Origin of the sequence: Butyrivibrio sp. INlla16, from assembly GCF_900104155.1 — a bacterium.
GTDB lineage: Bacteria > Bacillota > Clostridia > Lachnospirales > Lachnospiraceae > Butyrivibrio.
In genome coordinates this window covers 1-57,671 of the sequence record NZ_FMYB01000025.1, presented here as the reverse complement: position 1 = coordinate 57,671, position 57,671 = coordinate 1, and the positions used below count along the sequence as shown (strand labels likewise).

Sequence of the window (57,671 nt, the reverse complement as noted above, 5' to 3'; positions counted from 1 at the left end):
AGAAACTTATCTCAGCTATTTTAATCGGAGCTATGACTTTTAGCATGACAGCATGCGGCGGCGCATCTAAGGATGCAGAAGCTCCCGCACAGACAGAGCAGAGCGCAGAGACAGCAGAGAGCACAGATGCTACAGAAGAGGCAGCAGGCGAAGAGGCTTCTGCAGGCGCAGAGATTTCCACAGTTACACCCGGAAAGCTCACAGTAGCAACATCACCAGATTTTGCACCTTATGAATTCTATGCAGTAGGCGATGACGGAACACCTACTCTTGCAGGTTTTGATATTGCACTTGCCCAGTATATCGCAGATTATCTCGGACTTGAGCTCGAGGTTGTACCGGTTGACTTTGACGGTGTACTTATGGAGCTTCAGACCAAAGCAGTTGATCTTGGAGTTGCAGGACTTTCACCTGATCCGAAGCGTGAATCTATCATGGACTTTTCAGACATTTATTATGAAGGAGGCCAGTCCTTCGTATGTCTTCAATCCAATAAGGATCAGTTCGCAAGCCTTGAGGATACCAATAACCCTGATATCGAGGTAGGTGCCCAGACAGGAGCTATTCAGGTTGATCTTGCACAGGCTAACAGCCCTGATGCTGAGCTTATCCAGCTTACAAAGGTAACAGACATTATTGCCGAGCTCCTTGCAGGTAAACTTGACGGAGCATATATTGAGACAGCTGTTGCTGAGAGTTATGCTAAGAATTATCCCGAGCTTTGCGTAGCACTTGATGTACCTTACGATGGAGCGGAGGGTTCCGCAATCGGTATCAGCAAGGGAAATGATGCTCTTAAGGCAGGCGTTAACGAGGCAATTGCCAAGGCTAAGGCAGAAGGAAAAATGGATGAGTTTGTAGCAACAGCTAACGAGCTTGCTTCAGGCGAGATTATCGAGGGACTTCTTGATCAGTAATTATTGATCGGATTGTAAAATATACATGCGAACCCGGAGATGTCATGTTTCCGGGTTCGTTTAATTTTGCGGAAATGTTCTGCATTTTCAGCCGCGTTTTATGATATATTAGAAATGACACATTAACATAATTTCGGAGATAAAAGTACGTTATGGACAGTTTTATACAAATTGAGAATTTTTCAAAAATCTCACCTTATGCTTCACTATTCTGGCAGGGCATGGCGGTAACGATCATGCTTTCACTTTTCACCGTGGCCATCGGTTTCGTGCTGGCACTTATTCTTTCGGCAATGAGAATGACCAAGTTCTATCCTCTTGCATTTCTTGGGCTCGATAAGGATGGACATCAGAAGGAGAAAGGAATCGGTGTTACAATCGGAAAGTTTAATCCGATAAGCTTCCTTGCGACTGCTTACGTTGAGATTTTGAGATCGACTCCCGTTATCGTTCAGGTGGCGATCATCTATTATGGCGTATTCGGAGCGCTCATAGAACTTCCCAATTTTACATTTCTTGGATTCATTAAATTCGAGCGATTTTTCCCCGGAGTTGTGGCTCTTGGTATGAACTCTGGTGCATACCTGTGCGAGATCATGAGATCCGGTATTCAGTCGATCGACGGCGGTCAGACTGAGGCTGCGAGATCTCTTGGTATGAGCCAGTTCCAGAATATGAAATATATCATTCTTCCGCAGGCGATAAAGAATATTCTTCCTGCGATTGCGAATGAGTTCGTTGTTATCATCAAGGAGTCAGCGATAACCTATACCATCGGCGTTCAGGATATTATGTCTGCGGTTAACGCTGTGCGCGGTGCAACCTTCATTATTATCGAGCCTTTGCTTGTGGCAACGGCAATTTATTTCTGCCTGTGCTTCCCTACAAGTAAGGTAATCGCATATTTCGAAAGGAGGATGAGCCGTGGAGACAAGAGATAAGCTTATACAGATTACAAATCTTGAAAAACATTATAATTTCGGAAAAATCAAGGCTCTCGACGGTGTGACCGTTGACATTGATAAGGGCGATGTCATGGTTGTTATAGGACCTTCGGGAAGCGGCAAATCGACTTTTCTTCGCTCATTGAATCTCCTCGAGGAGCCCACGGGCGGTGCAATTATTTTTGATAATGTCGATATCACCAAGAAGAAATATAAAGATGAAAATGGTAAGTGGGTGAAGGTAAATATGGATCTTCACAGGCAGAAGATGGGAATGGTTTTCCAGCATTTCAATCTTTTCCCGCACAAGACAATTATGGAGAATATGATTCTCGCACCTGTTAAGGTTAAGCATATGCCGGAGGATGTGGCAAAGAAAAAGGCGTACGATCTTTTGGGGCGCGTAGGTCTTTTTGACAGGGCAGACGCTTATCCGATTCAGCTCTCAGGCGGTCAGAAGCAGCGTATAGCTATTGTTAGGGCACTTATGATGGAGCCCGAAGTTATGTTGTTTGATGAGCCCACTTCCGCTCTGGATCCGGAGATGGTCGGCGAGGTTCTTGATGTTATGAAGCAGCTGGCAGACGAGGGTATGACGATGGTTGTGGTAACTCACGAGATGGGCTTTGCACGCGAAGTGGGTAACCGTGTGCTTTTCATGGCTGACGGTAAGCTCCTTGAGCAGGGCTCTCCCGATGAGATTTTCAACCACCCCAATCACCTGCGCCTTAAGGAATTCCTGAGCAAAGTATTATGATTGATATAAAGAAAAAAGCAATTAATGAAATTGAAGGTAAGAGTGACCTTATTCGAGAGGTGGCGGGGCGTATTTGGGAGTACGCGGAGCTGTCTCTGAAAGAGTATAAGTCGTGCGATTTGTATTGTGAGGTATGTGAGAAGGAAGGCTTTGCGGTGGAGAAGGGAATCTGCAAAATTCCCACAGCTTTCAAGGCGAGCTTTGGAAGCGGGAAGCCGGTGATCGGAATTCTGGCGGAGTATGATGCGCTATCCGGGCTTTCACAGCAGGCTGCTTCACTTGAGGAAAAACCGATAGAGCAGGGCGGATCAGGACATGGCTGCGGTCATAACCTTCTGGGAGCGGGAGCTCTGGCGGCAGCAATCGGAATAAAGAAGTATCTTGAGGAACGATTGAAGAATGCTGAAGATAAACAGGCAGCAGAAGTCGGTACTGTAATCCTCTACGGCTGTCCCGGTGAGGAGGGCTGCGCCTCCAAGGCTTTCATGGCAAGAGATGGCGAATGGAAAAATCTGGATGCTGCGTTGACCTGGCATCCCGCTGACAGTAACGAGGTTGTTACGGGATCGTCGAATTCCTGCATACAGGTGGAGTACACTTTTCATGGAATAGCATCCCATGCCTCCGGTGCCCCTGAAAAGGGAAGAAGTGCACTGGACGCGGTAGAATTGATGAATATCGGCGTTCAGTTTTTACGAGAACATATAAGCGACAAGGCGCGGGTGCACTATGCGATAACCGATGCGGGCGGAGTGAGTCCTAACGTGGTTCAGCCCAATGCGAAGGTGCTGTATATGGTTCGATCCAATCACGTGGCGGAGGCGGTGGAGCTTCAAAAGCGTGTAGATAAGATCGCGGAGGGTGCGGCGCTAATGACCGAGACGACTTTTGTCAGGAAGTTTGTTGATGGCATGTCGGATACTGTGACGAACCGCGCGCTGGAAAAAGTGCTATATAAGAATTTCGAAGAAATTGGGGTGCCGACCTTCAATGAGGAGGAACTCGAGTTTGCGAGTGCTCTTTCAAAGACCTTTGAGCCTGATGGGAACGGCATGAATGTGGCCCTTTGTCCGCATTTTATGGGCGAGGCGTTTGAGCCAACTTCAACCGATGTCGGGGATGTGAGCTGGAATGTTCCGACAGCACAGATTCGTGTTACAGCCTGGCCTGACGGGTGTCCCGGACACAGCTGGCAGAATGTTTCCTGTGCCGGATCTTCGATAGGATATAAGGCAGCAGTTCATGCGGGCAAGGTTTTGTGTGCTGCGGCTATCGATATTTTTGAAGATAAAAATATTCTTGATGAAGCTGCAAAAGAGTTTGCGGAGCGCACGAAGAGCGGGTATGTCTGCCCGATTCCCGAAGACGCTATTCCGGAAGTATAATTTTTGTTGAAAAACACCAATTGCATTTGGCGCGATTTTAGTTTAAAGTATGTGTGTCGCACAACTGGCGGATATGTGGGTAACCACAGGGGAGTGCGAAAATATTTTGAATGTCGACCGCCTGGGCAACCGTTTGTAATGGTATGCTCAGGCGGTTTTTATTTTATATAAAACGGAGGTTTTTATGGTAAATCTTGCAACAGAACTTAGCTCAAATTCTTATCCGGGGCGCGGCATTGTGATTGGCACAAGTGCCGATGGAAAGTACGCTGTTACTGCTTACTTCATCATGGGCAGAAGCGAGAACAGCAGAAACAGAGTGTTTGTTACAGAGGGAGAGGGCATTCGCACAGAAGCTTTCGATCCCGCAAAGCTTGAGGATCCCAGCCTTATCATCTATGCACCTGTTCGCGTGCGCGGTGAGTACACAATTGTGACAAACGGTGATCAGACAGATACCATCTATGACCTTATGGAGGCAGGACAGTCCTTCGAGGAGTCCCTCAGAACCAGAGAGTTTGAGCCCGATGCGCCTAACTATACACCTCGTATTTCAGGACTTATGCACATCGATGACGGCAAGTACGACATCTCTATGTCAATTCTTAAGAGCGACCATAACGATCCTTCTTCATGCCTCAGATTTACATATACCTATGAGAATCCCAAGGCAGGAAAAGGCTATTTCATCCGCACTTACATGGGCGATGGCAATCCGCTTCCGAGCTACGAAGGCGAGCCCACAGAGGTAGAAATCTCCGGCGATATCGACGAGTTCACAAAACTTGTATGGGATAACCTCAACGAAGACAACAAGGTTTCCCTTTTCACCCGCTACATCGACATCGCTACAGGCAAATATGAAACCCGCATTGTAAACAAAAATAAATAAGGAGAAAAAAGATGAAAGAATTAGCACTTAAGTATGGTTGTAATCCGAATCAGAAACCTTCAAGAGTATTCATGGAGGATGGAAGTGACCTTCCAATAGAAGTTTTAAACGGCAAGCCCGGCTACATTAACCTTCTTGATGCATTTAACGGCTGGCAGCTTGTTTCAGAATTAAAGGCAGCAACAGGAATGCCTGCAGCAACTTCCTTTAAGCACGTATCACCTGCAGGAGCTGCTATAGGACTTCCCCTTACTGATATTGAGAAGAAAATCTACTGGGTTGAGGATCTTGGCGACCTCTCACCTATGGCAAGCGCATATGCAAGAGCAAGAGGCGCTGACAGAATGTCATCCTTCGGTGATTTCATTTCACTTTCCGATACCTGTGATGAGGATACCGCAAGACTTATCAAGAGAGAGGTTTCAGACGGAATCATCGCTCCAGATTACACAGAAAAAGCCCTTGAAATCCTTAAGGCAAAGAAGAATGGCAACTATGCTGTAATCAAGATCGATCCCTCCTACAAGCCCGCAGCTCTTGAGAAGAAGCAGGTATTCGGAATCACTTTTGAGCAGGGACACAACGACATCGTAATTGATGACAAGATGCTTGAAAATATCGTGACAAACAATAAGGACCTCACCGATGCAGCAAAGAAGGATCTTTTGATATCTCTCATAACACTTAAGTATACTCAGTCCAACTCCGTATGCTATGTAAAGGGCGGCCAGGCAATCGGTATCGGAGCAGGTCAGCAGTCGAGAATCCACTGCACAAGACTTGCGGGCTCAAAGGCGGATAACTGGTTTCTCAGACAGTCACCCCAGGTTCTTGAGCTTCCTTTCCTTGATGACATCAGAAGAGCAGACAGAGACAATGCCATCGATCTCTATATCGGTGTTGACTATATGGACGTTCTTGCAGAGGGCAAGTGGCAGAATCTTTTCAAGGTAAAACCGGAAGTGTTCACAGAGGCTGATAAGCGTGCATGGCTTGATAAAAATACGGACGTTGCACTCGGCTCTGATGCGTTCTTCCCCTTCGGCGATAACATCGAGAGAGCAGCTAAGAGCGGTGTAAAATATGTGGCACAGCCCGGTGGTTCCGTGCGTGATGACAACGTTATTCAGGCAGCTAACGACCACAATATGGTAATGGCATTCACAGGCATGAGATTCTTCCATCATTAGAGTTTTATTTAATATAATAAGCAAATAGCTGGAATTACAGACAAGGGATGGTTCTTAATTACTCGGATGAGGTAATGAGGACCTTGCCTCTGCTCTTATAATGGTTCAAACCAGGCTTGCATGCCAGTCTGGTTTGACGAGGGGATTTGACAAGGACTATTGTCAACGAGGAGGTTTGAATAATAAGGTTAAAAAGGACTTGATTTTTTTAGGGGGGGAGCATTACAATTATCGCATATGAGGGATGGCAACTTAATATGTAGAATAAAAAGATAAATGAATAATTATATTTTTATTATTTCTTTTTATTATTATGGCAAACATATAGTGATGTATGGACGCAAAGTTGTAAATCTTGAGTTTTTTTACTGGTATAGATGGTTTAACTGCAAAATATAACGATAATAATCGTTGTATTTTGCTTTTTTTTTACCTTAATGCGTGTTAAGGGTTTACTAGTGAGGCTCAATAAAAAAATAGAGGGAGATGAATGATTATCAACTACAAGTAATATGGAGGATATGATAAATGAAAAAAAGATTGCTAAATGGCATGATAGGAGTGATGATCTTGTTGTGCGCTTGTGGATCGAAACAGAAAGTTTCTGAAGTTGGATTTGAAAATGAGGGTAACATCTATGACATAAGTGACGTGGTGCTTCCTGTTGATACAGAATATGTTGTTAAAAGTATATGTATGGGGAAAGATAGTATTTATATTCATGCAGATGTGTTTAATGATGATATTATGGAAGACACTATTTATAAGGCATCGTTAGATTTGGAGAAAATAGAAGAATTGCCTTTGAAGAAGGATGACCAATACATAGATAACTTTACTTGTGACAATGAAGGCAATATTTATTTTTTGGGCTGTGATGATAATGGTAATATTATGCTTTCCAAATCAGAAAATACTGGGGATATAATTTGGTCTGTTCCTGTTGAATTGGATGAAGAAGGAAGCATTATACAATCTATGGAGGTAGTAGAGAGAGAAGAGATAATTTTAGACTGTGAGGAAGATTTTTTATTATATGATATAGAGACTGGGGCTGAGCGTGGCTCTGTGAGTTCTTTCAGTAAGGAAAGTGACTGTAGTGAAGGGATGCTAAAGAAGACTAAAGATGGGGATATTTGTTACATTGAGAATATAGGAAAAAAGAAAAAGCTTTATCAATTTGACTCAAATCAGAATGTATTTGTTGAAAAAGATGTAGCATTAGATAATTTTGATCTCGGAAATGGTTTATTTACGGGGATGACATATGATTTTTATGTGTATGACCAAAAAGAAATTTGTGGATTTAATATTGGCGATAAGGAACTTACACATATTTGCGATTTTAGAGCATCAGATATTTATGTTGCATATATTGAATATATTTGTGAAGCAGATGATGGGAAGATTTTAATGATGTGTAATGGAGAAAGCGATCTGAATAGTCTTACTTGTTTAACGCCAAGTGATGGTAAAGATATTCATGCAAAACAAACTATTACGATTGGTACGGATGGAGTACCGGAGTCATTAAGCAAGCAAGTAGCAAAATTTAATAAAGCTAATACAAAGTATAAGATAAAAATAGTTGACTATTCAAATAATGAAAATATTGAAGCAGATTATATAACTGGTACTGCAAAACTAGGGTTGGATATGGCAAAAGGACAAGGACCAGATATTATTGTTCTTGGGGATACTATCCCGCTTGAAGACTATTCAGAAAAAGGAGCTTTGGAGCCATTAGATTCATATTTTAGTGCAGATAAAGAGATAAATATGTCTGATTATCTTAGTAATATTATTGATATGACAAAGGTGGATGGGAAAATATATTCTATTATTCCGAGCTACACGATTAATACATGTGTTGCAGCAAAAAACGCGGTTGGAAGTGAAAAAGTTACATTGGTAAATTATGAGGAAAAATGTTTGGAAAATGGAATTGACCCCAAAGTGGGAATGGGATTAATGACAAGGGCTTCAGCTGACGATTTGTTTTCTGTATCGGGAGAATATGTAGATTATAAAAACGGAACATGCAACTTTGAATCTGATCAATTTATGACTTTTCTTGAATTTGTTAAAGGACTACCCTCATATGAGGATTTTGATGATATAGATTACGAAAAATTCGAAGATTATTATAGGCAGAAAAAGGCATTGTTAAAGGAAGAAATGATAGGTTCGTTTGACCAATATCAGGCAATTATTAAAGGCTATTTTGGATCAGAAATAGTATTTAATGGCTATCCTACATCTAATGGAGGAGAATCCTTTGTGTCTTCCGACTTACAAATTGCAATGAATGCTTCGTGCGCTCATAAAGATGGTGCATGGGAGTTTATGAAATCTTTTCTATTGGATGATTATCAAAGTAATTTGGAACAAGAGTTTCCAATCAGTAAAAATGTTCTTGAAGAGCTAGCAGATAGGGCGTTGGAAAAGCCATATGAAATTGATGAAGATGGTGAAAAAGTTGAAATTGAAAAAAAATGGTATGTTGGAAGTGTTGCTGTTGAAATAGGTGAACTCTCCAAAGAAGAGGTAGATTGTTTGGTGAAAGTAATCAAAGAAGCAACGGAATATAGCGGATATAACTTTGAGATAAGTAACATAATTAGCGAGGAAGCAGAAGCTTATTATGAAGAGCAGAAGTCTGCGGAAGAAGTGGCAGAAATAATTCAAAGTAGAGTTTCTCTATATTTAAGCGAAAATAGGTAATATAAAATATTACGAAAAGGAAAGGACTCAAAAAAGCTTTATCTAACTTGTGGTGTAAAGCGTTGGGAAAACATCATAATGACAAACAAGAATACAAAAGCTAAAAAAACGATTGAGAAACTTGGACTATTATACGGAGTAAGCTATGATGATAAGACGTATAAGAATATTAAGAAAATATTGGAGTGTTATAGGGAATATGCTTATGAGCAGGTGATTTTTGATTTCACAAGCGTTGAAACTAAAGATATAAGAGAATTAATTTTTGAGATATATAGAGGATTTACTTCGAAGTATATTATAAGCGATAAGTTAGTAAACACAATTGTAGTGCACATGATTAATGATTGTTCAATAAGTGAAATATTGGATAAGACGTTGGAAGATATCAAAAGCTTTAGGGCTGAGGGTGATGATTACAATTATATCTTAAAGCAGTTATATTTTACTCATAACCATTCGACCAATACAGATATTTACTTGGATTTGGAGTTATCTTCAACGCAGTATTCATATAGAAAAGAAGAAGCAATCATGATATTTTGGATCTTTTTTTGGCAGGAATGTCTTAAGAAGTGGGATATTACTGAAGTAGATATGCATAAGGTAGTGACTGAAGCAATGAGTATAGATTTACTTAAAAAATATGATGTGGGGCAAAAAATACAAAATTGTTGTGTTAAGTGATGGCGAAAAATGATTAGTGTTTTTGTAAAATCGCTTTATATGAATTAGCTTGAACATTTTTTTATGGATAATTAAATTTTTTATAAGAGGGTCAGCCTGAATTGAACGGGCTGATTCTTTTTACATTATATGTATTACAGATTTGTGTGAGTAGTTAATAATATGTTATATTGCAACATCGAGAAAGAATGATGAGCAAAATTAGGCAGAAAGCTGGGGAAAATAAGGGAAAATGATGGTTGAAATATATATAAAAATACTCAATTCAGTGTGAATGCACTAAGGTTCAAAATTATGTAATATAAGAAACAGGAGAAGTTGGCCAATAAATTCTGAATAAATGAGGGGAACAAAAAGCAAAGGGGAAATGTACAATGAAGAGAATAAAAACTGTTGGAGCATTGTTACTTGTTGTAACAATGTTATTGAATGGTGGATCTTTAAATGCACTTGCTTATCATAGTACGGTTAACAGGGGACGCGATCTTAGAGGGCCATTAAGAGATAACATAATATCAGGACAAGTTAGTGAGACAACAAAATATTCGAAGTGGCAAACAAAAGGCAAGGTACGTAATGATAAGAAAAACACTGGCACAGTAACTTTTTCATGGACTGAGACTACTACTATTACAAATTCTTGCTCTGCTTCTGTGGGAGTTGAAGTTCTTCAGGCAACTGCCACTGCTGAATTGGGAATTGCAGTATCAGACTCTCATGCTGTTTCGCTTTCTACAACGGCAACATTACCAGGAAAAACATCAGCTGCAGGTCAGTTAAGATTTGAGACAACTACTCACAAAATTCAGCATGTTGTGACTCGTCAACGTAAAACCAATGGACAATGGAGAAATATAGATAAGCCTAAGAAAAGCTATTCGACTATAGTAGAGAAAGTACCAGAGATAAGAATATACTGATTTTCCAGCATTAAAGGAGGGATATATAGGACATATATATCCCTCTTTTTGTGGTAAAATTTAGACTGTATAAACACCCAATTAGTGAAGGAGTTATTGATATGCTGCGTTTTGTTTTTGGAGCCTCGGGAGCGGGAAAAAGCTATCACCTGAGGAAAGAAATAATTGAGAGAAGTATTGCTGAACCTGACAGAAATTTTCTAATCGTGGTTCCCGATCAGTTCACCATGCAGACGCAGATGGATATTGTAAAACAGCATCCTGATCATGGCATCATGAATATTGATGTTGTCAGCTTTTCAAGACTATCCCATCGTATTTTCGAGGAGGTCGGAGAGAGCCATGAGAAGGTGCTTGATGACATGGGTAAAAGCCTTGTGCTTAGGCATGTTGCGGAGGAGATAAAAAGTAACCTCCCCATAATTGGCGGAAGTATGCACAAGATGGGCTATATAGATGAAGTGAAGTCCACTGTTTCCGAGTTTATGCAATATGGTATCGAACCGGAGATGCTGGATGACATTATGGATGTTTGCGGGAACAAAGGCGCTCTTAAGGCCAAGCTTTCGGACTTAAGGCTCCTTTATTCCGAATTCAAAAAATACATCAAGGGGAATTATATCGCCCAGGAGGAGCTTCTTGATGTCCTCTGCAAGGCACTTCCCTCATCGAAACTTATCGATGACAGTGTTATAGCATTTGATGGTTTCACAGGCTTTACACCGATTCAGTACAGGGTTATTGACGAGATACTGCGATTATCATCAGAGGTTATTTTTTCCTTTACTCTCGGACAGGAGGACAATCCCTATAACTATGACAGAAACGAGGAACAGGAGCTGTTTTTGCTTACGAAGAAGACAGTTCATGATCTTTTGCACCTTGAATATGAAAATGAAAAAAGCATGGATCCTTCTGCTGTGCCTGATTTTGAGAGATGGGCTGCCTACAGGAACGAAAACTCACGCGACGTCTTTTTGAAAAATACTGAGAAGGGAAGACATGCGTCAAATCCTGAGCTTACATTTTTGGAGAAGCATCTTTTCAGATACGGGAATGCTAAGTATGGAGTTTTGAAGGATGGAGATTCACAGGAAGGTGAAACTGCAAAGTGTACGAGTATTGGCATCCTTGAGGCGGATACGGTAAGCCGCGAGGTTCAGATGGTTCTATCGAGGATAAGGAAGCTCATTAGGGAAAACAGAGAACTTCACTATCGCGATTTTGCCATAGTGTGCGGAAGCCTTGAAAGGTATGGCGAGGTGATCAGCAATGAAGCCGGAAAGTATGAGGTTCCGATTTATCTGGATCAGACCGGTAATATCAAACTGAATCCCCTTATTGAAGCTATAAGAAGTGCGCTTCTTACAGTAACTTCCAGGTATAGCTATGAGTCTGTGTTCCATTTTCTGCGCAGCGGACTGTCACCTCTTACGGCAAATGAGACGGACAGGCTTGAGAACTATGTTCGTGCCCTGGGTATCCGCGGAATAAAGGGATGGGAGACTGACTTTGAACGTATACCCGGACAGATAATGAGGAAACTCAAAATGTCCAATAAAAAGGACAGCGAAAATAATATAATCGAGGAGCAGAAAAAAGAATACCTGAGTGATTTGAATTCTCTGAGACAAAAAACAGTGGATGCACTGGCTCCCTTGTTTGGCGCTGAGGGGAAGACTGTGCTTGATTATTCCCGCGCTCTCTATGAGTTCCTGACAGGCCTTGGTGCCCAGGGGAAAATGGCGGAGTTTGAGAATAGCTTTCGCAGGCAGGGCGATGAGATAAGAGCTAAGGAATATTCCGTTATTTATCGCAAGGTAATAGCACTACTTGATCAGGTGACTGCGCTTATGGGCGATGAGAAGATCGCCTGGAAGGAATATGCGGAGATTCTCGATGTGGGCTTTTCGGACATCAAGATCGGTACCATTCCGCAGAGCGTAGAAAGAATTGTTGTCGGAGATATCGAGAGGACGAGACTTAAGGAAGTTAAGACCCTGTTCTTTCTGGGAGTTAATGATGACCTGATTCCGAAGGCGGCGGGGACGGGCGGCATAATCTCGGATATAGAGAGACAGTTCCTTGCTGATTCTCTGACAGGTATAGAGCTGGCGCCTACGCCCAGGCAGCAGATGTATATACAGAGACTTTATCTGTACATGAACCTGACGAAGCCTTCTGAGAGACTGTATTTGTCCTTTGCGCATCTTGATCCGGATGGTAAGAGTATCAGACCGGCTTACCTTATCGGTAAGATAACGGCGCTTTTCCCTGAAGTGGTTACCGAGCGCTTTGATGACAGAGCAGAGGGTGACATTATTCAGACGGCCGGAAATGGCCTTGATTACATCGCAGAGCACATTCAGGACTACTCGCGAGGATATATGAACGAGGAAGAGGAGAATGCCTTCTGCGGGCTGTTTAACGCTCTTTCGGGTCATAGGGAGAGACTACTTAAAATGGTGGAGGCAGCGGGCGTCAGATACGATCATAAGCCCCTTTCCGATACTGTGGCATCGATGCTGTATGGGAATTTCCTTGTCAACTCTGTCAGCAGACTTGAGAAGTATGCTCAGTGCGCCTATGCACATTTCCTTCAGTATGGTCTGAGGCTTGATGAGCGTGAGGAGTTCACCTTTGATCAGGCAGATCTCGGTACCGTTTTCCATGGCGCCCTGGAGAAGTTTTCGAAAAAGCTGGAGGAGGAAAATCTTTCCTGGGACAGTTTTTCCAAGGAGGACGGAGAGCGGATAATGGAGGAAGCTCTCACCGAATTTACCGATGGATATAACGGCAATATCCTTGAGAGCACGAAGAGAAATGAATATCTGATGCAGAGGATAAAGCGTATCCTTTTCAGAAGTGTTGATACGCTCCAGTATCAGCTTAAGAAGGGGTCTTTTGTTCCAAGGAGCATGGAGACTTCCTTCGATGAAGCGGGTGAGATCGATGCAATCAATATCGCCCTGACAGAGGATGAGCGCGGCAGGATTTTGCAGCGCATGAAGCTAACGGGAAGCATCGACAGAATAGATACCTATGAGGATGCTGACCATGTCTATATCAAGGTAATAGATTTTAAATCGGGTAATAAGAAGTTTGATCTGTGTGCATTATATTATGGATTGCAGCTTCAGCTTGTCATGTATATGAATGTGGCAAGAGGAATGGCAGAGGCTAAGAGTCGTGGGAAGGAAGCGGTTCCGGCAGCTATTTTGTATTATCATCTGACAGATCCCGTTCTCGACGGGGAGAAGGTGAATCCGGATGCCACAGGAGAAGAGGTCAACGCAATGATTAGGGAGGAGCTTCGTACAAGGGGACTTGTGCAGGCTGACAGGGAGATTATTGATCTTCTGGATCATGAGGCCGGGCAGAAGTCTGATGTAATTCCTGTGAAGTTCAATAAGGACGGGAGTTTCGCAAAGAACGGCTCGGATGTCATGAGTGCCGATGACTTTGAGCAGGTTTCCAGGTATGTAAGTCACCTTGTAAAGAAGAGTGGCAGAAATATTTTAAAGGGGGATATAGAGGTTAACCCCTATTCTCAGGGAGACAATACGGCGTGCAAGTACTGCAGGTTCAAATCTGTCTGCGGATTTGAGCAGGGCATTCCGGGATATTCCTGTAGGGAACTCCCAAAGATGAAAGACGATGAAGTGATGCAGCGTATTGCATCGGAGGTTTGATATGGGATTTACACCTGAACAACAAGCTGTAATAGATGCGAGAAATTCGAATGTACTGGTTTCCGCAGCGGCGGGCTCCGGTAAGACTACTGTGCTTGTAGAACGCATTATACAGCGTATAACGGGCGATAACCCGATAGATATAGATAAACTACTGGTGGTAACTTTCACCAAGGCTGCTGCGGCTTCTATGAAGGAAAAAATACTGGCGGCAATACAGAAAAAGCTCGCCGAGGATCCGGATAATGCTCACCTTCAGAGACAGGAGACGCTGGTTCACGGAGCGCAGATTACTACTATTGACTCATTTTGCCAGTACATAATCAGGAATAACTTCAATGATATCGATCTCGATCCCTCCTACAGGGTTGGAGACGAGGGAGAGATGAAACTCCTGAAGGCGGATGTTCTTGAGGAACTTCTGGAGGAGAAATATGAAGAGGCGGATCCCGACTTCCTTGAATGTATGGAATATTTTGCAACAGGAAGTAGGGACGACAAGGTTGAAGAGTTTATTTTAAAACTCTATGACTACGCAATGAGTATGCCCTTTCCGGAGGAGTGGCTTACTGAGAGGGCAGATGACTACAGCCTTAGCGAGGAAGATTTCGACAGCGCACCTTTTGTGAAAAAGGCATTGGCTGGTTTTACAGCCTCTATGGAGGAGTGCGTAGAGTATTACAGGATAGCCCTTAAACTTGCTATGGATCCTGACGGGCCGTACTTTTTTGGAGATCTTTTGGAGAATGAGCTTGACCAGGCATCTGCAATCAGACAGAGTGGAGATAAATCTTTCGATGAAGTCAGAGCCATGGTCTTGAATATGAATTTTGCAAGGCTTTCTACCAAGAAGGATGATTCTGTTAATGCTGATAAGAGAGAACTTGCAAAGAACTATAGGGATAAGGCAAAAAAACTTATAGGGAAGCTTCAAGAGAAATATTTTGCCGAGGATAAAAAGACTATTTGCGCTCATATGGCTTTTGCTGCAAAGCCCGTGAAAACGCTGGCTCTTCTTGCACTTGACTTCAAAAAGAAATTCGATGAGAAGAAGAGAGAGAAGGGGATAATAGATTTTGGAGATATGGAGCATCTTGCTCTTGAAATAATCCTGAAAGGCGGAGCAGCACAGTACAGGGACTATTTTGAAGAGGTTATGATAGATGAGTACCAGGATTCGAATAATGTTCAGGAGTTGCTTTTATCCGCAGTCTCAGGTGAATCAGAAAAAATATATAACAGATTCATGGTGGGCGATGTAAAGCAGAGTATCTATAAGTTTAGACTTGCAAGACCTGAGATTTTCATGGAGAAAATGGCGAAGTATTCATGGGAAGAGGGACAGCCGGAAAGAAAGATCTCTCTTCACAATAACTTCCGAAGTAGGAGTGAGGTCTTAGACAGCGTAAACTATATCTTCGAGCAGATAATGGATGAGGATTTAGGACGCGTAAGGTACAACGAGGATGCCAGACTTGTGGTAGGCGGAACATTTCCGCAGCCGGAGGGGGAGAATCCCTTTGCTACAGAGCTTTTGCTTGGAGATGTAACAGACCTTTCGTCGGACGAAGGGAGAGAGCTTGAGGCCTCAATGATAGCGACCAGAATAGAGGAGCTACTTGAGAGGGGAGTTGTAACTGAGGGCGAAGACAGTTTCAGAAAGGTCAGATACGGAGATATAGTAATACTTCTAAGGACTACCAAGGGCTGGGATGACATATTCAGGAAAACTCTGGAAAGCAGGGGAATCCCTGCCTATGTTGAATCGAGAACGGGATATTTCTCAGCGACAGAAGTGGTGACGGTTCTGAATTTCCTTAGAATTCTGGATAATCCGAGACAGGATATTCCTCTTGCAAGTGTGATGCGCTCTGATATAGGCGGCTTTACCGATGAGGATCTTGCGCTTATTAAGGCAGCCGACAGGGATACGGAGAAAACCGGCTTCGAGGGTGACAGCTTTTACGATATTCTTCTTAGATGCAAAAATCTCGAACAGCTTCAGCCCTTGGAGAATAAGATAAGCGCGTTTATAAATCTCATAGAAGACTACAGGCAGAGGGCTGAATATCTCCCCGTAAGTGAGCTTATAGGCACGATTTTAAGCGACACTCATTTTGCAGAGTACTGCGCATCACTTCCGGGAGGCACGAAGCGCCTTGCAAATCTGAATATGCTTAAGGAGAAGGCTGTAGACTACGAGAAGACCAGCTTTAGCGGAGTTTTCCATTTTGTAAGGTATATAGAGCAGCTCGAGAAATACGAAGTGGATTACGGCGAAGCCAATATTCTTGATGAAAATGCCGATGTTGTACGCATAATGAGTATCCACAAGAGTAAGGGACTTGAATTCCCCGTTGTTTTCCTTTCGGGAATGGCAAAATCCTTTAACTTCATGGATACTAAAGACTCCGTTGTGCTTGACATGGACTATGGAATTGGAGCACCTGCCATTGATCTCGAGAGGCGTATTCAATATAAGACGCTGAGAAAGAATATCATGGGCGAGAATATGAAGATGGATATTCTCGGTGAGGAGATGCGTATTCTTTATGTTGCCATGACAAGAGCCAAGGACAAGCTTATTATGACCGGTCAGATTGAGATTGGTGATGAAGAAAAACCATCAGAAGGGAGCCTTAGAGGAAGACTTGGAAGGAATATGCTTCTGAGAAACAGAGAGGCACTTTCCGGAGAGATGCCCTACATTCTTCCGTATTATCTAAGGAGCGCTGCCGGAAGCTATCTTGATCTGGTTTTGATGGCACTTGCCCGTCATCCTGACTATGCGAAGCTATGCGAGAGCGTTGGGGTATCCTGCGATCCGATAAGTAGAAGCGACGAGGTCCCCTTTGGTTTCAGGGTTATTACTAAGGATGAACTGACAGCAGAAGAGATAAACAGAGATGTTACAGCCAAGGTGCGCTTAGATAATCTTCTTATGCCTACCGGTCCGGAGAAACTGCGCTATGCAGATCTTTTCGGTGAGAGATTTGGCGACGGCTACGCATTTGACTCTTTCGAAGGCCTTTATGTAAAGACCACTGTTACAGAGCTTAAAAAAGCTATGCTGGAGCAAAAGGATGAGCCTACTCACTTTATATTTGACGAAGAAGAGATAGTTCCGGCCTTTATCGCCGAAAAGGAGAAACAGGCTAAAGGTGCTGCGAGGGGCACAATCTACCACAGAGTTATGGAGCTTTTGTATGATGAGGGAGATATGACTCCTGACGATAGAGCCGGTGACCTTGTAAACTGGATGAAGAAGATGGAAGCTCTCGGCAGAATGCCCGAAGGAGCTTCTGACAGCGTGGATGAGAAGGATATACTTGCCTTTTATAAGAGCGACATCGGAGAGCGTATGAAGAAGGCTCACGACTTGGGAAGGCTTCACAGAGAGTCACCCTTTATGATGGGAATAAGTGCGAATAAGGTTAATTCCAAATTCCCCGACTCCGAGCAGGTTCTTATTCAGGGGATTATTGACGTCTGGTTTGAAGAGAACGATGGACTCGTTCTCCTGGATTATAAGACTGATAGAGTAAAGGACGAAAGCGAACTCTCAGAGAGATACAAAATTCAGTTGGAATACTATGAGGATGCGCTTGAGAGGATCACACATAAAAAGGTGAAGGAGAGAATAATCTACTCCTTCACCCTGGGCGAAACTATAAATTTGTAATTATGTAGTTCTCATCATGATGCAAGATGAAGCTGTTCTCTTACGTCTTCTTCATTTGCAAGATACTTGATTCTTGTGAATGCATTTCTGACTGCAGGAACACAGAGAATAGCAAATGTGAGCACTGCTTCAGCTCCGAGGTAGGAACCGTTATATACTAGTGAGTATCTGAAAGCGCTCATACCCTCAGGTGCATACTGGCCAAAGAAGATCACTCCTGAGAGTACTGCAAAGAACAGACGACCTAAAACACCTGCGATATAACCTAAGCTCATGCCATGCTTGAAACGTGAGAATAATCCGGAAACTCCAAGCGCACCAAACGCAAGGATATAATCACATATGAGCTGAGGAATACTGATGATATAGGGTCCGATGATGAGCTGAAGTAGTCCGTATGCGAGCGCAGAAGTAAGACCTGCTCTTACACCGTACAGATATCCTACGAATGTAATGAAGAACATCGAGAACAGTGTAACGGCTCCACCCATGGGCATCTCCCATATCTTGATCATTGATGTGATCATTGCCAGGGTAACGCACATTCCGGCAAATACAAGTTGTTTTACTGAGAAATGATTCTTTCTGTCTCTTCCTGTGAAAAAGCAGGCTGCAACAAGAGCAAGAATAAACAGGACTACCAAAAGTCCATATCCCAATGATGTAAGTTCGTAGGTGTCATCTACAAGATTCATAAATAATGACATAATAAAACCTCCTCCACTTTGCAATTTCGCTGTGGGGGAGGTTGTTTCATCATGAGTTCGCAGTGCGAATATAGATAAATGCTTCCTTACGCCGGTATTACCCGGTTCAAGTAATAAGGGTCGATGTTGGGCTCAACACCATCTCAGCAAAGCTCCCCTAGCAAAATATTTATAATTTATATTTAGTTTTCGATTTAATTTAATGCTATTTCATAATCTTTGTCAATAGAATTATTGGGCGTTTTCAATGAAAATCAAATAGCGATATTATAACAGCGGTATACCGTTTTCTCTTGCATAGTCGGTGTAATCCTCAGCCCAAAGTGAGCACTGTACTTCACCGATGTGTGCCTTTCTTAAGAAGAAGAGGCAAAGTCTTGACTGACCGATACCACCACCGATGGTATAGGGAAGCTTTTTCTCCATAATAGCCTTCTGGAAAGGAAGCTCTGCACGCTCTGTGCAGCCGGTCTTCTCGAGCTGCTCCTTAAGAGAATCCTCATCTACACGGATACCCATGGATGAGAGCTCAAGTGCAATATCAAGCACGGGATAGTAAACAAGAATATCGCCGTTTAATGCCCAGTCATCGTAGTCCGGAGCTCTTCCGTCATGCTTCTCGCCGGATGCAAGAAGATCACCAATCTGCATGATGAAGACAGCCCCCTTTTCCTTTGTGATGAGATATTCACGCTCCTTGGCATCTTTTCCCGGATACATATCTTCAAGCTCCTGTGAGGTGATGAAGAAAATATCATGAGGAAGGATCTCTTCTATATAGTCATACTGAATTGACATATACTTCTCAGTCTTGCGAAGAACCTTATATATTGTACGAACAGTGTCCTTAAGGAAGTCAAAATTGCGGTCTGCCTTACTGATGATCTTCTCCCAGTCCCACTGATCTACGAATACCGAATGGATATTGTCGGGAATCTCATCTCTTCTGATTGCGTTCATGTCGGTATAGAGACCTTCGCCGACTTTGAAGCCGTATTTTTTAAGTGCGTAGCGCTTCCACTTGGCAAGTGAGTGAACTATCTCAGCTTCACGCTCATTCTCCTCGCGGATATCAAAGGCTACGGGACGTTCAACGCCGTTCAAATTATCATTAAGTCCTGATTCGGGCGCAACAAACAGGGGCGCGGTAACACGGAGAAGATTCAAATTCTCAGAAAGAGTATTCTGAAAAAAGTCCTTAACTGTTTTGATACCGACCTGTGTGTCGTGGAGGTTTAATGCAGACTTGTAATCCTGGGGAATAATAAGATTTTCCATAACAATGCTCCTCTCGATAAAATATATTTAAAATTAAAGCGCTTTTTTTCGCTTCATGCAAGCATAATATTTGCATTTCATGCGGTTTTTTAATAATTCAACCATAAAGAGTCTAAAAATGGTAGTAAATTTTGAATTAACAACCACGTAAAGCCTCATAATATCCGCACCTTAATCGTTTTAAGAAAGTCTTAAGAAATTCCTAAGAAAATCTACAATATTTTTTCGTTTTTTTGATTTATAATTTCTCATTGTAAGGAGATTAAAGACTATGGAAATTAAGAAAGTAATCAAATTAACACCGAATCAGGTAAAGGATTTTGTTAGCGCTGCAACTAAGTGCGATTTCGATGTAGACGTTTCGTACAACCGTTTTACAGTAGATGCTAAGTCTATACTTGGTGTCTTTGGCCTTAACTTTGACTGCCCACTTACAGTTCGTTATCGTGGGTTCAACAAGGAATTCGAAAACTATCTTAGTGAGCACGCTGCAGCTTGCTAATTATATATCATTGCGCATAAAGTTTTATCTGAAACGATGGGCTCCCCATGATATACTGTCATGGGGAGTTTTCATATTATGAAGGAAATTAAAATCTCAGTTCGAGCCCTGGTCGAGTTTCTATTCCGATCAGGCAATCTGGACAACAGAATACATCATGCACCTGACACTGCGATGCAGGAGGGCGGAAGAATACACCGCATGATCCAAAAGCGCATGGGGTCGGATTATCAGGCGGAAGTCCCGCTTAGTTACACACACACGGATACTAACTACATATTGACCATAGATGGCAGAGCCGACGGAGTAATGGAGAGGAAGGATAAGCCTCTTCTCGTCGATGAAATTAAAGGCACCTACAGGGATTTGAAGAAAATAAAGGAGCCTGACTACGTTCATCTGGCTCAGGCCAGATGCTATGCTGCAATCCTGACAATGCAAAATGAGCTTGAAAAGGTAAGCGTCAGGATCACCTATTGCAATATAGAATCAGAGGAAATAAAGCTTTTTGAGGAAGATCATACTGCTGCGGAGATTATAGAGTGGTTTGAAAATACGCTTTCTTTGTATCACAGATGGGCAGAGTACCTTGCAACCTGGGATGAAGTGAGAAAGAAATCCATACAGGGAGCGCAGTTTCCTTTCCCCTACAGAGAGGGACAAAAGGATCTGGCAGCAAGCGTGTATAGAACCATCTACCATGGCAGAAAGCTTTTTCTCGAGGCGCCTACAGGCACAGGCAAGACAATTAGTACGGTTTTCCCTGCTGTTAAGGCTATCGGAGAGGATAAAGCTGACAGGATTTTCTATCTGACGGCGAAGACTATCACGAGGACAGTGGCCGAGGAGACCTTCGAGATACTTAGAAGGGAGCAGGACCTAAAATTCAAGACGGTGACACTCACCGCCAAGGATAAGATATGCTTTATTGAAAAGAGCGACTGTAATCCCGCGGCCTGCCCTTACGCAGAAGGTCATTTTGACAGGATTAATGACTGTATTTACGAGGTTTTGACCAAGGCGGACAGCTTCGACAGGCAGACTATTGAGCATTATGCAAAAAAGCACAGCGTGTGTCCCTTTGAGCTCTCACTGGATCTCAGTCTTTTTACGGATGCTGTTATTTGCGATTACAACTATGTATTTGATCCTTTTATATATTTGAAGAGATTCTTTGCGGCCGGTAATAAGGGAGAGAATATATTCCTGATAGATGAGGCCCACAATCTGCTGGACAGAGGAAGGGATATGTACAGCAAGGAGATTAACCTTGAAGTATTAAGGGCCTTTGAGAGCCTGATAAAAGCTGTGCATCCGAGGATTGCTAATATCGTGGCTTCTATATGCACAGAGATGGAGAAATATCGTGATGAGTGCGAGACAGCCATTGTGCTTGATGATATCTCACCTTTGATAAAAAAGATCAATCTGATCATCAATGTTATATCCTCATGGCTGGAGGACCACGCAGAGGGGATGTACAGGGATGAAATTCTTGAGTTTTACTTTGACATATCCGGATTTGCAACAATATATGAACTAATTAATGATAAATATGTGATTTTTGCGGAAAATGATGAAGAAAACGGCTTCAGAATTAAGCTTTTGTGTGCTGATCCCTCAGATAACCTCTCTCTATGCATGGAGAGGGCTAAATCTACAATATTGTTTTCTGCAACCCTTCTTCCGATTCAGTACTATAAGAAGCTTCTCGGAGGAACAGCGGAGGACTACGAAATCTATGCACATTCTGTATTTGACCCTTCAAGGTGCGGAAGACTGATCGCCTCCGATGTCACCAGCAAATACACTAGAAGAAGCGAGAATGAATACAGGAAAATAGCGGCGTATATTGATGCCATTGTGAGTGCCAAAAGCGGTAATTACATGATATTCTTTCCATCCAGGGTATTTATGGATGAAGTTGGCTACATTTTTGAGCAGGAATATTATGATGAGAATACTCAGGAAATCCTTGTTCAGCAGGAGATTATGAGTGAGGAGGAACGCGAGGAATTTCTTTCACGTTTTTCGCCGGCTAATGATATTGACCTTGAGAGTATTATCAACATGGAGATTGAGGTTGAGCCTTCCAAAAGCATTCTCGGCTTTTGTATGATGGGCGGAATCTTTGGGGAGGGAATCGACCTAAAGGATGATAGCCTCATAGGCGTTATTATAGTAGGCACAGGAATCCCCCTGGTTTGTAACGAAAGGGAGATTATAAAGGAGTTCTTTGAGATTGGTAATGAGGATGGTTTTGACTATGCCTACAGATATCCGGGTATGAATAAGGTACTTCAGGCTGCAGGCAGAGTAATACGCACGGAAACTGATGCCGGGATAGTAGCTCTTCTTGATGAGAGATTTTTGCAGCGGTCATATTATGAGATGTTTCCAAGGGAGTGGAGGGGGATAATCAGAACATCGACCGGCAGAGTCAAAAATGATGTAAAGACGCTCTGGGAGCGGATAGAAGCCAAATAAAAAACGGAAACTATCATATAAATCAAGGTGTTTTTCAAGCCTATAGAGGGTATGGTTAACATAATGATAGAATCGAGATATATTATGTTAACCATACAATAGTCTGAATAGTTTGAATTATTTGAAAAATAATGCCCTTATTAATACAATATGACCCTCGTATACCAGAAAAATGACACTCGTGTATATGTGGATAACTCTGTGGAAATTGGGGATATTCCGAAAATGGTATTTTCAAAAGTAGCATAAAATGGGATTCCGAGGTGGTTTACGATATTGGGCCAAAGATAATCGAAATATCAACATGATACTAACATAGTCAATAAAACTATGTAAACCAATTTAAGTACATGACATAAATGTCACATACAAAATATACTCATATTTTTATTTCCAAATTATGCTTCATAATGGGACTTTATTTGACAAAAAGCTAGTGTTTGCAATATCATAGAACAATATATGCTGATATAGATAAAGAGGATATTTTTATGAGAAAAGAATTGGCAAAGACCTATGATCCCAAGGGAATTGAGGATCGACTTTACAAGAAATGGGAAGATAACAAGTATTTTCATGCTGAGGTGGATGAGACGAAGAAACCCTTCACTATTGTAATCCCGCCTCCGAATATCACCGGTAAGCTCCACATGGGACATGCCCTTGATAACACAATGCAGGATATACTTATCCGTTATAAGAGAATGCAGGGCTACAATGCACTTTGGCAGCCCGGCACAGACCATGCTTCCATTGCTACGGAGGTTAAGATCATTGACACTCTTAAGGCAGAGGGCATCGACAAGAGAGACCTCGGACGTGAGAAGTTCCTTGAGAGAGCATGGGAGTGGAAAAAGGAGTACGGCGGAACCATTATTCAGCAGCTTAAAAAGCTCGGTTCTTCCTGCGACTGGGACAGAGAGCGTTTTACAATGGACGAGGGCTGTAACGAAGCTGTTACAGAGGTCTTTTGCAAAATGCATGAGAAAGGCTACATATATAAAGGAAGCCGTATCGTAAACTGGTGCCCTGTATGTAAGACTTCTATTTCAGATGCAGAGGTTGAGTACGAGGAGCAGGCAGGTCATTTATGGCATATCAAGTATCCTGTAATTGATGAGGACGGAACAGTAAGCAAGACCGAGTTCATCGAGTTCGCTACAACACGTCCCGAGACAATGCTTGGAGATACTGCTGTAGCAGTAAACCCTGACGATGACAGATACAAGAGCTTCAAGGGTAAGAAGGTTCTTCTTCCTATTGTAAACAGAGAACTTCCTATTGTAGAGGACTCTTATGTAGATATGGAATTCGGTACCGGCGTAGTTAAGATCACACCCGGTCACGACCCTAACGACTTCGAGGTAGGTAAGCGCCACAATCTCGAGGAGATAAACATACTTAACGATGACGCCACAATCAATGCCAACGGTGGCAAGTTCGAGGGTATGGACAGATATGCTGCAAGAGATGCCATCGTAAAGGAACTCGATGAGATGGGGCTTCTTGTAGAAATCGAGGACTACTCTCACAACGTAGGTACACATGACAGATGCCACACCACTGTTGAGCCTATGATCAAGGCTCAGTGGTTCGTTAAGATGAACGAGCTTATAAAGCCCGCAGTTAAGGCGGTTAAGGAAGGCGAGATTAAGCTTATCCCGCCGAGAATGGATAAGACCTATTTCAACTGGACTGACAATATCCGTGACTGGTGTATTTCCAGACAGCTTTGGTGGGGGCACAGAATTCCTGCATATTACTGCGACAAGTGCGGAGAGGTAGTTGTATCAAAAGAGGCACCCACAATTTGCCCTAAGTGCGGACATGATCATTTGACTCAGGATCCCGATACACTTGATACATGGTTCTCATCAGCACTTTGGCCGTTTGAGACACTTGGATGGCCTCATGATACTAAGGAACTCAAGTACTTCTTCCCTACAGACGTACTTGTAACAGGTTATGACATTATTTTCTTCTGGGTTATCAGAATGATATTCTCCAGTTATGAAAACATGGGAACATATCCTTTCCACACAGTTCTTTTCCATGGCCTTGTAAGGGATTCTCAGGGTAGAAAGATGAGTAAATCCCTCGGCAACGGAATTGATCCGCTTGATATTATCGATAACTACGGTGCAGATGCGCTCAGACTTACACTCATCACAGGTAACGCACCCGGTAATGATATGCGTTTCTACAACGAGCGTGTTGAGAACAGCCGTAATTTCGCCAACAAGGTATGGAATGCATCACGTTTCATCATGATGAACATGGGCGAGGATGAAAAGAGTGCAATCAACAAGCCCGCACCTGAGGGACTTGAGCCTGTAGATCACTGGATCCTTTCCAGACTTAACAATACAATCCGTGAAGTTACCGAGAACATGGATAAGTACGAGCTTGGAATCGCTGTTCAGAAGGTTTACGATTTCATCTGGGATGAATTCTGCGACTGGTACATTGAGATGGTTAAGCCCCGTCTCTACAATTCGGATGATAAGAAGTCTCACGAGGCAGTTCTCTGGACTCTTCAGACAGTACTTATTGACGGACTTAAGCTCCTTCATCCGTTTATGCCTTTCGTAACAGAGGAAATCTTCTGCACACTTCAGGACGAAGAGGAGTCAATCATGATCTCCAAGTGGCCTGAGTACAAGGAAGAGTGGAACTATGCCGCTGACGAGAAGTCTATTGAGACTATCAAGGAAGCAGTAAGAGGAATCCGTAACATCCGTACACAGATGAACGTTGCTCCTTCAAGAAAAGCCATGGTTTACGTAGTATCCGAAAAGGAAGAGGTTCTTGATATCTTCCGTACGGGTAAGCTTTTCTTCGAGACACTTGCAAGCGCTTCCGAGTCAGTATGCCAGAACGATAAGGCAGGCATTGCCGAGGATGCTGTATCGGTGGTTCTTGCTGAAGCTACAATATATATGCCGTTCTCAGATCTTGTAGACATCTCTGCGGAAATCGAGAGACTTGAGAAGGAAAAGAAGCGCCTCGAGGGCGAGCTTAAGAGATCACAGAACATGCTCTCAAACGAGAAGTTCCTTTCTAAGGCTCCCGCTGAGAAGATTGAGGAAGAAAAAGAGAAGCAGAAGAAATACGAGCAGACATTCGCACAGGTTGAAGAGAGACTGGCTCAGCTGAAAAAGTGATGATAATACTATGATGGAAGAGTTGAAAAGTAGCATCAATGAGCTGCTTACGCGTCTTGATGCAGGGGAAAGGCTCGGATTCTACGAATGCGACCGCTTTGTAGATCAGATACCGGCCTTCACGGAGAAACACTCTGTGGAGGAGACAAGGAAATTCCTGGAATTTATAGGAAGCCCTGACCGGAAAATGCACATAATCCATGTTGCCGGTACCAACGGCAAAGGATCTGTGTGCAATTATCTGTCGGAGATTTTGAGACAGGCGGGTTTCTCTGTAGGAATGTTTACATCACCGCATCTGGTAAAGGTAACGGAGCGGTTTTGTATAAACGGCAAACCCATAGAGGATTCGATTTTCTGCGAGATATTCGGAGACCTTCTTAGAAAAATAAAAGAATATAATTACGATGACGATTTTCCGTCATATTTCGAGTTTCTGTTTTTTATGGCGATGCTTCTATATGAAAAGTATCCGGTGGATTATCTTGTTCTTGAGACCGGCCTTGGAGGAAGACTTGATGCCACAAACAGTATTCACCAGCCTGTACTTGACGTGATCACAGAGATAGGCATGGATCACATGCAGTACCTTGGCAATACCATTTCAAGGATTGCCGGGGAGAAGGCGGGAATTATACGCAGCAATACTCCGCTTGTTTTCTGTAACAGGCGTGATGAGAGTACTGAGGTTATTGAAAAGCGTGCAGAGGAATTATCTGCCAAGGTTTACAAGGTAGAGCCTGATTATGTGAAGGATATTAAAACCGCACCGGATGATGCGGGTAATATTTGCATTGATTTTTCTTATGAATCTCAGTATGATAAATATTGCGGTCTGCGCTTGCAGACTGTTGCAAAATTCCAGACAGAAAATGCCGCTATTGCGATAATGTGTGCAAGAGCCCTTAGAGATATCGGTGTTAACATTGCCGATGAAGACATCAGCTATGGCTTGAAAAGGGCCAAATGGGGAGGAAGAATGGAACTTATACTTCCGGGGTTTTATGTTGATGGTGCACATAATGTCGATGGTATGGAGGCTTTCCTTGAATGCGCGGGAGAAGTACCCTGTGAGAAGAAGAGAACGCTGCTGTTTGGAGCTGTTGCCGACAAACAATACCATCTTATGATAAGGCAGATACTGGAGAGCGGAATTTTTGATGCGGTCTGTGTTTCAGTGCTTGAAACCGGCAGATCCGTTTCCGAATCACAGCTTCGTGCCGCTTTTGAATCTGAGATGCGAAATGCGAATATTGAACGCGATATTCGGTTTTCCTATTATACAAGTGTAAGGGATGCTCTTATGGACATCATAACCGAGCGCGGAGCCGGAGATGTGGTATTTGCAGCCGGATCGCTTTATCTTGTCGGTCAGGTGAGGGAGACACTGGGTATTTTACCCGGACACTGATGTATATTTGTTTTTCTTATGAGATTGTTTCTTTGGGAGCTTTACAATGATCAATTTTGAGAATGAACTTAAGAAGTTTCGTCCCAGCCTCGAGATAGAGGATGCAGAAGAGATTATATATAATCAGGATCTGGACGACATGGCCGACGTGCTGGTTGGCCTGTTAAAGGATGCGAAGGCTGAGGAGATGAGCCGTCAGACACGTATCCACTGATACTCTGCATACAATAGGGAGTGACTTCATATTATGAAATGCTATCAATGTGGGGCGGAGCTCACTGAGCACGATTTCTGCCCGAACTGTGGTGCAGCTGTAAAGGTTTACAAAAGGATCATGTCGCTTTCCAACCGCTATTATAACGATGGTTTGGAGAGAGCGGAGATTCGTGATCTTTCGGGAGCCATTGAATCGCTGCATCAGAGTCTTAAATTTAATAAAAGTAATATTCAGGCCAGAAACCTTTTGGGACTGGTCTATTATGAGTGTGGTGAAGTTGTTGCTGCTCTGAGCGAATGGGTTATAAGTAAAAACCTTAAGCCGGAGGACAACGCAGCGGACGATTACATGGATCTTGTTAGAAATGATCCGTCCAGATTGGAGACTTTCAACCAGACTATTAAAAAGTTCAATATTGCACTTAATCACTGTCATCAGGACAGACTCGACATGGCTATAATCCAGCTTAAAAAGGTTTTGTCGATGAATCCCGGATTTATCAGAGCACACCTTTTACTTGCTCTTTTATATCTGAACAATGGCAATTATGCCAAGGCCAAGACTGAAGCTCAAAAGAGCCTGAAGCTTGATACGGGCAATGTTATGGCAGCCAGATATCTTAAGGAAGCCGAGGCAATGCTGGATCCTCAGGAAGCCAAGTCGGGAGAGGAAAAAGCAAAGGTTAAGGGTGATGTTATCCGTTATCAGAGCGGTAACGAAACCATAATCCAGCCTGTTCGCACCAATGTATTTACAAGGAGCGGATCAATCTGGGGAATAGTGCTAGGCGTTGTTCTTGGTATGGCGGCGGCATATTATCTGATATTACCTGCCAGAATTCAGTCCATGAACGCGAGCTTCAGAGAGCAGATTTCTGCTATAAGCGAGGAATCCGATTCCAAATCAGCCAAGATGGGTGAATACGAACAGCAGATTGCGTCCCTGAGTAGTGAGCTGGAGGGATTGCAAAACGAGGTGAATTCTTATAAAGAGACCGAGACAACCGGCTCTGCACCTAATGACCTGATGGCTGCGGTATCAGCATATCTTTCAAATCCGGAAGATATGGATACTATTGAGACTCAGATGCAGGGAGTTGATCTTAACAACATGGAAGGAGCACCTTCCGCGCAGTTTACAGCGCTCTACAATTCCTTTATGGTTCTTGTGGGTAGTGAACTTTCAAAGAGAAGTTACAATACAGGATACGAGGCATACAGAAATGGTGACTTTGAAACAGCCATCAGCCTGTTATCCAAGGCATTCCAGTATGATAACACCAATGTCGATGCACTCTATAATTTGGGAAATGCCTACTATGAAAGCGGCGATACTGACAATGCAAAGGTCGTATACGACCAGGTTGTGAATGATTTCTCGGATACACGTAGCGCAAGCTCCGCCGAGACCAAGTTAGCAGAGATTAATAATGCTTCAGATTAACCCTAATATTATTAATTTTTCGGATTTATCTTTTATATTTAGATTTCTTCCGATTTTTCTACTTGCATATTATGTATTACCGGCAAGGCTGCGTCCACTGATTCTACTGGTGGGCAGTCTTGCATTTTATGCAATTGGAGACCCCATGAGCATGGTGGTCTTTGCAGCTGCAATCGTGGTAAACATCTTATTCTCATATAAATGTCATAATAAAAGTAAGTTATTTCTTTTCCTCATTATCGCGTCTGATGTAATACTTCTTCTTGCTTTCAAGTTCCTTGTAAGCTATGGGAATATACAGACGCTTCCGCTCGGAATCAGCTTCTTTACATTCAAAATGGTCAGCTATCAGGCAGATCTGTATAAGCGAAAAATACGTGAATGTCCCGGGATTATTGCGGTAGCAGCATATTTTGCAATGTTTCCGCAGGTTATGTCCGGACCTATCATGAGATATTCCGATTTTGAAATAAATAATATTTTATCGGGTACAGAAGATGAATTTATGGCTTTTAAATTCAGAAAACGTCTGCATCTTGATAAGATTGAAGAGGGACTTATGTTCTTCACACTTGGCTTTGCCATGAAAGCTCTTCTGGCGGATTATCTCGCAATGATGTGGAACGAGATAGGAACGATCGGGTATGAGAGTATTTCAACGCCCCTAGCCTGGGTAGGAGTTGTATGTTACTCCATGAATCTTTACTTTGATTTCTGGGGATATTCGCTTATGGCTGCCGGAATTGGTGTGATGCTGGGATTTCCGTTTGTGCGAAATTTCGACCATCCATATTCGTCAAAAGGCGTAGGCGAATTTTACAGAAGATGGCATATGACACTTGGCTCATGGTTCAGGGATTATATCTACTTCCCTATGGGTGGCAGCAAAAAGGGTAAGTTTTTAACAATAAGAAACCTCTTTGTTGTGTGGCTTCTCACAGGACTCTGGCATGGTGTTACAGTTAACTTCCTGGTATGGGCAGGGCTGCTCTTGATAATGATCATATTCGAGAAGTTTGTCTGGACTTTTAATAAAAAGCTTCTCTCAGTGATCGGCAGAGTCCATGTACTAATAATGGTGCCGATAACCTGGGTTATATTTGCCCTTCCTGTTAAGGAGGACCTGTTTAATTATCTGGGAAGAATGATTCCTGTTTCCGGAAGCGGAATTGCGGTAAATCCCGGAGACCTCGTAAAACTCATGTCGATGTACTGGCCGTTTTTCGTGGGAGGTTTCATATTCCTTATTCCGGCTGTTTACGATTATTTTGAAAAACACAGAAAAGACTTACACATAAAGGTAGTAATGCTTCTTCTGTTTTGGATATGTGCGGCTTTCGTATCAACAAAGGCCGGCAATCCGTTTTTGTATTTCTCATTTTAAGAGAAGAGCTACATTGGAGCATTTATGAAAAAATTTGGCAGGCACTTCCTGTCCGTAGGAATTCTTGTTGTGGCACTGTTTTTTACTGCGGATGCCGCACTTGGACAGAAGAGTGTGTATGATGAAACTGAATATAATGCTGCAGATGCACCGCTCCTTAGCTTCCCGCTTCGAAAAATAATGAACGGGGAGATGCCTTATCTTGTATCTCTAATTCAGGCAAAATTCTTTGGAATCCCGATGCCTTTGGATGATACAATAGATAACGGTGATGAGGAGGACTTTGCTTCCGGATTATCGGATGAGAATGCGGGGGCAGATGTGAATCCTGAAGAACAGGTGGCTGAAGCATCCGATGAAGCTGCGGCGCCGGAAGTTAGTGACGGTGATGCAGCAGTAAGTGACGGCGATGCAGCAGTAAGTGACGGCGATGCAGCAGTCAGTGATGGAGATGCAGCGGCTGTTAGCGACGGCGATGCTGCAGTAAGTGATGGCAATGCAGTACCCGCGGCTGCAGAAGACAACACAGTACCTCCGGAACCGCAGGAAGCTACTGCACCGGAACATGTAAACTATGTCGAGACAGCTGTTCCCGATTCCTATTTTGATGATGCACTTTTCATTGGTGATTCAAGAACCGTAGGACTGTCTGAATATTGTCCGGAGCTGGATGAGCGTGCAACCTTCTATGCTAAGGTATCACTGACTATCTACGGCTTTAACAAGAAGCCCTTCGTGACAGCCAGGGTCGTACCTCCTGAAGGATATGAGGGCTCCGAAGAAGACCTTCCCACTGAGAAGGTTACGGTGGAGGAAGCTCTTACAAGGAAGCAATTTGCCAAGATTTATATAATGCTCGGCTTAAACGAGCTCGGAAGTGGAACTGCTGAGAGTTTTGCTGCCGATTACGGCGCAGTTGTTTCAAGAATAAGAGAGCTTCAGCCTGACGCGATCATTTATATTCAGGGAATAATGCATGTAACTCACAAAAAGAGTGAAAGCGACAGAACTTTCAAAAACTCGACAATAAATGCGAGAAATGAGGCACTTTCCACGCTGGCTGACGGCGAGCATGTATTTTACATAGACATGAACAGTGCTACGGATGATGAGCACGGTGCGCTTGGACAAGATCTTTCATTTGATAACGTACATTTGAAAGCAAAATCTTACGCATTATGGTATGATTATTTGAAAAAACATGCTTATGTAAATGAGAATGATCTTCCGCAGATTCAGCAGGGACTTCAGCAGGAAAATCCGGAGCAGTAAGGAAGATAGATTATGGTAAGAGAAATGGTTTTTAAAATGGAACGCCCCGGGCTTTTGAAGGAGGGGGATGAGATTACCGTTACTGAGGGTGAACTTCCCAGTAATGTGTATTATACGATAGATCCTTCACTGGCCATGTCAGCTAATTATCCCTTCAGAGAGAGGATGAGCGAGCGCAAGGGAGTGGTTCTTAAGGTAGAGGAAAACGACCGCGGTTTCTATGTTACAGCTGCGTTCGATTCTGATAAACAATAAAAAATGCACTTTTTAACGGAGGAGAAAAGTATGGAATACGTATCAACAGACAAGGCACCGGCAGCAATCGGACCTTATTCACAGGCAATCAAGGCAGGGGATTTTCTTTATGCTTCAGGTCAGATCCCGATCAATCCCGCAACAGGCGGAATCGAGGGAAGTGACATCTCTGAGCAGGCTGACCTTGTGTGCAAAAATATTGGGGAAATCTTAAAGGCAGCAGACACCGATTTTAGTCATGTCGTAAAGACAACCTGCTTTCTTGCAGAGATGTCTGACTTTGCTGCTTTCAATGCTGTATATGAGAAATACTTCACCAGCAAACCCGCAAGAAGCTGCGTAGCAGTAAAGAAACTGCCCAAGGATGTCCTTTGCGAAGTAGAAATAATCGCATATTTAAAATAAAAGTTATATATTATGAGGCACTGCCAGCGGATTAAAGGGATGGAATGAAAATGACTGTACGCAGTAACATGACAGCGACAGTGATAGTAATGTTGGGGGCACTGCTTTTTGGCAGCGGATGTGGAAACATAGCGAGCCACAAGAATGTTGATCGTGGACTTGCATATATCGAGAGCCATGAGTATGAAGAGGCAGCTCAGTGCTTTGATGCTGCTGAGAAGGCAGGGGAAAACGCCAGAGTCTTGTACAGGGCTAAAGGACTTTTGGACAAGACCCTCGGAGAATATGATTCTGCTGCTGAAAACTTTTTGAAATCACTTGCAGCCACAAGCGGAATCCCCGGTGATATGGATTTTGACACCAATTACTATCTGGCTGACACTTATATAAAACAGGAAAAATATGATGAGGCCATTAAGGTATATGACGCTATCCTTGCGCTTAGAAAGAAGGACAAGGATGCTTATTACATGCGCGGAATGGCGAGACTTTACATGAGCGATCACGATGGAGCTACAGCCGATTTTAATAAGGCAATGACACTGTCACCTCGCAACTATGACCTCAGAATAATGATATACAAAGCTTTATCAGCTAACGGATTTGAGGAAGAGGGCAGAGAGATTCTTGAAGCCTGCCTCAATAACACTGACCCTAACATGACTAATTATGAAAAGGGACAGATATCCTATTATCTGGGCAATAATGCCGATGCACAGAGCTACCTCGAACTCGCAAGAAATGAGAGAGATGCCCAGAAAGCACCGGTGGTTTTGCTGCTTGGACAGACAGGAGAAAAGCAGGGAGACTACAACTATGCCATAAGCGTTTATAAAACATTTTTGGCAGAGGATCCAGATCACCCCGATATTTATAATCAGCTTGGACTGTGTCAGACATATGTTGGGGATTATGATAGTGCAGTGAATTCATTTGAAGCCGGTCTTGCACTTGGTAACAACGAATACAGCAGGGCGCTTCTTATGAATGAGATAACTGCCTACGAGTATGCCGGCAATTATGCTCAGGCAAAAACTTTAATGGAAAAATACAGGAAGGCGTATCCGGATGACAAGGATGCGGAGAGAGAGGAGATTTTCCTTTCGTCAAGGTAATTAGTATTGGGTAATAATAAATATAGAAATTTGGATAGCAGTTATTATATCAGGAGAAAACCCAAGAAGAAAAGAATACACACTCCTGTAATTATCGGTGTTGCGGCGACTCTGATATTGATAACTGTTATTTCTGTGATTTTTTTAGTGTTACATAAGGATAAAACGACAGAGGATGCTGCGGATTTATCTACTATTCAAGAGGAAATTCCGCAGGAGGAGGTAGCTCCTGAACAGCCACAGGAAGTAGCGCCGGAGACTGAGCCTGAACCCGAGCCTGATGTAGAGGTTAAAGAGCTCTCCCCGGAGGTTGCGAGCTTTGCACAGGGTTACACCGTCAATACCACGGATTCGACCGCTGATATAGTAAGCGAAGAAGTGATTAGTGAAAATGCGGTCCTTATAGATGTGGACAAGGCAGAGGTTATTGCGAAAAGAGCGGCCGATGTAAGGATATGTCCCGCATCCATGACCAAAATACTCACAATTCTGGTGGCTGCGGAGCACGTAGAGAATCTTGACGACACCTACACCATTACGAGGGACATAACGGATTACACTTTTTCCAATGAATGCAGTATTGTAGGCTTCGATGTGGATGAGACCGTTACCGTGAGAGACCTGATGTACGGCACGATTCTTCCGTCCGGTGCGGATGCAGGTCTTGCGCTTGCAAATTATGTTGCGGGTTCTCATGAAGCTTTTGTGGATATGATGAATGCAAAACTGGATGAGCTTGGTCTTTCAGGTTCAGCGCATTTCACCAACTGTGTCGGAATCTATGATGAGGATCATTACTGTACTCTTACGGATATGGCGATGATAATGAAGGCTGCTGTGGAAAATGACCTGGCGAGAGAAATCCTGTCAGCCCACAAGTACACAACTTCCGCAACTGAGCAGCATCCAGAGGGCATAACAATATCCAACTGGTTCCTCAGACGAATTGAGGATAAAGATACGGGCGGCAACGTAATGTGTGCGAAAACCGGCTTCGTTAATCAGTCCGGCTGCTGCGCAGCAAGCTATACTGTTTCAAACAGCGGTGGTCACTACATATGCGTATCCGCCAACGCCTGGAGCTCCTGGCGCTGCATCTACGACCAGGTGGAGATCTATACTAAATATATGAAATAAATAATACGCCCCGGAAGTTGTCATATCCCGGGGCGTATTATTTGGACTTAAGTTAAATCATCTATATTTCCATCGCCATCATTGTCGAAGCCGATATTCTGCATGTTGACGGTGCGGCGGCGAAGGCGGGCGCGCTCGGATTCCTGATTGATGAAATCTTTGATCTCGCGGCCGTGCTTGATATTCTTCATCACAATGGTCTTGTCGGTTACATCGGAGGTGAAGAGCGTGATGGTGGAAAGTCCTGCCAGGCGCTGGAAAAATGAACGCGATAATTCTACGTCAGTGATCTTGTACATGAAACAATCATCTTCCTTGATGCTCAGAAAACCTGAAATGATTGTCATCTCGTTGTTATAAACCTCATATCGTTTAAAAGGCCACGGGATACCGAAAAGAAGAAGCCTTCCGTACTCCTTGTACTGAAGTTCGCCTTTTGCTGTAAGTGAAGCCTCATTCTGTGCGGGATTAGATATCTTTGCCATTACATATCTCCTTGTCTTTAAGTTTTTATGCTTGAAAAAATAGTTGATGTAAACTTCATGGATATTTATACTTTTATTGATAGTATTTTATCACAAATACTATGCAATTTTGGAGGATTCATCTTATTTTTATTTCAAAATAAAACAATATGGAATATGACAGCGTTTGATTCAGAAAGGTGCAGGATGGAACGCTTTTTGTCGGAGGGAGCAAGTCATGCTGGTTAATCAGGGGGCTTATGATGCTATAAGCAAAATATATGAAACCTTTGCGGTTACTTCAAAAAGTAGATATGTCTACGTCTATGACATCGAAAACAACATGGCCAGGTGGTCCGAAAATGCGGTGAATTACTTCGGCCTGCCGGGTGAGTTTGTCTACAAAGCAGATCAGGTCTGGGAGGCCCATATTCATCCCGAGGACAGGGCCACCTACAGGGAGCATCTTCACACCGCCTTCGAGGGCAATCGCGTCAATCCAAGCTTTGAATATCGTGCCAGGAATAAGAGCGGCGAGTATGTCGCATGTTCGTGCAGGGGAGTAGTTATCAAGGATTATTCGGGAAAAGCCGCTTTTTATGCGTGTTCCCTTATGAATAAGGGTATTGTTGACAATACCGATCCTATCACCGGACTTTCCAATCATTACGAGATGTTCAACTACATGCACCGCCTGGAATTCGACGGCGTCAATTATATCCTGCTTCTTGTGAATGTGATTGATTTTGGCGATATAAACAGGCTGTACGGATATATGTTCGGTAACCGGATGCTGAAATCCATGGCTGATTATCTCCAGAAAGAGGCTGGGGAAAAAGCGCATATATACAGAGGTGACGGAACAATTCTCGGACTTTGCACAGTTCACATGACATTGGATGAGGTGAAGAACCTCTATCAGCAGATGCGCCAGCATGTAAGGCAGAACATGAAGGTTGGAACCACCAAGGTCTCCGCAGAGCTTGGCGGTGGGGTCATCGTTGTCGACGAGTCAGGGATAGATGTGCATGCTGTCTACACCAGTGCTAAATATGCACTTGCCCATTCCAAGACGGAGAAACACGGAAATCTTATCATTTTTCATAATAATGAGCTCGAGTACAACAAGAGTACGATAGAGCTTGTCGGAGCGGTGAGAGAGAGCGTTATCGACCACTGCAAGGGATTCTATCTGAATTATCAGCCGATCCTGGCCAAGAATGACGGTAAGCTTGCGGGAGCGGAGGTTCTGCTTCGCTGGAACAGACAGCCCTACGGGGATGTGGCACCAAGTGAATTTGTGCCGTGGCTTGAACAGGACAGCACTTTCTATAAGCTTGGAATATGGATCCTCGATAAAGCGATGAAGGACGGATTGGCGATTTTGAAGGACCATCCCGAGTTCTATCTGAGCATTAATCTTGCGTACGTGCAGCTGGAACGAAGTGAGTTTCGAACATCAATTGTGGAACTTCTTAAGGGCAACAGATATCCCGGAACAGCGCTGTGTATCGAGCTCTCCAACGTCACCAGCAATATCAATTTCGATTATCTGAAGAGCCAGGTAATCTTCCTTAAGTCCTGCGGCATAAGGATTGCTCTTGATGTGACCGATTTTTCCACGTTGGATCTGGCCACGAGGCTTCCTATCAACATAATAAAACTGGCGCCGGAGATCACTGAAAATATCAGCAAGAGTCCGCTTAGCCGCTACATGGCTGAGGCTATAACCGGTTTTGCCGCAAACATGAACATGAGCGTATGCGCCACCGGAGTCGGCGATGCTGACACGGAACTCAGGCTTTTCAAGTATCCCGTGGATCACTATCAGGGATACTACTATTCCAGACCGGTCAGCTTCGAAGAATTCAAAAAGCTGCAGGTATATAACACAAAATAACAAATATAAACTTCTTCTGATATTACAATAAACATTTTATAAAAACCGCTTTTCCAAAGGCAAAAAAAGCTATAATTACTATGTATAAGTGCTCGTGAAAGGTGGATACAAATGTAAAGAATGTTTACCTACATTAAGCCTGAGTTCATGATTCATGCATTTACTAAGCAGCGGGATACAACTTTGAAAGACCGCAGTATTTGTGTTGCCCGCTTAGGCGATCTGGCGGTAAACATGTCCCTTATCGATGAGAATTCCTTTGCGCTTTCACTTGAAAATGTGAAGGACGGAGCACAATATTCCGGCAGAGCTTTTAATATCAAAAAGTCCGCCGAGGAAGATATTGTGCCGATAGTTGAGGATCTTTTCCGAAAGATGCAGCTTCTTAACGATCAGGAGGTATTCAATAAGCGCGAGCATGTTTGGAAGATGTATGCGATGGACTGGCTTGAAAACCAGGGTATATCCTTCGATGATTACATCGACAGCAGAATGTCACATCTGACTAAGGATGAGGGATTCCACTGGAAGGGGCTGGAGGAATATTTATCCAGCGATTATCTCAATGTTGTGGATACTATGCGAATCATTGAAAAGTATTCACAGTCAGAGGAAGAGAAAAAGGAATACATCGATTTTGTTGCCAGGGATATTGTCGAGCTTCGAAGGCACTATTCACTTGCGGCGATGCAGGAAAAGTTCGACGAACACAATGCGAGATTTGCGAACAGAAAAATGTTCGCTTTCGGAATAGAAGTAGAGGCCGATTCGAGAGATGAAGCCAGGGAGAAACTTAAGAAGATAATAGGAGAGGAAAAGGAGACGTTTGTTATAAGAGGATAATTGTTACGGATTGTTCTAATGGGGTAAGTGCTATGAAGAAATTAGTTAGAAATCTTGGAGCGCTGATGTTTGCTTTCGTTCTCGCGATCACGCTGGTGTCCATACCGGCGAAGGCAGCGACTACAAAGCAGTCGAATACGTCTATCAAGGAAAATCAGATGAATATCACAGTCGGGACTGACGAGGAAGGTAATACTACCGTAACCTACGGCAAGTACACTTTTACCCGCAAGTACAACGGCTGGTACATCCCCGCAGCTTATATCTACAGCGGCAGCGATCTTGCCAACTTCCTTGATAAGGCTGTAAGACGCACGAGGAGAACCAGCGTAAGATGTGACGGATTTCTTTTCATAAAGGTATCCGGAGGCTGGTACAGGCATGAGCTTCACATAAATGACGGAAGGACGCTGGCCACTATTTTTAATAAGGCCGCAGGAATCACAAGCACCTACGATCCAAATAATCTGAACTCAGATGATGCAAACAGTACAAACGGCACAAATGGTACAAACAATAATACAAGTACCAATAATGGCAGAAACTGAGTATATATTGAAAACAGGACATTAAGTGTTGTGAACAAGACTTGTTTATAGTAGTATAGAAAAGCATGTTAAAAGAATGTCTCTGGGCATTCTTTTTTCATTAAAACAAGTTGAAAGAGGTTATCGATGTCAAATTCCAAAGAAAATAAGATGGGCGTTTTGCCCGTTAAAAGGCTTATTGTTTCAATGTCACTGCCGATGATGGCGTCCATGCTTGTGCAGGCGCTCTACAACGTGGTGGACAGTATTTTCGTTGCGCAGATCAATGAAAATGCGCTGACTGCCGTAACTCTGGCATTTCCGCTTCAGAATCTGATGATTGCACTCGGCGCAGGTACCGGCGTAGGTATGAATGCCCTTTTATCAAGATCACTTGGTGAGAAAAATTTCGACAGGGCAGACAGAGCAGCCAACACCACGCTTATGCTGACCTTCATAAATTATTTTGTATTCCTTATGATCGGAATATTTGCCGTAAAGCCGTTCCTCATGACACAGACTGATAATGAGGTGATTGCAGGCTACGGTGTTTCATACCTTAGCATTATCTGCTGCTGCTCAATCGGAGTATTCTGCCAGATGACCTTTGAGAGAATGCTTCAGTCAACAGGACGTACACTCTTCAGTATGTATTCGCAGATGTCCGGCGCTATTATCAACATTATCATGGATCCCATCCTGATCTTCGGTATGTTCGGTGCACCTAAGATGGGAGTTGCCGGTGCAGCTCTTGCAACGGTTTTCGGACAGGTTGTAGGTTCTTGTATCGGACTTTACTGTAACCTTAAGCTTAATCCGGATGTAAATCTCAGGATTTCGCTTATTCTCAGTCCCAAGGCAGACATAGTCAAGGAAATCTACTACGTTGGTGTTCCTTCTATTCTGATGATGTCCATAGGTTCGCTCATGACCTATGCCATGAATCTAATACTTATTGCATTTTCAACAACAGCAACTGCTGTGTTTGGTGTATATTTCAAGCTCCAGAGCTTCTTCTTCATGCCGGTATTCGGCCTGAACAACGGACTTATTCCTGTTCTTGCCTATAACCTCGGGGCAAAGAGGAAAGACAGAATCAATGAGGCTCTGAAGTTCTCGATTGCATTGGCAGCAACAATCATGATAATCGGAACCATAACCTTCCAGATTATCCCGGACAGACTACTCGGCCTGTTCAATGCTTCCTATGACATGATAAGTATCGGAAAACCGGCGCTTCGTGTTATCAGCCTGAGCTTCCCCATCGCCGGAGTCTGCATAGCACTTGGTTCGGTATTCCAGGCATTTTCGGAGAGCATCTATTCGCTGGCTGTTTCAATAGGCCGTCAGCTTGTGGTCCTTATCCCCGCCGCCTGGCTCCTCGCTCAGACCGGCAACGTCAATGCTGTATGGTGGGCATTCCCCATCGCCGAGATTGCTTCACTCATCCTTTCAGGATTCTTCTTTAAGAGAGTCTACGGCAGAAGAATTGCAGAGATTGAGGAAGGGTAACGATTTCTAGAGGTAGTGGCTTTTTGCTAATGCAAAGACGAATTACAGACACTTTATGGGAGTTTATTGAGAATTATTGGGGACATTGCCTTGAATAATGGCTTTTCAATGAAATCAAGGTAAGTTATTTCCGGAATATACCTAGAAATATTGATTTTCTTAAATATCAAGGTATTAATCAGCTACATATTTACCAAGAAAAAGAAGAAAATCAAAATATCAAGGTAATCTAGCAAAGTAACCTTACCAAGAATAATAAGATTTTGCTGAAATCAAGGTAAATATCACTTTGAGAAGTACCCAGATAATTACCTTTTAGATTTTATCTTGGTAATTTTTTTGCAAATCGATAAAGTCCGCACAATATAATATGTATGGAAATTAAGACAGCCGCGATCCATATAAGGATTGCGGCTGTTTATACTTGTAGGTAATTATGATGTTTCATTAAAAAAATATTAAACATTGTCACTAGATAAAATAATAATATAGGCAAATGATATAATGATTCGTAATTAGGAAAAGCAAGTATATAGAACATATTCTTATGCTTGTGAGCCTCTGAACTTGGTATAGGCGATAATATCCCGCTGGGCATCTTTGTTCAATTTGGAAAAATAGTAGAGAAGCTGCTTTTCATTAGCGCTAAATTTTGCAAGGCGTTTTGAAGAACCATATGAAGTAAGCTCAGCTTCTTCTAGAGTCCGAGCAGTCATTTCAGGTGCATCATAATATATTTCATTATCGAGAGGGATGCATAATTTAAGAAGTTCATCGGTGGTAAGGCCATAAAAATTGGCAATTCTATAAAGCATAGTTGAACTTGGCCTACGTTTACCACTTTCATACTGCTGATATGTCGGCTGCTTAACATCAATATTGGAAGCAATATAATCCTGAGTATAGCCGTGAGTTGTGCGTAACTCTTTTAGTTTTTTGCCAATCTGATTATTGGTGTTCTCCATTAAGTCTGCCTCCCTTTTTGATAGTTTATTCGAAAATGGAGGGCAAAGCATATATGTCTGCCTATATAAATATAGGCAAACGAGATCATATGAGCCTTTAATAACATCAAGCAGCTAAGAAGGCATGATGATATGTATGATTCAGAATGTAGGAAAAAATGATAAAAAATTATGGTACATGGATATGCTAAGGAGGTATGACAAGTGAAATATGGATTTATTATAGCGATATTATTAGCAGGTATCTGTTTATCAGGGTGTGGGAGCACAATTGCCGGTGAAACGATTATTGAAGAATCTGAGACACCAACGACAGCTGTAGCCGAGATAGATGATGTTGTCTCGGAAGAGCTCTCCCCGAGCTTTCTGTGGAAATATGATGGTTATGTAGATGAAGCTATGGGCTACTCTTTTCGAGAAGACTTTGTTGATAAAGACTATGACGGGGATGGAAAGACGGACAGGCTTTACAGAATAAGTGATTCAGATAATGACAAAGCGAAGTACAAGATTGAGTTTGGAAATGGCAATTCTATTGAAACTCCAAGCTGTCATATAACAGGTTTCCCGCATATACAGACAGGTGATTTGGATAAGGATGGTGAAGAAGAAATTCTATTCACGGTCACTTTTGATGCATACAGTGATCCATATGTTTCATGTGAAATATGGCTTTTTGATTTTGATGATGCAACAAATGAGTACCGGGAAGCAGATTTGCCACTGACAGTAGGAGAGTATGGAGGAAAAGGACTAACAATAGATTATGAGGCGCCGGTTAAGTCTTCTATAGGTTTTACAGCTAAGGAGAATAATTACAAAGCTGTTACTGAAGTGCCCGAAGAAGTAATAGATAACTGGTGGGAACAAGATGCTGTGACTGAAGTAAGACCGGTTTGGTATGCTGTAATCTCAGATTCGACGTAAGGCGATAACCTATACTGCGAAATTACTCTTATTCCACGCTTTGGTACTTTCCTGGGATTTAATCTTGTGTACCAAAATGGTGAATATGTAATAGAGAATATGAATTTTATTGAGGAATCTGTTTCCAGATTTGAATTCTAAATCGTTAAAAACATTCTGCCAATGATTTATGCAGCACACATAAAGCTGATAAATCTTGGCAGTTTTTTTATTTATAATAATATTTTTAGAAAATCTTATAAAAATCTATGCTTACAGTTATTGATTGATTAAATAGACATTGATATAATTTTTATTGTATATAACAAATGCCTATATTGATATATGCTAGAGCCACATTTGTGGATATGAAGAGGGGGTTCCATGAAAAGTAAAAATCAGTTACTCAGTATGTGTATAAGCATGCTGTTACCTTGTCTATGCATGTTATGCATGTTTTCAATTAACTCAAAAGCTGCCGCTACTCCGGTAAACTATGTTGTCGTCAATAATCCCGCTGAAATAGATGCAAATATAAATAATGATGTGGGTATGATTTATCATGACCTTAGTGGTGAATACATATATTCCATTACGACTACAGAGCGAGGATGGTTAATTCTGGATGATAATTACAGTTTTTATAATTTCCATACACTCAAACTGTATGGAAACGCCTCATTAACTAATGAAATCCCATATATAGATTATAAATACTATGCTAATGGGCATATTCAGCCAAGATTCTACTTAGATCCGGGGACCTATTATTTATATATTAATCAGTCATATCAAACGGCATCGGCTTTTTTATTCTTTTTGCCCAATACCAAGGTAATTAACCACAATTTGGTAAAAGATTCGTCAGGAACAAAGTATACAGACACAGTTTCATTTGTACCAAAAATCGGAATAACTCATATAGTCACTCAAACGGTTGCACCTGCAAATATTCAGGATTACACGACATGGAAAGATGCGACAAGCAATGCAACTGATGTATACGAAATAACTGCAAATGGTGAATATACTATTAAAGCAGAATTTAGCGATACTGATTGGAAATTGTTCCCTGTAATGTATTCGTTTTCTGTTTATGATATTGTTCCACCTAAAGATGAAGATGGAAAAGTGGACGACAGCATATCGGTACCCAAGATATCCAAGCTTAGTAAAGGAAATAAGGCATTTACAATAAAGTGGAATAAGGTCTCAGACGCCGAAGGATATCAGGTTCAATATTCGACATCAAGGAAATTTACTTCGGCTAAAACAAAAACATATAAGGCTTCCAAAAGCAGCGCGAAAATAAATAAGCTGAGGAAAAATAAAAAGTATTATGTCCGAATTAGGTGTTTCAAAACGATAGATGGGAACAAGGTGTATTCGGAATGGAGCAATAGAAAGAGTGTTAAGACAAAAAAATAGTTTTTGGGATCAGGTAGAGAAAAGCTAATAAACAACGTATAAAAAATATGGAGATATGCTTGGTAATTATACTTGATGAAAGGAGAAGATATGAGGGATAACAAGTGTAAGAGAATTACTAATGTAGGGTTTATTTTGGTGCTATTTGTTGTAGGAATGTTGATGACAGGAGTAAATGTAAAAGCTTCTGAGACAAGCGATTTGGACTTTAGAGGAGGACCATATACTTATAACAATATAGATTTTATGATTATTGATCATAAAGGTATGCGTGCAAATATAACTGATGGTACAAAATGTACCAGTTCCAATTTGAATTTAGAAGAACTTCAATACATCAACGATTATTCTAAAACGAAAGCAGAATTATTTGGTGAAGCTGAATGGACTGCTTATGTTCAGAAAATTGACAAAAATGCTTTTAAAGGAAATAAGAAGATAAAGAAGATAACTGGAAATTTCATTGACCTTGATACGATAGGTGATGGAGCATTTCAGGGAATGAGTAATCTTAAGGAAATAGACTTAAGTTATACAGCGTCTTTAAGTATAGGTAAAAATGCTTTTGCCGGTGATAAAAAATTAAAAGTGGTAAAACTGGATATGGTTAGCCTAAAATCGATAGGTAAGAATGCATTTAAGGGTACTCCCAGTGGGATAAAATTTGTTTTATATTGTGACCATGATGATGAAGAACTCGATATGTCCGGTAAAGCTGTCAAAAGAGAGCAGAAAAGATTCAAAAAGTATAAGAAAACGCTTACCAAAATGCTAAAGAAGAGTGGTGCAAAGAACCCTAAAATTGTATCATATTTGGATGACTGATAGAGATGATATGCTTAGAGTGACAAAAAAGGATCTCCATAATTTTTTATCGTGACAAACAAGCAGCAGAGTAGAATCATATACGATTTTGTCTGCTGCTTGCTTACCGAATCAGAATCAACACCGCTTGAGTATATGGACAATGCATTGACAATCAGTCTGGGCGAAACTATAACCGGACAACTTGGCGGATTTGATAATCAGGATTTCTACAAATTTACTCTTCTTAGATCATCTACGATAAAATCAATCATACAAAGAATATGGAACATTATAATAATGTGAAATTTTATCTTCTGGATGCTGATGGAAGTAGTATAGATTATTTGGGAAATGATAGTGATTACCCGGATACTGAATACTTTAAGGGAACGTATGAAAAAAATCTTTCCGCAGGAACATATTTCATAAAAATTGTCAGAGGTAATAAGGGTGGAAAGTATACCTTTTCAGTAAATGAGAAGCCGGTAGAAATATCCAGAGCAACTATAAAGAGTGTTAAGAGGAATGGAAAAAAGGCAACTGTAAAGATTAAGAAGGTTACAGAAGCATCAGGCTACGAAGTTGTATATTCACTTTCAAAGAGTTTCCCTGCAGGAAAGACAAAAGTAGTAAATACATCGAAAACCTCAGTTGTTCTGAAAAAGCTAAAGAAAAATAAGCCTTATTATGTGAAAGTCAGGGCATACAAAATAGAAAGCGGATATAAGTATTACGGAGATTATAGCTCAGTCAAAAAAATAAAGAAAAAATAGATCATGATATTTTTGAATTATTATTTTAGTATCTTGTATTGCTCGGCTTAGGACGAAATATGAGGAAACACATTTTATCATTTGCGATTGTGTTCATGATTGCTTTTTGTATGAATATAGTGACTGTACACGCCGAGAAAACAGGATTTTATGGCTACTATTATAGCGATGGCTATACATGCTGCGATTTTAAAGGAACCGGTATAGAAAAAGTTGTAGAAATACCGTCAGATGTTACCCAACTACATATTTTTATGTTCTTCTGGGAAAGATCATTGGAAAAAATCATTGTTCCGTCCAATGTGAAGGTGGTAAAGGCTCGTTGCTTTTATGGTTGTGAGAACCTTAAGTATATTGTTTTTAAAGGTGATGTAGAGATAGAGGAAAATGCGATAGTACTATGCAAAAATCTAAAAGCAATATCAGCACCGATGAACAGTGGGGCATATAGGTATGCAAAAGAACATGGAATTAGAGTAGTAACATCACCAGAACCATGTTTTGAAAAGGGGAAAGTATACTGCTTAAAAGGTGATAAAGTATATCAGGATGTAGTAAATAATATAGATGATATTACATGGTCGAGTAGCAATTCAAAAGTTGCGGAAGTTGGTAATGATGGTATCGTTAAAGTCAAAAAGGCCGGTAAGGCAAAAATTGCAGCAACAGTAGCCGGTACGACTGCTTCTTACACAATTGTGGCTTATGCTAGGACAGAAGAGAATAGGATAAAACAAGCTAAAAAGGAAGAAATATCCAACGGCAAAACAGCTATACAGAAATTAAAAAATACTCATGACTGGATGATAAGAAATATTTCTTATGACCATAAAGCTCGAAACAAAATAAGAAACAATGAATGTTGTCCTTCGGAATCTAATACAACCAGAAGTGCCTTGTTGAAAAATAAAGCTATGTGCCTGGGGTATGCAAGGACATATAAGAAAATTCTGGACAATCTAAAGGTGCCATGCATAATAGTTTCAGGACGTGTAGGCTATGAGGGGCATGCCTGGAATATGGTTAAGCTCAATGGTAAATGGTATAACGTTGATGTTACCTGGGATGATCCGGATCGCAATAATGATCAGGGACAGCTATGGATTGAATATAAGTATTTTCTGAAGTCAACAGCTTATATGTCACAGTATCGGAATCAATATTTTGCTTATAAGAACTATCCCAGATGTACTAGTACAAAGTATGATTCGGTGACAAAATTTTGAATATGAGGAAAGACAATATGGAAAAAAGAGGACTTTTGCATTTTATCATTTTAGTGGCTGTTATTTTTTTATTGTCTTTTGTTCATGATAATGCAAGAGCTGCAACATCTGGCGGATTTACATATGAAGTGCAAACTGATGGTACTGCAAAGATTACAGAGTGTACACTAAATGGTAATATCGTAATTCCCGAAAGTTTGGATGGACATAGGGTAACAAAATTGCAGCCTGAACTTTTTATGGGGAAAACTACGGTTACTTCAGTTCATATTCCTTCCGGTGTCAAGGCCTTCGGAATGTTTGACTATATATTCTCATATTGCTATAGATTAAAGGCAATTACTGTCAGTTCGAATAATAATGAATTATGCGCTGTCAATGGGGTGCTTTATTCAAAGGATATGAGTATTTTATATAATTATCCTTGTGGGAAAACGGCACCTGCATTTTATGTACCTGAGACGGTTACAGATATTTGTTGTACTGCTTTTGCATCTACTGCAATCGGAAGTCCTTCAGGGCACCTTGAGAAGCTCTACCTTAAAGGAATTAACACAACGTGGTATACATATACATTTTATGGTGATGGTAATCTCAAGGCTTATTATAAGAATGGTGGTGATACTGAGGCTTATGTAAATGCCGGAAGAGCCCATGCGCAGACTTCGTCCATAGACCATAATTATCCTGTTTTCACATTATGGGATGGACAGATAACGCCTACGACTGCAATAACAATCAATAAAACAGCAATGACTTTAAAGGAAGGCGCGCACGAAGAGATAACTGCGCAAGTATATCCTGCTAATGCAACAAGTACTGAAGTAGAGTGGATAAGCAGTAATGAAGAGGTTGCTGAGGTTTATAGTGGGACGGTTTATGCAAACACTGCAGGTACGGCTATTATTACGGCTAAAACTGTAGATGGTACTGCGGAAGCTTCGTGTAAGGTTACTGTTTTACCTTTTGTTAAAGTAAGTGAATTAAAGCTATCAAAGAAAGAGCTGGAGCTTAAGGTTGGTAAATCAGAACAGCTTATCGTGAACATAGTACCATCCGATGCTGATAATAAGAATGTGGAATGGAAGTCTTTGGATCCTGATATTGCAAGTGTGGATCAAAATGGTATAGTGACAGCTCATAAAGTGGGTGATACAGTGATAACTGTAAGTACAGAGGATAAGCAGTTTAAGGATACCTGCGAGGTCTTTGTTGTGGAAGATCGCCCGGAGGTGTTTAAAACATCTTCTAAACCTCAAATAAATGAAATAAAAGGTAAAAGGAAAGGCTTTACTGTAAAATGGAGCCGAGTATCTAAGATATTGGGATATGAGATACAATATTCCACTAACAAGAATTTAAAAAATGCCAAGACCAAGAAAGTAAAGGCTGGTAAACAATCAGTGACAATAAAAAAACTTAAATCAAAAAAGACGTATTACGTTAGAGTGAGGGCATATTCAACTGAAACCGGTGATATAATTTACTCAAAATGGTCGGCAAAAAAGAAAGTGAAGACCAAGTAATACATAATACTTAAGAATGGAGACAAACATGAAAAAAGTATCACTAACAAAATACACAGACTTTATAGTCGATGAGACCACAAAGCTTCTGAACATCGATTCTCCCACAGGTTATACGGAAGAAGCCGCAGCGTGGGTTCAGAAGGAATTCAAAAAGCTTGGCTTTAAGGCGACTATCACAAATAAGGGCGGTGTGATCGTTGACCTAACAGGAAAAGACAAGAAGGACGGCCTTTTGCTTGAGGCTCACACAGATACCCTTGGGGGAATGGTTGCAACCATAAAGGATAACGGAAGACTTCAGCTCACGAACCTCGGAGGCATGAATCCAAATAATGCTGAGACCGAGAATGTGCGCGTAATCACAAAGTTCGACGGCATATATGAAGGTACCTTCCAGCTCAACAATGCATCCATTCACGTAAACGGGGAGTATAACGACACCAAGAGAACCTGGGAAAACTGCGAGGTAGTTCTCGATGAGGATGTTAAGGACAGAAAGGATACCGAAAAGCTTGGCATCTCAGTGGGCGACATCGTCTGCTTTGAGCCAAATGTCAGAGTGACAAAAAACGGATATATCAAATCAAGATTCCTTGATGATAAACTCAGCGTCGGAATTTTGCTCGGACTTGCCAAGTATATAAAGGAAAAGAAGATAACTCCCAAGAGAGCGCTTTATGCTCATATAACAGTGTTTGAGGAGGTTGGACACGGCGGATGCGGCAATGTACCTGAAGGCTGCACAGAGGCTATATCTGTAGATATGGGCTGCGTAGGTGATGGACTTACCTGCACTGAAAAGCAGGTTTCCATCTGCGCAAAGGACAGCGGCGGCCCTTACAGCTATCCCGTTGTTCAGGGACTTGTGAAAGCTGCAAAAGAGAGCGGCGCTGACTATGCAATCGATATTTATCCTCATTACGGAAGTGATGTAGAAGCAACTCTCTGTGCAGGGAGTGACCTCAAGCACGGACTTATCGGTGCAGGCGTGTATGCTTCCCACGGCTATGAGAGAAGCCACAGAGACGGAGCAGAGAATGTGCTTAGACTCCTTATTCAGTACGCGCTCTGATGAAAACTGAACTATGTGAAAATGGTGACCACTCCTTAAAAGTGATCACCATTTTTTTTGAGAACTCCTAAATTGAGGGGCTCTTGTTCTAGAATTCTATCGGAACTGCATTTTCATAAGTCTTATAAATCGCCTCATATTCATTCTTAGTAATGTTCTCAGCTTTTCCGTTGCGGATTCGAATATATCCTTTGTGATTGCTGAAATTGCTGATTGTGTTGTCCTCAACTCCATCCTTGATTACAAGCTCGCGGCAATCCGGAGTGGCTTCGTACACATATAAAAAGTGCTTGCCCTTTGCCACGATTCCGTCGGGTGACATTGAGACGGGATTTTTGTCGGCACTTTCAATTGTTCCAAGTTCTGTGAACTTTCCGTTTTTCATCATGGAGACTTTGCAGGCAGAAACTTGTATTTCGTAGGTCTTGCTTTTGTCGATACTGTCCTTTTTATCTGCGGTTAAAAGAAGCGGTTTTTGAAAAATCGGATTATCCCAGATGGTGTACATATCGTCTTCTGTGAAGGATTCAGTAACTTTCTGATATACATCGTAGCCAAAGGGCCTGCATACAATTTCGCCGCCGGAATATTTGCCGTCCCCTTCATAGGTTACGGGATACCAGACCATCACGTCAGGACTGTTAAAGCTGGCGGCGTCAAACATAGGATTTATGCCTATCCATATTATTCCGTCATAGACTCTGAAATATATGATATTTTCAAGATAAAGACCGGGCTCAAAGTCATCCCTTAGATCCGATGAAGCGACTTCAGTCCCTTCTTTTATTCCATCGACGTAAAGTGACACATTGCCATTTGACTCCTTGGCTTCAACATGCTCAGCAACTTCCGACAGATAGTCTTCCGGATTTAAAAAGTACACTGTACATTTGGACTTTTTATCTATATCCGCTATGAGAACAAATTCTTCATAGTAACCTGTGCCATGCAGAATTTGAGGCTTGATGACAAGCTCGGGATCGCCATCGCTGTCAAGATCGTACTCAGTGCATTCAGGGAAAATTCCGCGAAGAGAAACAGCCGGTACATCAATGTATACATAGCTTGAATCCTCCGTTTTCAGAAGCATCCTGCAGGTCTCACCCACAAAGAACAAGGTGAAGGAAGGAGTTTTGGCTACTACCTTATAATAGACTTCACCTTTTCCCTCATACCCACTAGTATCTTCAGGAGCAAAATCTACGATTCCCTTCTTCTCAGCTTCATCCAAGAGCTTTTGCGTTTTGCTGTCGGGCTTAAAATCCTTACTTACTATATCAGGAATTTTTCCGTCGTAGATCCACCAGTCCTTATAGGTGTCATAATGCTTCGTGAAAGTTTTGGAATTGCCCGCAGCGTACGAAACTATATTAACTGTAGATAAAAAAAGCAATGAAAAAATAACAGAAAAACAGATGAATATACGCCTTAAATAACTCAATTTCATGGCCCCCTCCAATAGATTCTGAAAATAGTTTTATGCAATAATTTTAGCACTTTTTATGATAGAATAAATGTTAAATTATAGTTCACAAAACGGAGGGTGAAAAGTTATGAAGAAAGTGAAAGGAATGCTGATGGCAGTTGTTTTGCTGCTGTCCGGAATGTTGTTGTTTGGTTTTGATTCGAAGGCATCGGGCGATCCACTGGATGGATACAGTCATTATCTAAGCTCAGATGGAAAACTTATACTCGATCAGTACTATGGAAAAAGTGAAAGTATTACTGTTCCTGCTAAGGCTATGTACGATGGTGTAATGAGAGAAACAGAAATATATAAAGAAACATTTTCCCAAAACACATATATTAAGCATGTAAAATTTGAAAAGGGATGTAAGATAACAAATACGGGATATAGATTTCTTGGAGGGCCAGGACTTTTTTCGTATTGCAGTCGTCTTGAAACAGTAGATATTACCGGTGTTGACTGGTCAGAACTTGATAGTGCATATGGAATGTTTCAGCAGTGTACCAATTTAAAAAGTGTAAAAGGTGGAAATTGGGATAATGAGAGCTTTGAAATCGTGAAGCATATGTTTGAAGGATGTTCCAGCCTTGAAAGCATAGACCTGTCAAAGCTTGATACATCAAGAGTCTCTGATTTTGAATCCATGTTTAAGGATTGTACATCTCTTAAAAATGTCAATGTAAACGGATTTAATACAAAGTTGGCATACAGCTTTGCCAATATGTTTAATGGATGTACCAGTTTGGAAACTGTTGATCTGAGTTCTTTCGAAGGAACTTCACTTAAAGGAAGTGCCCAGCTGGTTGGCTATGGTTTTGACTATATGTTTACAGGTTGTACAAACTTGAAAAATATTGATTTTAGCCCTCTTGAAGGTGCAAAATGCAATGCTTTATATACATTTCAAGATTGCACTTCATTAAAAACAGTCAATTTGCATGGACTTACATTATATTATAATACTTATATGTTTAAGAACTGTTCAAACCTTTCAACTATCTATACACCAAAAGAAGCTGAAGATGGAAGGCTTCCCAATAAGATGTGTGAATTCGTAAATGGAAGATTTGGGTCAATATACTATGACAATTTATACGGTGCACCTGCCAACTCACTCATCATGGTGCCTCCTACACGTAAGGCGGAGGGTGAGACATTCGCCTATAACGGCATAAAGTACAGAGTTATCTATAGCGCAGTAGAATATGCAAAGGTTGAAGTTATTGGAATTGAAACCGGTGATGAAGTGGTAGTGATTCCTGATTACGCATGTGATGAGAACATGGCTTCCTACTATGTTACATCAATCGGGAAGAATGCATTTGGCGGAAACAGCACTATTAAAACAGTGATTCTTCCTTCTACAATTGAGAAAATCAGTGCAAAAGCTTTTTATAAATGTAAGAAGCTAGGCAATGTAGTGATTGATTCCAGAAACTTGAAAACAATCGGTAAGAATTGCTTCAAGAAGATTAAGAAAAAAGCGAAGTTCACAATCTATGCTCAGTCTAAAAAGAAGGCACAGACTGTAATGTCAAAGCTCAACAAATTTGGCGGAGCTAAGAACGGAAAACTGAAATACAAGAAAGCAAATTAAAGAGCAATCCAGAATAATTAAGGCGCTGTGAATAGAACAATTTTTCATATTGATGTAAATTCAGCCTTCCTGTCCTGGTCTGCGGTCAAGCAGCTTAAGGAAAACCCGGATGCGGTTGACCTTCGGACTATTCCATCGGTTGTGGGAGGCGACATAAAGACTAGGCACGGCATAGTCACAGCCAAGTCTATTCCTGCTAAAAAGTATGGGATAAACACGGCTGAGCCTATCACCAGTGCGCTACAGAAATGTCCGAATCTCGTTGTGGTAAAGGGTGACTTTCAGACCTACAGAGAGTATTCCCGTGCCTTCATAGGCATTCTGAGGTCTTACTCAGAGCTTTTGGAACAGGTCTCCATAGATGAGGCTTATCTCGATGTGACGGATCTAAACTGTGAGTCTCCTGTTGCCCTTGCGGGCTGGATCAGGGATGAAATACGCACCGAGCTTGGCTTTACGGTTAATGTGGGAATATCCACGAATAAGCTTCTTGCGAAAATGGCGAGCGATTTTACAAAGCCGGACAGAACCCACACATTATATCCTCACGAAGTAAAAGATAAAATGTGGCCGCTCGACATCGGCGATCTCTATGGCTGTGGTAAAAAGAGCGCCGAGAAGCTGAGGTCAATAGGAATAAGGACTATCGGCGATGCAGCAACCATGGATGAGATGCTTTTAAAATCTCAGCTTGGTGATAAGTTTGGCGAATACATTCATAATGCGGCAAACGGCCTTGGCTCTGACGTCGTTCATCCGGAGCATGAGGATGCCAAGAGCTACTCCAACGAGACCACCATGGCTAATGACATAACCTCAGCGTCCTATGACAATGACATGCCGCCTGTTGTAATGCGGCTCTCGGAAAAAGTCTCCGGCAGACTTAAAAAGGACGGAGTATTCGGAGGAACTGTCACAGCACAGGTTAAGACTTCAGACTTTAAGCGCTTTTCCAGACAGATGAAGCTGTCGGAATCAACGGACAATGCAGATGTCATCTATGAAAATGCGATGATTCTTCTGGGAAAACTCCTAACCGGTGAGGACGGACTTTTCAATTATGATATCGGAATAAGGCTAGTCGGAGTCGGTGTTGATAATCTTGACAACGGTGAGTATCGCCAGGGTAATCTCTTTGACTGGATGACAACAGGCAAGCAGGAGATCAGGGAGGAAAAACGGCGCGAAGAGAAGCGTGAAAAACTTGAGGAGATGGAACGCCTAATAAAGGGTAAGTTTGGCGATGGCGCGATAAAAAAGGGAAATTAAATAAAAAAAGATTTTACTTTAGCACTTTACTGTGGTATACTATCCAAAGTAAACAAAGGCGTTTCGGAGTGAAAACCGAAGCGCCTTTTTCAAAATGACGGAGGAGTGTTAATGGAGAACGTTTTAACAAACATTGAAAACATCAACGGTGCGGTAAATGGTTTTGTATGGGGACTTCCCATGCTGATTCTTCTTGTTGGTACCGGTATTCTTATGACTGTACTTACAAGAGTATTCCAGATTTCGCATTTTAAACACTGGGTGAAAAATACCATCGGCGGTATTTTCAAAGATAAGAATGTCACAGCTCATACCGACAAGGATGACATGCAGATATCACAGTTCCAGAGTCTGTGTACAGCGCTGGCTGCCACAATCGGAACCGGTAATATTGCAGGTGTTGCTGCCGCAATAGTTTCAGGTGGACCCGGAGCTATCTTCTGGATGTGGATTGTTGCATTTTTTGGAATGATGACCAACTTCTCCGAGAATGTACTCGGTATCTACTATCGAAGAAGAAATGAGAGAGATGAGTGGTGCGGCGGAGCAATGTACTACCTTAAGGACGGACTCGGATCCAAGAAGGGCTGTGCTTTTATAGGCGCTTTCCTGGCAGTGATGTTCAGTGTGTTCTGCGTTATTGCCTCCTTCGGAATCGGTAATATGAGCCAGATCAACTCCATTTCTGTAAACATGAATTCAGCGTTCGGAGTACCTAACGTTGTTACAGGCGTAATCCTGATGGTGCTCGCAGGACTTGTTATCGTCGGAGGACTTAAGAGAATTGCTTCAGTTACCGAGAGGCTTGTTCCTTTCATGGCAGTCATCTATCTTATCGGAGCAATTATTGTTGTTGCTCTTAACATAGATAAGGCCGGTGCTGTTTTCACATCCATCATCAAGGGCGCTTTCGGAATGAGAGCTGTCGGCGGCGGAATCGTGGGAAGCGGAATCGCTTACGCTATGCAGTGGGGTATGAAAAGAGGAGTATTCTCCAACGAGGCAGGTCTTGGTTCATCGGTTATGGTTCACTCAAGCTCCAACGTAAGAGAGCCCGTTGTTCAGGGAATGTGGGGAATATTTGAAGTATTTGCCGATACAATCGTTGTCTGCACACTTACAGCTTTTGCGGTTTTATCCAGCGGACTTGTTAATCTCGATACAGGAGAGGTTATCTCAGACCAGATTTCAACAGCTCTTGTAGCTGAGGCTTTTTCAACTATCTTCGGAAAATTCGGATCGGCATTTATCGCAATTGCGATTCTGTTCTTTGCGTTTTCCACAGTTCTCGGCTGGAGCCAGTACGGCAGCAAGGGCTTTGAGTACCTGTTCGGAACAAAGGCGGTCAAGCTATATCAGTGCCTGTTCGTATTTTTCATCCTTGTAGGTTCTACTATGGATCTCTCACTTGCATGGGATCTGTCCGACACCTTCAACGGAATGATGGCTATCCCTAACCTTATCGGTGTAGTTACACTTAGCGGCACCGTTATGAAGATTACACAGAACTATGTAGATAGAAAAATTAAGGGAAAAGACGTAAAACCTATGCTTTCTGCTATTGAGGAAATTCAGAAGGTACACGAGGAAGAAATCGCAATTTGATTAGTCTAAAAAATTCACAGGATAATATGGAAATTGTCTACACAATCAGTTACAATGTTTGTATGAACATGTAGTTATTAAATAATGATTGTTTTATCCGTTTCAATTAAGATTTATCTTTATGAGGGAGATGACAAATGGCTGATAAGACTATACTGATTGTTGATGATGATGACATGATTCTGATGATGCTCGAGAAGATTCTTTCCAAAGAGTTCAAGACAATAACTGCTCTTTCCGGGGAGGAAGCTATTGAGGAATACGAGCAGTATCATCCCGATATCGTTCTTTCCGACTACATGATGCCGAAGATGAACGGCTTCGAGATGATGGATAAGATGCATGAGCGCTTCGGAAGAAATATTTTCGCTATCTTTATGACTGCCAATGAGCAGGAAGAGACCGAGTTTGAAGTCTACAAGCACGGAGCTCTTGAATTTATTAGAAAGCCGATCAAATCGGAGACTCTGCTCCAGACTATCAGAGCTTGCATGGACAGACTTGATGCCATGAAGCAGAATGGCATGTAATAATTATGAGAACAAGACGCCCGGTGGAAATACCACCGGGCTGTTTTATTGTGCGTCTGGCGGCACATGTATTTTATTAAACTGTGGTCAGCTTTACCTTAAATGATATCTGCCTCGGTGTCTCCATCTCATCAAACTGAATCAGATAGCATCCATCAGCTGTGTTGAGTTCAAGTATTGTTCCGTTGCCGAGGATTGCATGCTTAACACGCTGACCCGGCTCTAAGAGGTTCAGCTTTTCAGCGCCTTTTAAATGTCTTGAATCGTTGTCGATAAACTTTCGAACAGCCTTTATCATACCTTCATCGGGCTTTTCGGTGAATTCCAGAAGATTACTGTCTATATCAAGAATAAACCTCGAAGGGTAGCGCGGCAGTCCCTCGAAATTCATTCCGCCCGCTTCCGATATGAATAGCCTTCTCTGAGCTCTGGTCATGGCGACGAAGGCGAGGCGTCTTTCTTCTTCCATACCCTCAAGGGTACGGATTTTTCTTGAAGGGAAAATTCCCTCATTCATTCCGCACAAAAATACATAAGGGAACTCTAAGCCTTTTGCGGCGTGAACTGTCATAAGTTTTACCTTGTCCTCTTTTCCGGCATCTGAATCGGCATTGGTGAAAAGTGCGACATGTTTAAGGTAGTCCTCGAGTCCGACTTCCTCTCCGCAGGTGGTCTCATATTCAAATACTGACTGCTTTAATTCCGCGAGATTATCAAGTCGCTCCTGGGCGCCTTCGGTCCTTAGCATCTCTTCGTAGCCGCTCTCGTTCAGAATTTTAGCGAGAACCTCAGAGGCCGGAAGGCCCTCGTAGCAGTCACTCCATTTTTCTATAAGATTAAGGAATGAAGCTGCTTTCGTTCCGCGCATTATTTCATTGTCCAAATTATCACCCAGCGCTTTGTAAAGGCTGCAGTTATTTGCATTGGCATATTCTTCAAGAAAACGCATCCTCTTTTTACCAAGATTCCTCTTAGGAACATTCGCAATTCGCCTGAAGGAAATATCATCGCGATATACAATCATGCGAAGATAACATAGTGCGTCCTTGATCTCCATGCGTCCAAAAAATTGGACGCCTGAATAAATGGTGTAGGGAATCTTCTCACGAAGTAGTCCCTCCTCAATAGTGCGGGTTACATAGTGTGCTCGGTACAGGACAGTCATATCCTTATAAGGGATGCACATTCCCTTAAGAGTCAGAATCTCGCCGGTGATCCAGTCTGCTTCATCCGCGGTATTCGGTGCAAAATGGCAAAGAACACTCTCGCCGGCGGGAAGCGTGGAACATAGATCCTTCTTGATTCTCTGCGTATTTTTATCAATAAGAGAATTAACTGCGCTAAGTATCTGGGGCGTTGATCTGTAATTGTCATTCATCATGATGGTCGTGACGTTCGGGAAATTTTTATCAAAATCCAACAGGTATTTCACATTTGCGCCACGCCAGGTGTAGATGGTCTGGTCGGGATCGCCCACGATGAAAAGGTTCTTATGGTAGCCCGAAAGCGCCTCCATCAGCTCGTACTGGAGGCTGTCGATATCCTGAAACTCATCGATCATTATGTACTCGAGCCTTTTTTGCCACTTCAGCTTGATGTCTTCGTTCTGTGAAAAGATGTAGAGCGAGAACTTGATAAGATCGTTGTAATCAAGTCCAAAGCATTTCTTCTCCTGGTAAAGGTAGCCGTAGAAGAGGATGTCGGATACTTCGGTGGCCTTGTCGTATTTTTCCTTAAGAGTATCCAGTGACATGGTGATCATATCGAGGTAGTACTCGGGTTCCTTGAAAATCTTGCGAATCTCAAACATGTCTCTGGCGGCGCTGAAAGTCATGTCGCGAAGCGAAAGCCCGCGCTCCTCGTAGATGATCTTCAGCATCTCGTCGATGTCGGAATTATCCAGCACAAGGAAGCTCTTGGGATAGGAGACTGCGTGCGAATCCTCCTGAAGCACCGATACACAGAATCCATGAAAAGTGTTGATGTATCCGGTGTCGTTATCACCTGTGAGATTGTGGATGCGTTGCCGCATCTCGTTCGCGGATTTGTTGGTAAAAGTTACGCAAAGAATATGACCCGGCATAATACCAAGTCCGTTCACAAGGTATGCAAAGCGGTGCGACAAAGCTCTCGTCTTGCCGCTTCCCGCGCCCGCGATGACGCGGACGTACCCTTCCGTCGTGGTGACCGCTTCCTTCTGCGCTTTATTTAAATTCTCAAGAATATCTGTCATGCTGGTTCCTTTTTGATAAGATTTATGTAGCAAAAAGTGCTTAATTTGAAACTAATTCCGTAATTCAAATACATTCTACCAAACGAATGTTCTGATTGCAATAAAGACTCCGAACCGCATAGGGTTGTTTCATGAAGAAGTTTTTGTGCAGGAGAATGCCATAATCAGGTGGAGTAGTTGCTTTTTGAGATGTTATTATCCTATATTCAGCATAAAAAAGCGCATAGTTATCCCTATGCGTCATCAAAAGGAGTAAAGGTATTGTTATTCTCAAAAATCAATACATACTGGGAATTGGTTCAAAAATAAACTTTGCCACACATGTAAGATCCGAGTCCACTTCATCCATTATATCTATCATCTGTATCCGGTTCACAGGATCTTCTAATTGCATCAGCCTTGCTACGTTATATGATATTTTTCGCAAAACGGATAAAGCATCTTTGCTCT

At 42.1% G+C, this 57,671-nt stretch carries 44 protein-coding genes and 3 riboswitches (1 of these 47 running past the window's edge); of the genes, 38 read left to right on the top strand and 6 right to left on the bottom strand.

Going from position 1 to position 57,671, the window contains the following annotated elements; translation table 11 throughout:
* From BLR42_RS12615 to addA, 11 genes are all read left to right on the top strand, one after another.
* A protein-coding gene (locus BLR42_RS12615; protein WP_242879314.1) for a transporter substrate-binding domain-containing protein crosses the window boundary here: on the top strand, nucleotides 1-917 show its 3' portion. 7 nt of this gene lie to the left of the window's left edge; the window shows 917 of its 924 coding nt (coding positions 8-924); its start codon lies beyond the left edge, outside the window; it ends in the stop codon at nucleotides 915-917.
* 152 nt (nucleotides 918-1,069) lie between these two features.
* Nucleotides 1,070-1,858, top strand: a complete 789-nt coding sequence (locus tag BLR42_RS12610) for an amino acid ABC transporter permease (RefSeq protein WP_026499528.1) — start codon at nucleotides 1,070-1,072, stop codon at nucleotides 1,856-1,858.
* Nucleotides 1,842-2,618 (top strand): amino acid ABC transporter ATP-binding protein, encoded by a 777-nt coding sequence (locus tag BLR42_RS12605; protein WP_091869667.1) that lies wholly within the window; start codon nucleotides 1,842-1,844, stop codon nucleotides 2,616-2,618. Before BLR42_RS12610 ends, BLR42_RS12605 begins: the two co-directional genes overlap by 17 nt.
* Nucleotides 2,615-4,003: an amidohydrolase gene (locus BLR42_RS12600; RefSeq protein WP_091869664.1), complete on the top strand. Its 1,389-nt coding sequence runs from the start codon at nucleotides 2,615-2,617 to the stop codon at nucleotides 4,001-4,003. Before BLR42_RS12605 ends, BLR42_RS12600 begins: the two co-directional genes overlap by 4 nt.
* Nucleotides 4,004-4,053: 50 nt before the next feature.
* Nucleotides 4,054-4,137: riboswitch (ZMP/ZTP riboswitch) on the top strand.
* Nucleotides 4,138-4,187: 50 nt separating this feature from the next.
* A complete protein-coding gene (locus BLR42_RS12595; RefSeq protein WP_091869661.1) occupies nucleotides 4,188-4,895 on the top strand; it encodes an IMP cyclohydrolase in 708 nt (235 codons plus the stop codon).
* Nucleotides 4,896-4,906: 11 nt separating this feature from the next.
* A complete protein-coding gene (locus BLR42_RS12590; RefSeq protein ID WP_091869658.1) occupies nucleotides 4,907-6,085 on the top strand; it encodes a phosphoribosylaminoimidazolecarboxamide formyltransferase in 1,179 nt (392 codons plus the stop codon).
* Nucleotides 6,086-6,390: 305 nt separating this feature from the next.
* A riboswitch (cyclic di-GMP riboswitch) is annotated at nucleotides 6,391-6,479 on the top strand.
* A gap of 134 nt (nucleotides 6,480-6,613) precedes the next feature.
* Nucleotides 6,614-8,809 (top strand): ABC transporter substrate-binding protein, encoded by a 2,196-nt coding sequence (locus BLR42_RS12585; protein WP_091869654.1) that lies wholly within the window; start codon nucleotides 6,614-6,616, stop codon nucleotides 8,807-8,809.
* 78 nt (nucleotides 8,810-8,887) lie between these two features.
* Nucleotides 8,888-9,496, top strand: a complete 609-nt coding sequence (locus tag BLR42_RS12580) for a hypothetical protein (RefSeq protein WP_091869651.1) — start codon at nucleotides 8,888-8,890, stop codon at nucleotides 9,494-9,496.
* Between the two features lie 374 nt (nucleotides 9,497-9,870).
* Nucleotides 9,871-10,416, top strand: coding sequence for a hypothetical protein (locus tag BLR42_RS12575; protein WP_091869648.1), 546 nt, complete (start codon nucleotides 9,871-9,873; stop codon nucleotides 10,414-10,416).
* Nucleotides 10,417-10,517: 101 nt separating this feature from the next.
* Complete coding sequence (locus tag BLR42_RS12570) at nucleotides 10,518-14,108, top strand: PD-(D/E)XK nuclease family protein (RefSeq protein WP_091869645.1); 3,591 nt, start codon at nucleotides 10,518-10,520, stop codon at nucleotides 14,106-14,108.
* A gap of 1 nt (nucleotide 14,109) precedes the next feature.
* Complete coding sequence (addA, locus tag BLR42_RS12565; RefSeq protein WP_091869642.1) at nucleotides 14,110-17,790, top strand: helicase-exonuclease AddAB subunit AddA; 3,681 nt, start codon at nucleotides 14,110-14,112, stop codon at nucleotides 17,788-17,790.
* Between the two features lie 14 nt (nucleotides 17,791-17,804).
* On the opposite strand, the gene thiT is transcribed toward addA, so the two are convergent.
* Nucleotides 17,805-18,497 carry an energy-coupled thiamine transporter ThiT gene (gene thiT / locus BLR42_RS12560; protein WP_026528078.1) on the bottom strand — a complete coding sequence of 231 codons (693 nt, stop codon included), beginning with the start codon at nucleotides 18,495-18,497 and terminating at the stop codon, nucleotides 17,805-17,807.
* Between the two features lie 66 nt (nucleotides 18,498-18,563).
* Nucleotides 18,564-18,666, bottom strand: a riboswitch (TPP riboswitch).
* Between the two features lie 98 nt (nucleotides 18,667-18,764).
* Nucleotides 18,765-19,775 (bottom strand): aspartate--ammonia ligase, encoded by a 1,011-nt coding sequence (gene asnA / locus BLR42_RS12555; RefSeq protein ID WP_091869639.1) that lies wholly within the window; start codon nucleotides 19,773-19,775, stop codon nucleotides 18,765-18,767.
* A gap of 271 nt (nucleotides 19,776-20,046) precedes the next feature.
* Between asnA and BLR42_RS12550 the strand changes: the two genes are divergently transcribed.
* The 12 genes from BLR42_RS12550 to BLR42_RS12500 all read left to right on the top strand — a co-directional run bounded on the left by BLR42_RS12550 (nucleotide 20,047) and on the right by BLR42_RS12500 (nucleotide 34,567).
* Entirely contained in the window at nucleotides 20,047-20,277 is a 231-nt protein-coding gene (locus BLR42_RS12550) for an HPr family phosphocarrier protein (protein ID WP_091869636.1), read from the top strand.
* A 78-nt stretch (nucleotides 20,278-20,355) separates the two neighbouring features.
* Nucleotides 20,356-22,764 (top strand): ATP-dependent DNA helicase, encoded by a 2,409-nt coding sequence (locus BLR42_RS12545; RefSeq protein WP_091869633.1) that lies wholly within the window; start codon nucleotides 20,356-20,358, stop codon nucleotides 22,762-22,764.
* A 491-nt stretch (nucleotides 22,765-23,255) separates the two neighbouring features.
* Nucleotides 23,256-25,928, top strand: a complete 2,673-nt coding sequence (locus BLR42_RS12540) for a valine--tRNA ligase (protein WP_091869630.1) — start codon at nucleotides 23,256-23,258, stop codon at nucleotides 25,926-25,928.
* A 10-nt stretch (nucleotides 25,929-25,938) separates the two neighbouring features.
* The gene (locus BLR42_RS12535) at nucleotides 25,939-27,339 is read left to right on the top strand and encodes a bifunctional folylpolyglutamate synthase/dihydrofolate synthase (protein ID WP_091869626.1); all 1,401 of its coding nucleotides are present in this window, start codon (nucleotides 25,939-25,941) and stop codon (nucleotides 27,337-27,339) included.
* Nucleotides 27,340-27,385: 46 nt separating this feature from the next.
* Nucleotides 27,386-27,553: a hypothetical protein gene (locus BLR42_RS22770; protein ID WP_022762489.1), complete on the top strand. Its 168-nt coding sequence runs from the start codon at nucleotides 27,386-27,388 to the stop codon at nucleotides 27,551-27,553.
* Between the two features lie 33 nt (nucleotides 27,554-27,586).
* Nucleotides 27,587-28,999, top strand: coding sequence for a tetratricopeptide repeat protein (locus BLR42_RS12530; protein WP_091869623.1), 1,413 nt, complete (start codon nucleotides 27,587-27,589; stop codon nucleotides 28,997-28,999).
* Nucleotides 28,986-30,383: an MBOAT family O-acyltransferase gene (locus tag BLR42_RS12525; protein ID WP_091869620.1), complete on the top strand. Its 1,398-nt coding sequence runs from the start codon at nucleotides 28,986-28,988 to the stop codon at nucleotides 30,381-30,383. Before BLR42_RS12530 ends, BLR42_RS12525 begins: the two co-directional genes overlap by 14 nt.
* Before the next feature lie 24 nt (nucleotides 30,384-30,407).
* Nucleotides 30,408-31,655 (top strand): GDSL-type esterase/lipase family protein, encoded by a 1,248-nt coding sequence (locus BLR42_RS12520; protein WP_091869617.1) that lies wholly within the window; start codon nucleotides 30,408-30,410, stop codon nucleotides 31,653-31,655.
* 12 nt (nucleotides 31,656-31,667) lie between these two features.
* Nucleotides 31,668-31,910, top strand: a complete 243-nt coding sequence (locus BLR42_RS12515; RefSeq protein ID WP_022762485.1) for a hypothetical protein — start codon at nucleotides 31,668-31,670, stop codon at nucleotides 31,908-31,910.
* Between the two features lie 30 nt (nucleotides 31,911-31,940).
* Nucleotides 31,941-32,315 (top strand): RidA family protein, encoded by a 375-nt coding sequence (locus BLR42_RS12510; RefSeq protein WP_022762484.1) that lies wholly within the window; start codon nucleotides 31,941-31,943, stop codon nucleotides 32,313-32,315.
* Nucleotides 32,316-32,365: 50 nt separating this feature from the next.
* The gene (locus tag BLR42_RS12505; protein WP_022762483.1) at nucleotides 32,366-33,430 is read left to right on the top strand and encodes a tetratricopeptide repeat protein; all 1,065 of its coding nucleotides are present in this window, start codon (nucleotides 32,366-32,368) and stop codon (nucleotides 33,428-33,430) included.
* A gap of 6 nt (nucleotides 33,431-33,436) precedes the next feature.
* A complete protein-coding gene (locus BLR42_RS12500; protein ID WP_091869610.1) occupies nucleotides 33,437-34,567 on the top strand; it encodes a D-alanyl-D-alanine carboxypeptidase family protein in 1,131 nt (376 codons plus the stop codon).
* Nucleotides 34,568-34,614: 47 nt separating this feature from the next.
* On the opposite strand, the gene BLR42_RS12495 is transcribed toward BLR42_RS12500, so the two are convergent.
* Nucleotides 34,615-35,052, bottom strand: a complete 438-nt coding sequence (locus BLR42_RS12495) for a PH domain-containing protein (RefSeq protein ID WP_026499541.1) — start codon at nucleotides 35,050-35,052, stop codon at nucleotides 34,615-34,617.
* A gap of 217 nt (nucleotides 35,053-35,269) precedes the next feature.
* On the opposite strand from BLR42_RS12495, the gene BLR42_RS12490 reads away from it, so the two are divergent.
* The 4 genes from BLR42_RS12490 to BLR42_RS12475 all read left to right on the top strand — a co-directional run bounded on the left by BLR42_RS12490 (nucleotide 35,270) and on the right by BLR42_RS12475 (nucleotide 39,813).
* A complete protein-coding gene (locus BLR42_RS12490) occupies nucleotides 35,270-36,931 on the top strand; it encodes a sensor domain-containing phosphodiesterase (RefSeq protein WP_091869608.1) in 1,662 nt (553 codons plus the stop codon).
* A 120-nt stretch (nucleotides 36,932-37,051) separates the two neighbouring features.
* Entirely contained in the window at nucleotides 37,052-37,774 is a 723-nt protein-coding gene (locus BLR42_RS12485) for a hypothetical protein (RefSeq protein ID WP_091869604.1), read from the top strand.
* Nucleotides 37,775-37,806: 32 nt separating this feature from the next.
* The gene (locus BLR42_RS12480) at nucleotides 37,807-38,322 is read left to right on the top strand and encodes a hypothetical protein (RefSeq protein ID WP_091869601.1); all 516 of its coding nucleotides are present in this window, start codon (nucleotides 37,807-37,809) and stop codon (nucleotides 38,320-38,322) included.
* Nucleotides 38,323-38,448: 126 nt separating this feature from the next.
* Nucleotides 38,449-39,813, top strand: coding sequence for an MATE family efflux transporter (locus tag BLR42_RS12475; RefSeq protein ID WP_242879311.1), 1,365 nt, complete (start codon nucleotides 38,449-38,451; stop codon nucleotides 39,811-39,813).
* A 545-nt stretch (nucleotides 39,814-40,358) separates the two neighbouring features.
* Here the strand turns inward: BLR42_RS12475 and BLR42_RS12470 are convergent.
* Nucleotides 40,359-40,778 (bottom strand): helix-turn-helix domain-containing protein, encoded by a 420-nt coding sequence (locus BLR42_RS12470; protein WP_170832758.1) that lies wholly within the window; start codon nucleotides 40,776-40,778, stop codon nucleotides 40,359-40,361.
* A 204-nt stretch (nucleotides 40,779-40,982) separates the two neighbouring features.
* On the opposite strand from BLR42_RS12470, the gene BLR42_RS12465 reads away from it, so the two are divergent.
* From BLR42_RS12465 to BLR42_RS12430, 7 genes are all read left to right on the top strand, one after another.
* Complete coding sequence (locus BLR42_RS12465) at nucleotides 40,983-41,705, top strand: hypothetical protein (protein WP_091869595.1); 723 nt, start codon at nucleotides 40,983-40,985, stop codon at nucleotides 41,703-41,705.
* A 363-nt stretch (nucleotides 41,706-42,068) separates the two neighbouring features.
* A complete protein-coding gene (locus BLR42_RS12460; protein WP_091869592.1) occupies nucleotides 42,069-43,112 on the top strand; it encodes a fibronectin type III domain-containing protein in 1,044 nt (347 codons plus the stop codon).
* A gap of 90 nt (nucleotides 43,113-43,202) precedes the next feature.
* Entirely contained in the window at nucleotides 43,203-43,937 is a 735-nt protein-coding gene (locus BLR42_RS12455) for a leucine-rich repeat protein (RefSeq protein ID WP_170832756.1), read from the top strand.
* Nucleotides 43,938-44,218: 281 nt separating this feature from the next.
* Complete coding sequence (locus BLR42_RS12445; protein ID WP_091869583.1) at nucleotides 44,219-44,692, top strand: hypothetical protein; 474 nt, start codon at nucleotides 44,219-44,221, stop codon at nucleotides 44,690-44,692.
* A gap of 59 nt (nucleotides 44,693-44,751) precedes the next feature.
* Nucleotides 44,752-45,918 carry a leucine-rich repeat protein gene (locus BLR42_RS12440; RefSeq protein ID WP_091869579.1) on the top strand — a complete coding sequence of 389 codons (1,167 nt, stop codon included), beginning with the start codon at nucleotides 44,752-44,754 and terminating at the stop codon, nucleotides 45,916-45,918.
* Nucleotides 45,919-45,935: 17 nt separating this feature from the next.
* Nucleotides 45,936-47,444 (top strand): Ig-like domain-containing protein, encoded by a 1,509-nt coding sequence (locus tag BLR42_RS12435; RefSeq protein ID WP_170832754.1) that lies wholly within the window; start codon nucleotides 45,936-45,938, stop codon nucleotides 47,442-47,444.
* A gap of 28 nt (nucleotides 47,445-47,472) precedes the next feature.
* On the top strand, nucleotides 47,473-48,519 hold the full coding sequence (locus BLR42_RS12430) for a M42 family metallopeptidase (protein WP_091869574.1): 1,047 nt from the start codon (nucleotides 47,473-47,475) through the stop codon (nucleotides 48,517-48,519).
* An 88-nt stretch (nucleotides 48,520-48,607) separates the two neighbouring features.
* Here the strand turns inward: BLR42_RS12430 and BLR42_RS12425 are convergent, their stop codons facing one another.
* Nucleotides 48,608-49,966, bottom strand: coding sequence for a hypothetical protein (locus tag BLR42_RS12425; protein ID WP_091869571.1), 1,359 nt, complete (start codon nucleotides 49,964-49,966; stop codon nucleotides 48,608-48,610).
* Nucleotides 49,967-50,072: 106 nt separating this feature from the next.
* Here BLR42_RS12425 and BLR42_RS12420 point away from each other — a divergent pair, with 106 nt between their 5' ends.
* The 4 genes from BLR42_RS12420 (at nucleotide 50,073) to BLR42_RS12405 (ending at nucleotide 54,988) form a co-directional block, all read left to right on the top strand.
* Complete coding sequence (locus tag BLR42_RS12420) at nucleotides 50,073-51,584, top strand: leucine-rich repeat protein (RefSeq protein WP_091869567.1); 1,512 nt, start codon at nucleotides 50,073-50,075, stop codon at nucleotides 51,582-51,584.
* Nucleotides 51,585-51,611: 27 nt separating this feature from the next.
* Nucleotides 51,612-52,853, top strand: coding sequence for a DNA polymerase Y family protein (locus BLR42_RS12415; protein WP_091869565.1), 1,242 nt, complete (start codon nucleotides 51,612-51,614; stop codon nucleotides 52,851-52,853).
* A gap of 111 nt (nucleotides 52,854-52,964) precedes the next feature.
* Complete coding sequence (locus BLR42_RS12410; RefSeq protein ID WP_091869562.1) at nucleotides 52,965-54,458, top strand: alanine/glycine:cation symporter family protein; 1,494 nt, start codon at nucleotides 52,965-52,967, stop codon at nucleotides 54,456-54,458.
* A 137-nt stretch (nucleotides 54,459-54,595) separates the two neighbouring features.
* On the top strand, nucleotides 54,596-54,988 hold the full coding sequence (locus tag BLR42_RS12405) for a response regulator (RefSeq protein ID WP_091869559.1): 393 nt from the start codon (nucleotides 54,596-54,598) through the stop codon (nucleotides 54,986-54,988).
* A 76-nt stretch (nucleotides 54,989-55,064) separates the two neighbouring features.
* On the opposite strand, the gene BLR42_RS12400 is transcribed toward BLR42_RS12405, so the two are convergent.
* The gene (locus BLR42_RS12400; RefSeq protein ID WP_091869556.1) at nucleotides 55,065-57,221 is read right to left on the bottom strand and encodes an ATP-dependent helicase; all 2,157 of its coding nucleotides are present in this window, start codon (nucleotides 57,219-57,221) and stop codon (nucleotides 55,065-55,067) included.
* Nucleotides 57,222-57,671 lie beyond the last annotated feature (450 nt).

Coding starts and splice junctions, on each gene's coding strand:
- BLR42_RS12610 (WP_026499528.1), top strand. CDS start 1,070: ATGGACAGTTTTATACAAATTGAGAATTTTTCAAAAATCTCACCTTAT.
- BLR42_RS12600 (WP_091869664.1), top strand. CDS start 2,615: ATGATTGATATAAAGAAAAAAGCAATTAATGAAATTGAAGGTAAGAGT.
- BLR42_RS12595 (WP_091869661.1), top strand. CDS start 4,188: ATGGTAAATCTTGCAACAGAACTTAGCTCAAATTCTTATCCGGGGCGC.
- BLR42_RS12590 (WP_091869658.1), top strand. CDS start 4,907: ATGAAAGAATTAGCACTTAAGTATGGTTGTAATCCGAATCAGAAACCT.
- BLR42_RS12585 (WP_091869654.1), top strand. CDS start 6,614: ATGAAAAAAAGATTGCTAAATGGCATGATAGGAGTGATGATCTTGTTG.
- BLR42_RS12580 (WP_091869651.1), top strand. CDS start 8,888: ATGACAAACAAGAATACAAAAGCTAAAAAAACGATTGAGAAACTTGGA.
- BLR42_RS12575 (WP_091869648.1), top strand. CDS start 9,871: ATGAAGAGAATAAAAACTGTTGGAGCATTGTTACTTGTTGTAACAATG.
- BLR42_RS12570 (WP_091869645.1), top strand. CDS start 10,518: ATGCTGCGTTTTGTTTTTGGAGCCTCGGGAGCGGGAAAAAGCTATCAC.
- addA (WP_091869642.1), top strand. CDS start 14,110: ATGGGATTTACACCTGAACAACAAGCTGTAATAGATGCGAGAAATTCG.
- thiT (WP_026528078.1), bottom strand. CDS start 18,497: ATGTCATTATTTATGAATCTTGTAGATGACACCTACGAACTTACATCA.
- asnA (WP_091869639.1), bottom strand. CDS start 19,775: ATGGAAAATCTTATTATTCCCCAGGATTACAAGTCTGCATTAAACCTC.
- BLR42_RS12550 (WP_091869636.1), top strand. CDS start 20,047: ATGGAAATTAAGAAAGTAATCAAATTAACACCGAATCAGGTAAAGGAT.
- BLR42_RS12545 (WP_091869633.1), top strand. CDS start 20,356: ATGAAGGAAATTAAAATCTCAGTTCGAGCCCTGGTCGAGTTTCTATTC.
- BLR42_RS12540 (WP_091869630.1), top strand. CDS start 23,256: ATGAGAAAAGAATTGGCAAAGACCTATGATCCCAAGGGAATTGAGGAT.
- BLR42_RS12535 (WP_091869626.1), top strand. CDS start 25,939: ATGATGGAAGAGTTGAAAAGTAGCATCAATGAGCTGCTTACGCGTCTT.
- BLR42_RS22770 (WP_022762489.1), top strand. CDS start 27,386: ATGATCAATTTTGAGAATGAACTTAAGAAGTTTCGTCCCAGCCTCGAG.
- BLR42_RS12530 (WP_091869623.1), top strand. CDS start 27,587: ATGAAATGCTATCAATGTGGGGCGGAGCTCACTGAGCACGATTTCTGC.
- BLR42_RS12525 (WP_091869620.1), top strand. CDS start 28,986: ATGCTTCAGATTAACCCTAATATTATTAATTTTTCGGATTTATCTTTT.
- BLR42_RS12520 (WP_091869617.1), top strand. CDS start 30,408: ATGAAAAAATTTGGCAGGCACTTCCTGTCCGTAGGAATTCTTGTTGTG.
- BLR42_RS12515 (WP_022762485.1), top strand. CDS start 31,668: ATGGTAAGAGAAATGGTTTTTAAAATGGAACGCCCCGGGCTTTTGAAG.
- BLR42_RS12510 (WP_022762484.1), top strand. CDS start 31,941: ATGGAATACGTATCAACAGACAAGGCACCGGCAGCAATCGGACCTTAT.
- BLR42_RS12505 (WP_022762483.1), top strand. CDS start 32,366: ATGACTGTACGCAGTAACATGACAGCGACAGTGATAGTAATGTTGGGG.
- BLR42_RS12495 (WP_026499541.1), bottom strand. CDS start 35,052: ATGGCAAAGATATCTAATCCCGCACAGAATGAGGCTTCACTTACAGCA.
- BLR42_RS12490 (WP_091869608.1), top strand. CDS start 35,270: ATGCTGGTTAATCAGGGGGCTTATGATGCTATAAGCAAAATATATGAA.
- BLR42_RS12485 (WP_091869604.1), top strand. CDS start 37,052: ATGTTTACCTACATTAAGCCTGAGTTCATGATTCATGCATTTACTAAG.
- BLR42_RS12480 (WP_091869601.1), top strand. CDS start 37,807: ATGAAGAAATTAGTTAGAAATCTTGGAGCGCTGATGTTTGCTTTCGTT.
- BLR42_RS12475 (WP_242879311.1), top strand. CDS start 38,449: ATGTCAAATTCCAAAGAAAATAAGATGGGCGTTTTGCCCGTTAAAAGG.
- BLR42_RS12470 (WP_170832758.1), bottom strand. CDS start 40,778: ATGGAGAACACCAATAATCAGATTGGCAAAAAACTAAAAGAGTTACGC.
- BLR42_RS12460 (WP_091869592.1), top strand. CDS start 42,069: ATGAAAAGTAAAAATCAGTTACTCAGTATGTGTATAAGCATGCTGTTA.
- BLR42_RS12455 (WP_170832756.1), top strand. CDS start 43,203: ATGAGGGATAACAAGTGTAAGAGAATTACTAATGTAGGGTTTATTTTG.
- BLR42_RS12440 (WP_091869579.1), top strand. CDS start 44,752: ATGAGGAAACACATTTTATCATTTGCGATTGTGTTCATGATTGCTTTT.
- BLR42_RS12435 (WP_170832754.1), top strand. CDS start 45,936: ATGGAAAAAAGAGGACTTTTGCATTTTATCATTTTAGTGGCTGTTATT.
- BLR42_RS12430 (WP_091869574.1), top strand. CDS start 47,473: ATGAAAAAAGTATCACTAACAAAATACACAGACTTTATAGTCGATGAG.
- BLR42_RS12425 (WP_091869571.1), bottom strand. CDS start 49,966: ATGAAATTGAGTTATTTAAGGCGTATATTCATCTGTTTTTCTGTTATT.
- BLR42_RS12420 (WP_091869567.1), top strand. CDS start 50,073: ATGAAGAAAGTGAAAGGAATGCTGATGGCAGTTGTTTTGCTGCTGTCC.
- BLR42_RS12410 (WP_091869562.1), top strand. CDS start 52,965: ATGGAGAACGTTTTAACAAACATTGAAAACATCAACGGTGCGGTAAAT.
- BLR42_RS12405 (WP_091869559.1), top strand. CDS start 54,596: ATGGCTGATAAGACTATACTGATTGTTGATGATGATGACATGATTCTG.
- BLR42_RS12400 (WP_091869556.1), bottom strand. CDS start 57,221: ATGACAGATATTCTTGAGAATTTAAATAAAGCGCAGAAGGAAGCGGTC.